This window comes from Stenotrophomonas sp. TEPEL, assembly GCF_004348785.1.
Taxonomy (GTDB): Bacteria; Pseudomonadota; Gammaproteobacteria; order Xanthomonadales; family Xanthomonadaceae; genus Stenotrophomonas; species Stenotrophomonas indicatrix.
Window position 1 is genome coordinate 2,780,670 of sequence record NZ_QQXJ01000001.1, and the last position, 57,331, is coordinate 2,838,000.

48 protein-coding genes, 3 tRNA genes and 1 pseudogene (1 of these 52 running past the window's edge) are annotated in these 57,331 nt (G+C 67.3%); 34 read left to right on the plus strand and 18 right to left on the minus strand.

Translation table 11 applies throughout. The features are described from left to right. The first annotated feature begins 76 nt into the window (after positions 1-76). The 6 genes from TEP_RS12650 (at position 77) to TEP_RS12675 (ending at position 6,814) form a co-directional block, all read left to right on the plus strand. On the plus strand, positions 77-1,363 hold the full coding sequence (locus TEP_RS12650; protein ID WP_033830740.1) for a DUF445 family protein: 1,287 nt from the start codon (positions 77-79) through the stop codon (positions 1,361-1,363). A 198-nt stretch (positions 1,364-1,561) separates the two neighbouring features. Next, the gene (locus tag TEP_RS12655) at positions 1,562-1,945 is read left to right on the plus strand and encodes a DUF4124 domain-containing protein (protein ID WP_165933926.1); all 384 of its coding nucleotides are present in this window, start codon (positions 1,562-1,564) and stop codon (positions 1,943-1,945) included. 263 nt (positions 1,946-2,208) lie between these two features. Next, on the plus strand, positions 2,209-4,434 hold the full coding sequence (locus tag TEP_RS12660) for a TonB-dependent siderophore receptor (protein ID WP_132825499.1): 2,226 nt from the start codon (positions 2,209-2,211) through the stop codon (positions 4,432-4,434). Positions 4,435-4,542: 108 nt separating this feature from the next. Continuing rightward, entirely contained in the window at positions 4,543-4,863 is a 321-nt protein-coding gene (locus TEP_RS12665; RefSeq protein WP_032975664.1) for a DUF3649 domain-containing protein, read from the plus strand. Beyond that, positions 4,860-6,488, plus strand: coding sequence for a PepSY-associated TM helix domain-containing protein (locus tag TEP_RS12670; RefSeq protein WP_025875359.1), 1,629 nt, complete (start codon positions 4,860-4,862; stop codon positions 6,486-6,488). The genes TEP_RS12665 and TEP_RS12670 overlap by 4 nt, the downstream gene beginning before the upstream one ends. Then, positions 6,485-6,814 carry a DUF3325 domain-containing protein gene (locus tag TEP_RS12675; RefSeq protein WP_032975662.1) on the plus strand — a complete coding sequence of 110 codons (330 nt, stop codon included), beginning with the start codon at positions 6,485-6,487 and terminating at the stop codon, positions 6,812-6,814. The genes TEP_RS12670 and TEP_RS12675 overlap by 4 nt, the downstream gene beginning before the upstream one ends. Positions 6,815-6,935: 121 nt before the next feature. On the opposite strand, the gene rlmKL is transcribed toward TEP_RS12675, so the two are convergent. Then, a complete protein-coding gene (gene rlmKL, locus TEP_RS12680; RefSeq protein WP_132825500.1) occupies positions 6,936-9,074 on the minus strand; it encodes a bifunctional 23S rRNA (guanine(2069)-N(7))-methyltransferase RlmK/23S rRNA (guanine(2445)-N(2))-methyltransferase RlmL in 2,139 nt (712 codons plus the stop codon). Positions 9,075-9,218: 144 nt separating this feature from the next. Next, positions 9,219-9,746, minus strand: a complete 528-nt coding sequence (locus TEP_RS12685) for an alpha/beta hydrolase (RefSeq protein WP_025875362.1) — start codon at positions 9,744-9,746, stop codon at positions 9,219-9,221. Between the two features lie 72 nt (positions 9,747-9,818). Here TEP_RS12685 and TEP_RS12690 point away from each other — a divergent pair, with 72 nt between their 5' ends. Further along, a complete protein-coding gene (locus TEP_RS12690; RefSeq protein WP_132825501.1) occupies positions 9,819-10,385 on the plus strand; it encodes an N-acetylmuramoyl-L-alanine amidase in 567 nt (188 codons plus the stop codon). Between the two features lie 216 nt (positions 10,386-10,601). Here the strand turns inward: TEP_RS12690 and TEP_RS12695 are convergent, their stop codons facing one another. The 3 genes from TEP_RS12695 to TEP_RS12705 form a co-directional block, all read right to left on the minus strand. Then, positions 10,602-11,501, minus strand: a complete 900-nt coding sequence (locus TEP_RS12695) for a sulfurtransferase (protein WP_132825502.1) — start codon at positions 11,499-11,501, stop codon at positions 10,602-10,604. Next, positions 11,498-12,301, minus strand: coding sequence for a CoA pyrophosphatase (locus TEP_RS12700; protein WP_132825503.1), 804 nt, complete (start codon positions 12,299-12,301; stop codon positions 11,498-11,500). The genes TEP_RS12695 and TEP_RS12700 overlap by 4 nt, the downstream gene beginning before the upstream one ends. A gap of 129 nt (positions 12,302-12,430) precedes the next feature. Next, positions 12,431-13,132 carry an FKBP-type peptidyl-prolyl cis-trans isomerase N-terminal domain-containing protein gene (locus tag TEP_RS12705; protein ID WP_025875366.1) on the minus strand — a complete coding sequence of 234 codons (702 nt, stop codon included), beginning with the start codon at positions 13,130-13,132 and terminating at the stop codon, positions 12,431-12,433. Between the two features lie 166 nt (positions 13,133-13,298). On the opposite strand from TEP_RS12705, the gene TEP_RS12710 reads away from it, so the two are divergent. The 16 genes from TEP_RS12710 (at position 13,299) to rnt (ending at position 27,237) form a co-directional block, all read left to right on the plus strand. Next, the gene (locus tag TEP_RS12710) at positions 13,299-14,093 is read left to right on the plus strand and encodes an enoyl-CoA hydratase-related protein (RefSeq protein ID WP_132825504.1); all 795 of its coding nucleotides are present in this window, start codon (positions 13,299-13,301) and stop codon (positions 14,091-14,093) included. Between the two features lie 4 nt (positions 14,094-14,097). Further along, positions 14,098-14,451 (plus strand): hypothetical protein, encoded by a 354-nt coding sequence (locus TEP_RS12715; protein ID WP_132825505.1) that lies wholly within the window; start codon positions 14,098-14,100, stop codon positions 14,449-14,451. Next, on the plus strand, positions 14,451-15,140 hold the full coding sequence (gene nth / locus TEP_RS12720) for an endonuclease III (protein WP_025875369.1): 690 nt from the start codon (positions 14,451-14,453) through the stop codon (positions 15,138-15,140). Before TEP_RS12715 ends, nth begins: the two co-directional genes overlap by 1 nt. 229 nt (positions 15,141-15,369) lie before the next feature. Then, positions 15,370-16,581, plus strand: coding sequence for an OprO/OprP family phosphate-selective porin (locus tag TEP_RS12725; RefSeq protein ID WP_132825506.1), 1,212 nt, complete (start codon positions 15,370-15,372; stop codon positions 16,579-16,581). Positions 16,582-16,691: 110 nt separating this feature from the next. Beyond that, positions 16,692-17,471, plus strand: coding sequence for a hypothetical protein (locus tag TEP_RS12730; protein ID WP_132825507.1), 780 nt, complete (start codon positions 16,692-16,694; stop codon positions 17,469-17,471). 136 nt (positions 17,472-17,607) lie between these two features. Beyond that, positions 17,608-18,627 carry a phosphate ABC transporter substrate-binding protein PstS gene (gene pstS / locus TEP_RS12735; protein ID WP_132825508.1) on the plus strand — a complete coding sequence of 340 codons (1,020 nt, stop codon included), beginning with the start codon at positions 17,608-17,610 and terminating at the stop codon, positions 18,625-18,627. 521 nt (positions 18,628-19,148) lie between these two features. After that, a complete protein-coding gene (gene pstS / locus TEP_RS12740; RefSeq protein ID WP_132825509.1) occupies positions 19,149-20,237 on the plus strand; it encodes a phosphate ABC transporter substrate-binding protein PstS in 1,089 nt (362 codons plus the stop codon). Positions 20,238-20,319: 82 nt separating this feature from the next. Then, positions 20,320-21,288 (plus strand): phosphate ABC transporter permease subunit PstC, encoded by a 969-nt coding sequence (pstC, locus tag TEP_RS12745; RefSeq protein WP_025875378.1) that lies wholly within the window; start codon positions 20,320-20,322, stop codon positions 21,286-21,288. Continuing rightward, on the plus strand, positions 21,288-22,151 hold the full coding sequence (gene pstA, locus TEP_RS12750) for a phosphate ABC transporter permease PstA (RefSeq protein ID WP_132825510.1): 864 nt from the start codon (positions 21,288-21,290) through the stop codon (positions 22,149-22,151). Before pstC ends, pstA begins: the two co-directional genes overlap by 1 nt. A 19-nt stretch (positions 22,152-22,170) precedes the next feature. Then, positions 22,171-23,001, plus strand: coding sequence for a phosphate ABC transporter ATP-binding protein PstB (gene pstB / locus TEP_RS12755; protein ID WP_025875381.1), 831 nt, complete (start codon positions 22,171-22,173; stop codon positions 22,999-23,001). A gap of 64 nt (positions 23,002-23,065) precedes the next feature. Then, positions 23,066-23,773, plus strand: coding sequence for a phosphate signaling complex protein PhoU (gene phoU, locus TEP_RS12760; protein WP_049465163.1), 708 nt, complete (start codon positions 23,066-23,068; stop codon positions 23,771-23,773). Between the two features lie 180 nt (positions 23,774-23,953). After that, positions 23,954-24,304: a hypothetical protein gene (locus TEP_RS12765; protein WP_025875386.1), complete on the plus strand. Its 351-nt coding sequence runs from the start codon at positions 23,954-23,956 to the stop codon at positions 24,302-24,304. After that, positions 24,291-25,166 carry a DUF692 domain-containing protein gene (locus TEP_RS12770; protein ID WP_132825511.1) on the plus strand — a complete coding sequence of 292 codons (876 nt, stop codon included), beginning with the start codon at positions 24,291-24,293 and terminating at the stop codon, positions 25,164-25,166. Before TEP_RS12765 ends, TEP_RS12770 begins: the two co-directional genes overlap by 14 nt. Further along, positions 25,159-25,914, plus strand: a complete 756-nt coding sequence (locus tag TEP_RS12775) for a putative DNA-binding domain-containing protein (protein WP_132825512.1) — start codon at positions 25,159-25,161, stop codon at positions 25,912-25,914. The genes TEP_RS12770 and TEP_RS12775 overlap by 8 nt, the downstream gene beginning before the upstream one ends. Positions 25,915-25,937: 23 nt before the next feature. Further along, the gene (locus TEP_RS12780) at positions 25,938-26,459 is read left to right on the plus strand and encodes a DoxX family protein (protein ID WP_132825513.1); all 522 of its coding nucleotides are present in this window, start codon (positions 25,938-25,940) and stop codon (positions 26,457-26,459) included. A gap of 193 nt (positions 26,460-26,652) precedes the next feature. Further along, positions 26,653-27,237 (plus strand): ribonuclease T, encoded by a 585-nt coding sequence (rnt, locus tag TEP_RS12785; protein ID WP_032951815.1) that lies wholly within the window; start codon positions 26,653-26,655, stop codon positions 27,235-27,237. Positions 27,238-27,522: 285 nt separating this feature from the next. Here rnt and TEP_RS12790 read toward each other — a convergent pair whose 3' ends face one another. The 3 genes from TEP_RS12790 to TEP_RS12800 all read right to left on the minus strand — a co-directional run bounded on the left by TEP_RS12790 (position 27,523) and on the right by TEP_RS12800 (position 32,883). Beyond that, a complete protein-coding gene (locus tag TEP_RS12790) occupies positions 27,523-30,543 on the minus strand; it encodes a ligand-binding sensor domain-containing diguanylate cyclase (RefSeq protein WP_132825514.1) in 3,021 nt (1,006 codons plus the stop codon). 213 nt (positions 30,544-30,756) lie between these two features. Then, on the minus strand, positions 30,757-32,148 hold the full coding sequence (locus TEP_RS12795; protein ID WP_132825515.1) for an ATP-binding protein: 1,392 nt from the start codon (positions 32,146-32,148) through the stop codon (positions 30,757-30,759). Between the two features lie 6 nt (positions 32,149-32,154). Further along, complete coding sequence (locus tag TEP_RS12800; RefSeq protein ID WP_025875399.1) at positions 32,155-32,883, minus strand: response regulator; 729 nt, start codon at positions 32,881-32,883, stop codon at positions 32,155-32,157. Between the two features lie 205 nt (positions 32,884-33,088). On the opposite strand from TEP_RS12800, the gene TEP_RS12805 reads away from it, so the two are divergent. The 3 genes from TEP_RS12805 to TEP_RS12815 are packed head-to-tail and all read left to right on the plus strand — an operon-like array spanning position 33,089 to position 37,718. After that, positions 33,089-34,327 (plus strand): efflux RND transporter periplasmic adaptor subunit, encoded by a 1,239-nt coding sequence (locus TEP_RS12805; protein WP_132825516.1) that lies wholly within the window; start codon positions 33,089-33,091, stop codon positions 34,325-34,327. After that, entirely contained in the window at positions 34,324-36,282 is a 1,959-nt protein-coding gene (locus TEP_RS12810; protein ID WP_132825517.1) for a MacB family efflux pump subunit, read from the plus strand. The genes TEP_RS12805 and TEP_RS12810 overlap by 4 nt, the downstream gene beginning before the upstream one ends. Beyond that, complete coding sequence (locus tag TEP_RS12815) at positions 36,279-37,718, plus strand: efflux transporter outer membrane subunit (protein ID WP_132825518.1); 1,440 nt, start codon at positions 36,279-36,281, stop codon at positions 37,716-37,718. Before TEP_RS12810 ends, TEP_RS12815 begins: the two co-directional genes overlap by 4 nt. Before the next feature lie 146 nt (positions 37,719-37,864). Here the strand turns inward: TEP_RS12815 and rlmB are convergent, their stop codons facing one another. The 3 genes from rlmB to rnr form a co-directional block, all read right to left on the minus strand. Further along, entirely contained in the window at positions 37,865-38,608 is a 744-nt protein-coding gene (gene rlmB / locus TEP_RS12820; protein ID WP_025875407.1) for a 23S rRNA (guanosine(2251)-2'-O)-methyltransferase RlmB, read from the minus strand. 128 nt (positions 38,609-38,736) lie between these two features. Next, positions 38,737-39,222, minus strand: coding sequence for a GFA family protein (locus TEP_RS12825; RefSeq protein ID WP_025875409.1), 486 nt, complete (start codon positions 39,220-39,222; stop codon positions 38,737-38,739). A gap of 85 nt (positions 39,223-39,307) precedes the next feature. Further along, positions 39,308-41,767 (minus strand): ribonuclease R, encoded by a 2,460-nt coding sequence (gene rnr / locus TEP_RS12830; RefSeq protein ID WP_132825519.1) that lies wholly within the window; start codon positions 41,765-41,767, stop codon positions 39,308-39,310. Positions 41,768-41,895: 128 nt separating this feature from the next. Between rnr and TEP_RS12835 the strand changes: the two genes are divergently transcribed. Continuing rightward, a tRNA-Leu gene (locus tag TEP_RS12835) sits at positions 41,896-41,980 on the plus strand. Positions 41,981-42,139: 159 nt separating this feature from the next. Continuing rightward, positions 42,140-42,226 (plus strand) — tRNA-Leu (locus tag TEP_RS12840). A 60-nt stretch (positions 42,227-42,286) separates the two neighbouring features. Here the strand turns inward: TEP_RS12840 and TEP_RS12845 are convergent. Beyond that, the gene (locus tag TEP_RS12845) at positions 42,287-43,033 is read right to left on the minus strand and encodes a sulfite exporter TauE/SafE family protein (protein ID WP_132825520.1); all 747 of its coding nucleotides are present in this window, start codon (positions 43,031-43,033) and stop codon (positions 42,287-42,289) included. A 96-nt stretch (positions 43,034-43,129) separates the two neighbouring features. Here TEP_RS12845 and TEP_RS12850 point away from each other — a divergent pair, with 96 nt between their 5' ends. The 3 genes from TEP_RS12850 (at position 43,130) to TEP_RS12860 (ending at position 44,783) form a co-directional block, all read left to right on the plus strand. Next, the gene (locus TEP_RS12850) at positions 43,130-44,041 is read left to right on the plus strand and encodes a LysR family transcriptional regulator (protein WP_132825521.1); all 912 of its coding nucleotides are present in this window, start codon (positions 43,130-43,132) and stop codon (positions 44,039-44,041) included. 50 nt (positions 44,042-44,091) lie between these two features. Then, a tRNA-Leu gene (locus TEP_RS12855) sits at positions 44,092-44,178 on the plus strand. A gap of 326 nt (positions 44,179-44,504) precedes the next feature. After that, positions 44,505-44,783 carry a hypothetical protein gene (locus TEP_RS12860; RefSeq protein ID WP_132825522.1) on the plus strand — a complete coding sequence of 93 codons (279 nt, stop codon included), beginning with the start codon at positions 44,505-44,507 and terminating at the stop codon, positions 44,781-44,783. Between the two features lie 139 nt (positions 44,784-44,922). On the opposite strand, the gene emrB is transcribed toward TEP_RS12860, so the two are convergent. From emrB to emrR, 4 genes are read right to left on the minus strand one after another with little or no spacing between them, the layout of a single operon-like run. Continuing rightward, entirely contained in the window at positions 44,923-46,509 is a 1,587-nt protein-coding gene (emrB, locus tag TEP_RS12865) for a multidrug efflux MFS transporter permease subunit EmrB (RefSeq protein ID WP_132825523.1), read from the minus strand. Between the two features lie 8 nt (positions 46,510-46,517). Next, positions 46,518-47,696 (minus strand): multidrug efflux MFS transporter periplasmic adaptor subunit EmrA, encoded by a 1,179-nt coding sequence (gene emrA, locus TEP_RS12870; RefSeq protein ID WP_132825524.1) that lies wholly within the window; start codon positions 47,694-47,696, stop codon positions 46,518-46,520. A gap of 11 nt (positions 47,697-47,707) precedes the next feature. Continuing rightward, entirely contained in the window at positions 47,708-49,201 is a 1,494-nt protein-coding gene (emrC, locus tag TEP_RS12875) for a multidrug efflux transporter outer membrane subunit EmrC (RefSeq protein ID WP_132825525.1), read from the minus strand. Continuing rightward, entirely contained in the window at positions 49,198-49,641 is a 444-nt protein-coding gene (emrR, locus tag TEP_RS12880) for a multidrug efflux system transcriptional regulator EmrR (protein WP_025877626.1), read from the minus strand. The genes emrC and emrR overlap by 4 nt, the downstream gene beginning before the upstream one ends. Positions 49,642-49,786: 145 nt before the next feature. Here emrR and TEP_RS12885 point away from each other — a divergent pair, with 145 nt between their 5' ends. Both TEP_RS12885 and parC read left to right on the plus strand, forming a co-directional pair. Beyond that, the gene (locus TEP_RS12885) at positions 49,787-50,695 is read left to right on the plus strand and encodes a helix-turn-helix transcriptional regulator (protein WP_032975809.1); all 909 of its coding nucleotides are present in this window, start codon (positions 49,787-49,789) and stop codon (positions 50,693-50,695) included. A 59-nt stretch (positions 50,696-50,754) separates the two neighbouring features. Next, positions 50,755-52,998 (plus strand): DNA topoisomerase IV subunit A, encoded by a 2,244-nt coding sequence (gene parC / locus TEP_RS12890; RefSeq protein ID WP_132825526.1) that lies wholly within the window; start codon positions 50,755-50,757, stop codon positions 52,996-52,998. Between the two features lie 253 nt (positions 52,999-53,251). Here parC and bfr read toward each other — a convergent pair whose 3' ends face one another. Continuing rightward, a complete protein-coding gene (gene bfr, locus TEP_RS12895) occupies positions 53,252-53,740 on the minus strand; it encodes a bacterioferritin (protein WP_025877631.1) in 489 nt (162 codons plus the stop codon). Between the two features lie 126 nt (positions 53,741-53,866). Between bfr and TEP_RS12900 the strand changes: the two are divergent. Next, a pseudogene (locus tag TEP_RS12900) lies at positions 53,867-56,128 on the plus strand (penicillin acylase family protein); the annotation flags it as partial. Positions 56,129-56,155: 27 nt separating this feature from the next. Here TEP_RS12900 and TEP_RS12905 read toward each other — a convergent pair. After that, on the minus strand, positions 56,156-57,331 hold the 3' portion of the coding sequence (locus TEP_RS12905) for a cation:proton antiporter (RefSeq protein WP_132826533.1). It continues 216 nt past the right edge of the window; only the last 1,176 of its 1,392 coding nucleotides appear in the window; the start codon falls outside the window, past its right edge — the gene reads right to left on this strand; the stop codon is at positions 56,156-56,158.

Here is a 57,331-nt window from a genome sequence, read left to right on the forward strand (position 1 = left end):
CGTCTGAAGCGCTGCCGGGCATGGCCCGGCGCTACCCGATGCGTCGGCATCATTCGGTCGCGGGTAGACTTCGGGCATGACGTCTGCCATCGATCCGCGCCGCGCCCAGCTGCGGCGCCTGAAAACCCTCGCCCTTGGCCTGCTGCTGCTGATGCTGGCCGGTTTCGCGGTCAGCCACTGGCAGGGCGAGCGTGGCATCTGGGCCTGGGTCTCGGCTTTCTGCGAGGCCGCCGCGGTTGGCGCGCTTGCCGACTGGTTCGCGGTGGTTGCCCTGTTCCGGCGGCCGATGGGCCTGCCGATTCCGCATACGGCGATCATTCCGCGCAGCAAGGAACGCATCGGCGACAGCCTGGCCCTGTTCGTGCGTGATCAGTTCCTGGAACCGACGGTGCTGCTGGCCAAGCTGCAGGTATTCGATCCAGCCAGCCGCCTCGGCAGCTGGCTGGCCGATCCCGCGCGTTCACGGATGCTGGCCGACATGGCCCGTGGCTGGGCGCTGCAGGCGCTGGACTTCTTCGATGAAGCGGCGGTGCGGCGGCAGCTGCACAGCTTCGTGGTGCAGCAGCTGCGGCAGTGGAACGCCGCAGCCACCGCCGGCGAACTGCTGGGCCTGCTGACCGCCGATGGCCGCCACCAGCGCGTGCTGGACGAAGGCCTGCAACGGCTGGGGCGTTGGCTGGAGCAGCCGGAAGTGAAGGAGCGCGCCTCGCAGCTGATCGTGCGCTACATCCAGCGCGAATGGCCGACGCTGTCGAGCACGGTGAACTGGGTCAAGCCGATCAATGAGATCGGCGACAGCCTTGCCGAACGCCTGGCGCGCGCGGTGCTTGAGGAGCTGCAGCAGGTGCTGGCCGAGCCGCAGCACCCGCTGCGCCAGGACTACGAACAATGGCTGGGCAACTACGTGCAGCGCCTGCGCGAAGACCCGGCACTGGCCGAGCGCATCGAGCAGCTCAAGCAGGAAATGATCGACCACCCTGCCCTGCAGGACTACGTGCAGGGCCTGTGGTCGCGCATCCATGCCAGCCTGCGCGGCGATCTGCAGCGCGAGGATTCGGCACTGGTCGGTCATCTGCAGCGCAGCCTGGCCTCGCTGGGTGACAGCCTGCAATCGGACCCGGCGTTGCGCGAGGCATTGAACCAGCACCTGCTGGAAGGCGCTCAGCGGCTCACCGGGCGCCTGCGCGAGGGCGTCACCACCCATATCGCGCAGACGGTGAAGAGCTGGGACGAGCGTCATCTGGTCGAGCAGCTGGAACTGAGCGTGGGCCGCGACCTGCAGTTCATCCGCTTCAACGGCACCCTGGTGGGTGGGCTGATCGGGCTGCTGCTGCATGCGGCTACGGTGCTGTTCCGGTTCTGAGGGGTTCCCGGCCGGGCTGAGCCCGGCACGCGCAGAGGCGACAGGAACAACCGAAGCAAACGGCAACAGCGGGATTCCGTGAGATGGCGGGCGGGGGAGACGCCATGGATATTGCGTGACCAGGGGCACACTCCTTATGATCCCGCGCCATGCGGGCCAGGGTGGCCCGCGGGGGGATCCATGCGGAGGATGTGGGTGGTGCTGCCACTGCTGGTGGCGGCCGGGGATGCGTGCGCGCAGCGTGTCTACAAGTGCAATGACGGCGGTCGTACTGTCTACCAGACGCTGCCCTGCCCCAGTGGCCAGGACACGGGCGTGACACGGCCGATCGTGCGCGATCCCAAGCTGAGCTGGGAGGACGCCGCGCGGCTGGACCGAGAGCGGCGCGAAGCCCGCCGACAGCTGCAGGCCAGCGCGGGCCGGGGCGGACCCCAGGGGGCGGGTACGGTCATCGAAGCCGCGACGAATGCCGAAGCCTGCGACAAGGCGCGCTCCCGGCGCGAAATGGCCGAGTGGCTCGGCAGCCGCACGCCGCAACAGCAACTCAACGACGACGTCACCCGGGCCTGCGCTTCGCGCTGACGGCCACGATCATACGCAGTGGGCAAATGCTTGATTAACGAAATGAGAATGCCTATCATTTACTGATCGGTTGTACGCTTAGCCAAGCGGGGCATGGACGCAGCACCGCCCCTTCGCCCGTGTACGCCCTTCCGACCCTGGGTTGCCCGCTGCGGGTAACGACGCGTCGATGGGAAGCAGTGCTGGGCGAACCTGTGCGGAGCGCGGGTCGATCCTGGGCGCGTTTTCCATCGCCCGTTTTCGTCCTGCATGGAATCGCATTGATGGCTACACCGTTCCCAGCCCCCCGACCCGCCCTGCTGGCCCTGGCCCTGACCGCTGTGATGATCGCCCCGCTGGCCCACGCCGATGCACCGCTCGCTGCCGATGCGCGCACGCTGGACACGGTGAAGGTGACCGCTGACGGCGAGATCGCAAACGGCTACACGGTGAAGAACACCCGCAGCGCGACCAAGCTGGATCTGTCGCTGCGCGAGACGCCGCAGTCGGTCACCGTCATCACCCGGCAACGGCTGGATGACATGGGGCTGTTCTCGTTGTCCGACGTGATGGGCCAGGTCACCGGCGTCAGCGTGTCGGTCACCGACAGCGAGCGCATCAGCTATGTTTCGCGTGGGTACACGATCGAGAACTTCCAGATCGACGGGATGCTCAACACCTTCGGTGGGTCGATCAAGACCAACACCGACAACGTCATCTACGAACGCATCGAAGTGATCCGCGGCGCCACCGGCCTGACCACGGGCGCCGGTGATCCGTCCGGCACCATCAGCATGGTGCGCAAGCGCCCCACCGACACCTTCCAGATGAGCAGCAACCTGACCGTGGGGCGCTGGGGCAACCAGCGCCTGGAAGCCGACCTGGGCGGTCCCGTGGCGTGGGACGGGCGCATCCGCGCACGCGTGGTCGCGGCCAAGCAGCAGAGCGATTCGTTCCGCGATTTCTACAAGCTCGACAAGGACGTGTTCTACGGCATCGTCCAGGCCGACCTGACCGACAGCACCCTGTTCGAACTGGGCCATGAATACCAGTCACCGCACACCACGGGCGTGACCTGGGGCGTGGTGCCTTACTGGGGTGCTGACGGCAACCCGGCCAACCTGCCGCGCTCGACCAATCTGTCGGCGTCGTGGAGCGAATGGCCGATCATTGAAAAGACCACCTTCGCCCGCCTCGAACAGCAGCTGGGCAGCGGCTGGTCGCTGAAGGGCAACGTCAGCCATGCCGTGCGTGATACCGATGGCAGCGTCTGGTACGGCGCAGCCGGCTACCCGCGCGCGGACGGCACCGGCGTCACCGCCTACGTCTCGCACTTCAACGAACACAGCACGATGGACGTGTTCGACGTCAACGTCGGCGGTCCGTTCCAGCTGTTCGGCCGCGAGCATGAACTGGTGTTCGGGCTGGGCCAGTCCGTGCGCAAGGGCGAATCCGAAGCGACCAGCTTCGACACCAGCGCACCGGGCTACATGCAGGTTCCCGACTGGCGCAACTGGACCGGCAAGGTGCCGGTCCTGCCGGTGACACGCTACGGCCGTCTTTCCTCGGAAAACGAGCTGCGCCAGCGCGCCGCCTACATCGCCGCGCGCCTGCGCCTGGCCGACCCGCTGCTGGCCGTGGTCGGCGCCCGCTATGGCAGCTGGGAAACCCGCCAGTGGGGCTACGGCTACGACGCCAACGGCAACCGCAACCGCACCACCCGCACCGGCTACACGCCCGACGACACGCTGACCCCGTACGCCGGCCTGGTCTACGACTTCAATTCGGTGTTCAGCGGTTATGTCAGCTACACCGACATCTTCAAGCCGCAGAACTACCGCGACCGCAACGGCAACTACCTTGAGCCGGTGGTCGGCGACATGTACGAGGCGGGCGTCAAGGCTGAGTTCTTCGGTGGCCTGCTGAACGCCTCGGCCGCCGTGTTTGAAGGCAAGCAGGACAACGTGGCCGAGATCGATGATTCGGTGCCGCTGAACTCGCTGCCCGATGGCGGCCAGGCCTATCGCTCGACCGGCAAGGGCAACAAGGTGAAGGGTTGGGAACTGGAAACCCAGGGCAGCATCGGCGAGCAGTGGAACATCTCGGCCGGTTTCGCCCGTACCCGGATCCGCAACGCCGCGGGTGTGCTGCAACGGACCACCACCCCGCAGGAAACCTTCCGCCTCAACACCAGCTGGCGGCCGGGCGGCATCGAAGGCCGCTTCTGGCTGGGCGGTGGCGTGACCTGGCAGAGCCGCATCTGGAACAACAGCACCAAGCCGACGGCCGACTACCTGACCACCGGCCGCACCGAAAGTGCGCGCATCACCCAGGACGCGTTCTACCTGCTGAACCTGGCCGGTGGCTACCGTTTCAACGAGAACTTCAGCGCACAGCTCAACATCAGCAACCTGCTGGACAGGAAGTACTACAACAACGTCGGCTTCTACCAGGGCGTGTACTGGGGCGAACCCCGCAACGTCAGCGTGACGCTGCGCTGGAAACTCTGATGACCTGATGGATGGTGCCGGTTCTGCGACCGGCATCCGGCCACGGATGGCCAACCCCGGCGCGCTTCGGTGCGCCGGCCTTCTCTTCATTCAACCTGCAGGACCGCCGTGGACCGCTCGCCCGCAACCGCCAGCCCCCGCCTCAGCACCTTCTTCGCCAACCCGCGATGGGGCGTGCTGTCCCGATCCCTTGCCGCCATCTTCGGCGGCTACGCGCTTGCCTCGATGACCACGGTGTTCTGTGCGCTGGCGCTGCCGGGCGCGCGCGGCCAGGCCGTGCTGACCGGCATGCTGCTGGCGATCCTGGTCGCCGCCTGCGCCGCGCTGTGGGCGTTCGCCACGCGCAGTGCGCTGCGTGCCTGGGTCGGCATTCTCGCCCCCACCCTGCTGTTGGCCGGCATTTCGCGCCTGCTGGGAGCGTGGGCATGAAGAATGGATTCCGCCAATCCATGGCCTGGCTGCATACCTGGACCGGCCTGCTGGTCGGCTGGCTGCTGCTGCTGATCTTCATGGCCGGCACCGCCAGCTACTACCGCGAGGAAATCAGCCGCTGGATGCGCCCGGAGCTGCCGCGCAGCACGGTCAGCACCGACGAAGCGGCGCAGCGCGCGGCCGACTACCTGCTGGCCAACGCACCACAGGCCGAGAGCTGGTTCGTCACCCTGCCGCAGCCACGCAATCCGGCCATGCAGATGTTCTGGCGGTTGCCGGCCGAGCTGGCCGACCCCAGCAAGGGCCGACGCGGCGCCTTCGGTGATGCCACCCTGGACCCGAACACCGGCACCGAGCTGAAGGCCCGCGAGACACGTGGCGGCGACTTCTTCTACCGCCTGCATTTCGACCTGCACTACATTCCCGTGCTATGGGCGCGCTATCTGGTGGGCTTCTGCGCGATGTTCATGCTGGTGGCCATCATCACCGGCGTGATCACCCACAAGAAGATCTTCAAGGACTTCTTCACCTTCCGGAAGGACAAGGGCCTGCGTTCCTGGCTGGACTTCCACAACGTCAGCGCGGTGATGGCCCTGCCTTACCACGCGATGATCACCTACACCGGCATCGTCACGTTGATGATCATGTACCTGCCGTGGGGAGTGAACGTGGCCTACGGCACCGACCAGGATGCGTTCTACGCGGAGGCCTTTGGTGGCCTGCCCGAGGTCACCGCGCCCGCCGAAGGCAAGGCAGCCCCCCTGCCGCTGCGGCAGCTGCTGGACAGTGCCCGCACGCATTGGCACGGCACCGAGGTCGCCGGTTTCAGCGTTGCCAATCCCGGTGCCGCCAATGCGGTGATCGACATCCGCCAGCGCGATGGCAAACGCCTGTCCATCGATACCCCGGCGCTGCGCTATGACATGGTCACTGGCGCGCTGCTGCAGGAAACGCCGCCTTCCGGTGGCGCCACCGCCACCCGTGGCGTGCTGTATGGCCTGCACCTGGCCCGCTTTGCCGATTGGGGCCTGCGCGCGTTGTTCTTCCTGTCCGGCCTGACCGGCTGCCTGATGGTGGCCAGCGGCGTGGTGCTGTGGGCGGTGAAGGAGCGGCCGAAGCATGCCAAGAGCGGTCGCACCGGCTTCGGCCTGCGCCTGGTCGATGCACTGAACATCGGCGCCGTGGCCGGTCTGCCGATCGCCTTCGCCGCCTATTTCTGGGGCAACCGCCTGCTGCCGCTGGGCCTGGCCGAGCGCTCCAATGCCGAAGCGAACGTGTTCTTCTACGCGTGGGGCGCCTCGCTGCTGGCAGCCTTCATCTGGCCCAAGCGGATGATGTGGGCGTGGCAGCTGTACATCGGCGCGGCCGCGTTCGCGCTGATTCCGGTGGTCAACGCATTGACCACCCACGCGCACCTGGGCGTGACGCTGTTCAACGGTGACTGGGCATTGGCCGGTTTCGACCTGTCGATGATCGCCTTCGGCGCCATGCTGGCCCTATGCGGCTGGCGCATGCAACGCTGGACGCCGCCGCTGACTGCCGCCGAGAAGAAGAAACGCGCGGCGGCCGCTGCAGCGACGAAGGCACCGGCCGATGCAGTGGAAGCGGAGGCCAGCGCATGATGCTGCTGGTACTGGGGTTGTCGTTCACGGCGTTCACCGCGCTGTCGCTGGCGATGGAAAAGCACCAGCAGGAACTGCACGGCAAATCCGCAGCATCACCGGCACGGCGCACGCAATGGCGGGTGCTGGGCTGGGTGCTGCTGACGGTGGCTTTCGCACTGTGCGTGGTCGACCACGGCTGGGCGATGGGCCCGGTGCTGTGGCTCGGCGCACTCACCCTGGGTGGAATCGTGCTGGCGTTCGCGCTGTACCCGTACCGGCCGAAATGGATCGCGCCGCTGGCGATCGCGTTGCCGGTGATCGGGCTGGTGGTGGCGCTGTTGTAACCCGTGCGGTGGGCCGCATCCACGCATGGCGTGGATCCACCGGACCCACGCTCGCCGGGCATGGCCCGGCGCTACCGTTCTGCGCGCACGTGGGTAGCGCCGGGCCATGCCCGGCGACGCGTCACGCCAGGCGCTTCAGCTCCCACGCACGATGGATGCGCGCATTGCGCTCGAAATCCGGGCCGATGGTGCTGGCGCTGATCTCGCGGCACCGGGCGAATTCGGCGATGGCGTTCTCTTCCAGCTTGAAGCGGCGGAAGTTGTTGGAGAAGTACAGCACGCCACCCGGCGCCAGTCGCGCGACGGCCGCACGCAGCATCTTCACCTGCTCGCGCTGTACGTCGAAGTCCTCGGCGCGGGCCGAGTTGGAGAACGTCGGCGGGTCGCAGAAGATCACGTCGTACTGGCCGCGATCGCCTTCCAGCCAGGCCATCGCATCGGCCTGCACCAGCAGGTGCTGATTGCCGCCCTGCCCGTTCAAGGCCAGGTTGTCGTAGCACCACTGCAGGTAGGTGGCCGACAGGTCGACGCTGGTGGTGCTTGCCGCACCGGCCACCGCCGCCTGCACGCTGGCCACGCCGGTGTAGCAGAACAGGTTGAGGAAGCGTTTGCCACGCGCCTGCTCGGCCATCAGCCGGCGCAGCGGGCGATGGTCGAGGAACAGGCCGGTATCCAGGTAATCGAACAGGTTCACCTGCAGCAGCGCGTTGTTCTCGCGCACCACGAGGAACTCATCGCGCTGCTCGAAACGGCCGTACTTGCTGCCGCCCTTGCCACGTTCACGCGATTTCATCGATACCTGTTCCGGCGGCACGCCGAACACCTCGCGCGCAGCGGCCAGCAGTTCATTGCGGCGGCGGCGCACGTCATTCTCGGGAATCGCAGCGGGTGCAGCGTATTCCTGCACATGCAGGAACGTGCGGCGCTGGCCGCCATCTTCCTCGTACACGTCGATGGCCGCTGCGTATTCCGGCAGATCGGCATCGTAGGCACGGAAACAGGTGATGCCTTCGCGCGCGCGCCAGCTCTTGAACTTCTTCAGGTTCTTGCGCAGGCGGTTGGCCACCATCTGCGCGCCTTCGCTCAGCTCGCGCACCTGTGCCGGGTCGCGGCCCGGCACCGCGATCGGATCGCAGACGATCAGTGCGCATTCCAGCGCACCATTGAACATCTGGTACTTCTTGCCTGCACGCAGGCCGGTGGCGAAGGCCAGTTCGTCGTTGCCGCACAGCAGGCTGGCGCGCCACTGCGGCACGGCCTTCTGCAGGGCATTGCCCAGCTTGCGGTACAGCGCCGGATCGGCGGCCAGGCGCTCGTCATACGGCGGATTGCAGACCACCGCGCCGATCTCCTGCTCCGGGGTGGGCAGCTCGGCCACATCGGCGCGGGTGAAGCGGATGGCATGGGCGACGCCGGCAACTTCGGCGTTCTCGCGCGCGGCCTGGATCGCCACCGGGTCGATGTCGCTGCCGTGGATGACCGGCTTCAGCGCGGCAAGGCCGGCCGCTTCGCGATCACGCGCTTCGCTCTGGATGGCTTTCCAGGCGGCCTTGTCGAAGCCCAGCCAGCGGCTCGGCGGCAGGCTGCCATGGCGCATCAGGCCGGGGGCGACATCGGCCGCCATCAGCGCGCCTTCGATCAGCAGGGTGCCGCTGCCGCACATCGGGTCCAGCAGGCCGCCACCGGCAGCGTGCAGGCGCGGCCACTGCGCGCGCATCAGCAGCGCGGCAGCCAGGTTTTCCTTCAACGGCGCGTCATGCGCCGCACCGCGCCAGCCGCGGCGATGCAGCGGGCCGCCGCCGAGGTCGATCGACAGCGAGGCGCGTCCCTTGCGCAGCGACAGGTTGACGCGCACGTCCGGCAGGTCGGTGTTGACCGAGGGGCGCTCCAGCCCTTCGTCACGCATGCGGTCGACGATGGCGTCCTTGATCCGCTGCGCGGCGAAACGGGCATGGGTGATCTTGTCGCCGGACACATGCGCGTCCACCGCCAGGGTCATCTCCGGCTTGATGTGTTCGTGCCACGGCAGCGCACGCACGCCGTCGTACAGCGCCTGCTCGTCCGGGCATTCGAATTCGTCGATCGGCCACAGCACGCGGCTGGCCAGCCGCGACCACATCACGATCCGCAGCGCCTGCTCCAGTTCGCCATCGGCGTTGACGCCGGCGATGGTGGCGGTGGCCTTTTCCAGGCCCAGGGCCGACAGCTCATCGGCAAGCAGGTATTCCAGGCCCTTGGCGCAGGAGACAAAAAATTTCACGGGATCGGTTCGCAGGTGGTCAGGCACGGCAGGGGGCCGGGCCATTCGGAAGGGAGGGCCGTGGACACGGCCGGCAGGCCCGCGCCGGGGGCGGCGGGGCTGCCATTGTAGTCAATGCGGGCGGGCGCGCCGTGCGCCCGGGCTTCACAGCTGCCGCAGCAGGCGCTCGAAGGCCTGCGCAGAGGCTTCCACGTGGTGCTCCAGGCGATGGCCATCGTCCACCAGCAGCAGCTGCGCCGAGCGCGCCTGCGCCCAGGCGATGACTCCGGCGGCCGGCACCACCTCGTCATGCCAGGCCTGCACCACCGTGGTCGGCACCGGCGCGGCATCCAGCGCCGGCATCGGGCCCATGGTGGTGGGCGGCACCATCAGGAACAGGCCGGCCACCGGCACCTGCAGCGAGGCGATGGCGGAGATGTAGGCGCCCAGGCTGGAGCCGGCCAGCACCACCGGCCCCTGCGCAGCGGCAGCGGCCGTGCGCTCGATCAGGCGTTGCAGGCGGGTGCGCACATCGCCAACGCGGCTGACCTGGCTCATCGCGTCCAGGTCGGTGTAATCGGGGCGCTCATGGGTCCAGCCCAGTCGCTCGGCGACTTCGGCCAGCGCGGTGACCTTGGTCGCCTCCGGGCCGCTCTCGAAGCCGTGGGACAGGATGCAGTGACCGCGGCTCATGCGTGCGCTCCCACGGAGCGGATCGACAGCAGAAGGGAAGGCAGTTTCATCCGGCAATGCTAGCATCGCCGCATGCCCAAACCGCTCCTCCCCGGCCTGCAGCTGCAGCCGTTGCCCTACCACGACCGCCTGCCACTGCGCGATCCATCCAGCCTGGCGATGGTGGTGATCCACTGCACCGAACTGCCCGACCTGGCGACCGCCCGGGAGTACGGCGAGCGCGTGCTGTACGACAGCGGCGCAGGCAACAGCGGGCATTTCTACATCGACCGCGACGGCAGCGTGGTGCAGTACGTGGCGCCGGAGCGCATCGCCCACCACGTGCGCGGCATGAATGCCGATACCGTGGGCATCGAACTGGTCAATTCGGGGCGCTACCCGAACTGGCTCGACAGCCGCCACCAGGCGATGGACGAGCCGTACACCGAAGCGCAGCTGCTGGCGCTGGAACAGCTGCTGCAGGCACTGGTGGCTCGTTACCCGTCGCTGCGGCGGATTGCCGGACATGACCAGTTGGACCTGGAGCAGGTGCCGGCCAGTGACGACCCGGCGGTGACCGTGGCGCGCAAGCGTGATCCGGGCCCGTTGTTCCCGTGGGCGCGGGTGCTGGCGAAGGTGCCGTTGCAGGGGTTGGAGTAAGCGCCGGCAGGGCTGCGCCCTGGGTACACGCCATCGCATACGCGCTGTCGCTCCCACGCTTCGCTGCGCGAACCGCGGGCCCCACTTACCAGCTCCCACACCCCCGCCGCTTCGCGGCCGCCCCCTGACTCAGGGGGCTCTGCCCCAGAGATGAACCGGTGGCCAGCAGATCCACGCCATGCGTGGATGAACGGCAAATCGACCAACCCGCTTTGCTCAGGCGCCGGTGGCGACCGGGCGGCTGCTGTCGCTGACCCAGCCACTCCATGAGTCCGCGTAGATGCGTGCGCCGGACAGGCCCGCGCTTTCCATCGCCAGCAGCAGGTGGCAGGCGGTCACGCCCGAGCCGCACATCAGCACCACGCGTTGCGGGTCCTGGTTGCCGATCACGCCCTGCAGCTCGGCACGCAGTTCCTGTGCATCGCGCAGGCGGCCGTCCAGCACGTTCAACGCAAACGGGCGATTGACCGCGCCCGGCACATGGCCGGCGACCGGGTCCAGCGGCTCCACCTCACCGCGGAACCGCTCGCCCGCGCGGGCATCGACCAGCCAGCCCGGCGCATGCTTGAGGCGTGATTCGATCTCGTCCGCGCTGGCAACCTGGCTGCCATCGAAGCGCCCCGGATACGCGGGCAACGCGGTGACCTCGCTGCTGCCGGTCGCCAGCGGCTGGCCGGCGGCCTGCCAGGCGGCGATGCCGCCATCGAGTACGGCCACGTTCGCATGCCCGATCAGGCGCAGCAGCCACCACAGGCGCGCGGCGGCCATGCTGCCATCGCTGCCGTCATACACCACCACCTGCGTGTCGGTGCCGATGCCCCATTGCCCCAGTCGTGCGGCGAACGCATCACTGTCGGGCAACGGGTGGCGGCCATGGCCCACCCGCGTCAGATCGGACAGGTCGCGGTTGAGATCGGCATGCACTGCGCCGGGAATGTGTCCCTGCGCGTAGAGGCCGTTGCCCGCCTGCGGGTCGGCAAGCGATGCACGCGCGTCGACCACGCGCACGGTACTGGCGGTCGCGCGGGCATCGACCACGCGTACCCCATCGCCCAAGGCCGCAGCCAGGCTCGCAACATCGACAAGGGTGGTCCACGGTGGGTCGATCGGCTTCATTGCACTTGCTCCAGGCGGCGACGCAGGTTGTACAGGATGGCCGCGGTGGCGCCCCATATGCGCTGGCCGGGCCAGCCATATTCAAGGACATGGCGGACGCGGCCGCGATGGGTGATTTCGACCTGGCGCAGGTTGTCGGCAGCCATCAGATAGTCCAGCGGCACTTCGAACACCTCGGCCACTTCGCTGGGCTGCGGGACCGCCACGAAATCCGGATCGATCACTGCCACCACCGGGGTCACCCGGTAGCCGGTGATGGTCACGAACGGATCGAGATATCCCAGTGCCTGCACCTGGGTCGGCGCCAACGCGATTTCTTCCTGGCTTTCGCGCAGTGCGGCAGCCAGCGCATCGCGATCATCGGGCTCGGTACGGCCACCCGGGAAGCCAACCTGGCCACCATGTTGCCGCAGGGTTTCGGTACGCCGGGTCAGGATCACCTGCGCACCGTTGGCGCGCGGCACGATGCCAGCCAGCACCGCCGCCTCGACCGGTGGGCCCGGGGGCAGCAGGTCATCCAGTTCACTGCGGTTCCAGCCATCACCTGCCGGCGGCTCGGCCAGGGGATGCAGCGCGCGCAGCAGCCGCTCGTGATCGGCCAGCGAACCTTGCAGCGACTGCTGCAGCTGTTGGCGCAGGGGCAGCACACGCTGCAGGATGTGGCTGCGTTCGCTGTCGCTCATCGACGACCACCGTGCGATTTCGTCGATATGCCGCCCGCACCCGGCGCAGAGCCGGTTGCGATCCAGCTTGCAGACGTTGATGCAGGGACTTGCGACAGCACGCGCCGTTTCTTCCATTATTTGCACCGGTCAACAGTAGCGCGAATGGGCTGAATTTGGGATGGGCCGCGCACGGCTGCAGCGTGGCGCAGAAACAAAAACGCGCCGGTGGGATCACCGGCGCGTTGATGTTGACGCTGTTTCTTCTTACTTGACGCTGATCAGCTTGATCTCGAACTGCACAGCCACGTTCGGCGGGAACGGGGTGCGCGGGTCGGCGCCGTAGGCCTGATCCGGCGGCAGCGAGACTTCCCACTTCGAGCCTGCCGGCATCTGCAGCAGGGTCTCACGCATGGCCTTCATTTCGACTTCGCTGACCTTGATCGACGGAATCTGCTGGGCCGGGCGGGCTTCGGTCGGGCGCTGGCCGTACGGGAACGGACCGGCCACTTCCAGCTGCACGGTGCTGGCCTGGGTCGGCTTGGCACCCTTGCCTGCTTCGATCACACGGTACTGAACGCCGCTCGGCAGGGTCTGCACGCCCGCCTTTGCCTTGTTCTGCGCCATGAACTGATCGCTCTTGGTCTTGTTTTCGGCAGCAGCCTTTTCGTACTCGGCCTTGGCGGCCTGGGCACGGCCCTGCTCGCGCTTCTGGAACGCTTCAACGGCCGGCTTCAGCTGCTCGGCGGTAATGGCCGGCTGCTTCTTGGCGTAGGCGTCCTGCAGGCCCTTCACCACCGAGTTGATGTCCAGCTGCTCACCGCGACCGGTCAGCTCCGCCAGGTTGTTGCCGTAGTCGTAACCGAAGTAGTAGCTCAGCTTGCCCTTCTCGGACGCGATGTCCTGGGCGAAGGCATTGCCCGTCAGGGCCAGGGCCGCGACGGCGACCGCGATAGAACGCAACTTCATCAAACAGTTCTCCAGGGGTGGTAACTCAGGGACGTTCTGCGCCGCCCTGAGGCGACGGGTTAGGATAACGGCCACAACGTGTAACCGCTACTCACCACGCAGGCTATGACCTGTCTGCGTTTACAGAGTTCAATCTCACTTTTTTTTAACGTTCCAGGAGTTTCCCGTGGTCGAGGCCCCCGCTCCCCACCCGGTCGACGTCAGCGATGATGGCGCCGTCCGCACCATTACCGTGCAACGCCCGGACAAGCTCAACGCCCTCAACGCCGCCACCCTGCAGGCCCTGGCCGAGGCGTTTGGCGACGCCGCCGCCGACCCGGCGGTACGGGTGGTGGTGCTGACCGGGGCTGGCCCCAAGGCGTTCGTGGCCGGGGCCGACATCGCCGAAATGAACACCTTGAGCGCGGTTCAGGGACGTGATTTCTCCCTGCTCGGCCAGGCCCTGATGCGCCGCATCGAACGCATGCCCAAGCCGGTGATCGCCCGGGTGAACGGATTTGCGCTGGGCGGCGGGCTGGAACTGGCCATGGCCTGCCATCTGCGCATCGCCGCTGATTCGGCCAAAGTCGGCCAGCCGGAGATCAATCTCGGCCTGATTCCCGGCTTCGGCGGTAGCCAGCGCCTGCTGCGCCTGTGTGGCCGTGCGGCCACGCTGGAACTGTGCCTGCTGGGCACCCCGATCGGCGCCGCACGCGCACTGGCCCTGGGCATCGTCAACGAAGTGGTACCCGCCGCCGAGCTCGACGCCCGCGTGCAGGCCCTGGCCCGGCAGCTGGCACAGTCGGCGCCGCTGGCGCTGCGTGGCCTGCTGGACGCGGTGCACGTGGGCGGCGAATGCAGCCTGGAAGCCGGCCTGGAATACGAAAGTGCGCAGTTCGGCCTGCTGTTCGCCACCGAGGACATGCGCGAAGGCACCAGCGCCTTCCTGCAGCGCCGCCCCCCCGCCTTCCAGAACCGCTGACGCCATGGCATCCCGACCCAACCCCGTGCTGCTGTTCGCCCGGGTCCAGGCAGACGATCCCGATGGTGCGCTGCAGGCTGGACTGATGGACTACGTCGTGAGGGCTGGCGATGAGCGGCTGCTGCCCGATCATCCGGACCTGCCCGACCGCCTGTGCCAGATGCAGTTGCAACTGCAGCGTGCATGGGCGGCGCGCGAACGTTTCCGCGCACGCACGGTGCGCCTGGCCCGCCGCGAGGCCGAGCGTGATGCGCGCCGGACGCCCGCGCCGGCACCGGACGTCAAACCCGCCCTGCCTGCCGCCGCGGCCGCCATCCTCGCCCGGGCCAAGGCCCGCGCCGCCGGCAAGGAGCAGTAATGGCGACCGCGAAGAAGACCGCGCGCGCGCCTGCGCGCCGCGGCGGTACGATGCCGCGTGCCGACGTGGTGGAAATGTTCACCCGCCTGCGCGAGCTCAACCCGCATCCGAAGACCGAGCTGGAATACAGCTCGCCGTTCGAACTGCTGGTGGCGGTCGCGCTGTCTGCACAGGCCACCGACGTCGGCGTCAACAAGGCCACCCGACGCCTGTTCCCGGTTGCCAACACGCCGGCGAAGATCCTCGCCCTGGGCGAAGAGGGACTGAAGAAATACATCGCCACCATCGGTCTGTTCAACGCCAAGGCGAAGAACGTGATCGCCACCTGCGCGCTGCTTCTGGAGAAGCACGGTGGCGAAGTGCCACGCGATCGCGACGCACTGGAGGCACTGCCCGGTGTCGGCCGCAAGACCGCCAACGTGGTGCTCAACACCGCCTTCGGCGAACCGGTGATGGCGGTGGACACGCACATCTTCCGTGTCGCCAACCGCACTGGACTTGCGCCCGGAAAGAACGTGCGCGAGGTCGAAGATCGACTGGTCAAAGCGATTCCCGCCGAGTTCCTGCTTGACGCGCACCACTGGCTGATCCTGCACGGCCGGTACGTGTGCAAAGCGCGCAAACCGGATTGCCCGGGCTGCGTGATTGCCGACCTGTGCCGGTTCAAGGACAAGACCCCCGCAGAATGACGGTGCCATCCACGCATGGCGTGGATCTACTGGAAAAACCCGCCACGCATGGCGTGGTTCTACTGCAACCGGGGCGCAATCCGCGCGTCATACGTAACCGGTTTCAATGGCAGGCCCAGCCGTGACGGGGTCTGCGGCGGATCGCGGCCGTGCGCGAACTGTCACATTTACGCAATCTTCACGTTCTAGCCTGCGCGCATCTTCCCACCTGCCTGCAAGGCTCCTCTCCATGAAACTGCATCACCAGCTCCTGACGATCGCCGTGGCTGCTGCGCTGTACGTGCCGGCCGCCCACGCCGAAGTCGCCATCGATGTGATCGGCGGTTCGGAAATCACCTTTGAAGGCCTGGTCCAGGCCGACGGCAACTGGTACGACAACGACGTCGTGGACCTCAACGGCGGTGACGCCGGCAACGGCAAGGACAGCGAATTCGAACTGCGTCGCGCCGAGCTGGTACTGAAGGGCAAGGGCCCGGGCAACGTGGAATGGGTGGTCGGCTATGACGCCAAGGCCGACAAGTTCCTCGACACCAACGTGAAGTACAAGCTGCTGGGCAACGCCAGCCACTTCATCCAGGTCGGCCAGTTCAAGCAGCCCAACAGCCTGGAAGAGCTGTCCAGCACCAAGAACAACGACTTCATCTCCAAGGCGGCGGTCACCAACACCTACGCCGTCGCCCGTCGCCTCGGCGGTGCCTACAGCTACGGCCAGGACAACTGGTCGGTCACCGCCAGCGCCTTCGGCCGCGAACTGACCCGCAACCTGGCCCACGGCAGCGGCTACGGCGCGCGCGGCACCTGGGCCCCGATCAACGAGAAGGGCCAGGTCCTGCACTTCGGCCTGAGCTACGTCGACTACGACACCGACGCAGACACCCTGCGCGTGCGTGCCCGCCCGAACGCCGACCTTGCCACCGCGCGCCTGGTCGACAGCGGCAACATGGTCGACACCGACCGCGTCAGCACCATCGGCGCCGAAGCGATGTACTTCCAGGGCCCGTTCAAGGCCCAGGCCGAGTACTACACCAGCAAGGCCAAGCGTTACGCCCATGACAACTACACCAGCGATGGCTACTACGTCAGCGGCGTGTGGAACGTCACCGGCGAGAGCTGGAGCTACAAGGGCGGCACCCCCGGCACCGGCCTGCCGAACAACCCGGCCAGCGGCCAGTGGCAGCTTGGCGTGCGCTATGACCACATGGATCTGAACGACGGCAACCTCGCCGCCAACCCGGTGGCCGGCCGTCCGCCGATCGTCGACGGCGTGCTCGGCGGCAAGATGGACATCTGGACCGTCGGCGCGAACTGGTACTGGCGCTCGAACTTCAAGCTGATGCTCAACTACGTGATGGTCGACAGCAAGAAGTACAGCTCGACCGCCCGTGGCTTCGTCAACGACGATCCGAACATCCTGGAAGCCCGCGCGCAGTTCTTCTGGTAAGTCCGGAAGCACGCGTTCGAACGAAGGCACGGCCCAGGCCGTGCCTTCGTCGTTGTGGGCAGGCGGTGGCCGCGCGATGATGCCCTGCCCTGTCGACAAGGACCTTCGGGATGCCTTCTTCGCTCCGCCTGCGCCGCCTGCTTTGCGCTGTCCTGCTCGCTGCGCTGCCTGCCACTGCGTTCGCCTGTAACGATGCGGAGGCCGTGCGCGAGGCCGCGTATCGGCAGTTGCCGGCCGGCGCCCTGCCGGTCACGGCACGTTTCACCGATGCGGACAGCACGGCCTGCCGTGCGTGGCCCGCACAACCCGGCACGACCCTGCTGGCCGTCGCGCAATGGGCCGCCCCCGCCTCGGAAGAGGTGCGCGGCGGTGACCTGGACCTGTTGCTGATCGATACCGCCAGTGGCACACCACTGGCCTGGACCCGCGTGGCCGATGCGGTCAGCAGCGATGCGCTGCGTTTTACCGGCCTGCGCCTGGACACGGCACGCTGGCAGCTGGATCCGGCCACCCGCGCGTTCGGCGTGCGCATGGACTACAGCGGCAGCTCAGGTCCCAACCCGTTCGCGCAGACCGAACTGCAGTTGTTCGTACGCGAGGGCCGGCAGCTGCGCCGGGTGCTTGCCCCGCTGGCCGTCAGTGGCAGTCGCGGCGAATGGGATACGCGGTGCGCCGGCGAGTTCAGCCGCTTCGAGCGCACGCTGGAGATGGGCAGTGCCCATGCCGCGGGCCTGGCGCCGATCGTGGTGCGCGGAAAGCGCACCGATACGATCAGCGTCGCCGCAGGTGACGACTGCCATGCCACCAACACCGCGGCACCCGTACAGCGCTGGACACTGCAGCCCCGCGACGGTCGCTATGCCGTTCCGGAGGCGCTGCGCGGGCTCTGAAGGGCGGGCCTGGGCACCGCCATGACGGCTGTCACGTCCGCGTCATATGACAGACGCGGGCGTGTCATGGAACCGTTATGGAATGTGCACCGAAACGTCGGGCAGCCGCCCCTCGACCACCCCAGGAGTCTCTCCCGTGATCCACGCCTTCAAGTCGCGCGCCGCCGTCGCCATTCTGGCCGCGTCGTCCGTGTTCGCCGCCAACGCCGCCGATGTCACCGGCGCGGGCGCCTCGTTCATCTACCCGGTGATGTCCAAGTGGTCGGCCGACTACAGCACCGCCACCGGCAAGAAGGTCAACTACCAGTCGATCGGTTCCGGCGGTGGTATCGCCCAGATCAAGGCAGCGACCGTGGACTTCGGTTCGTCCGACGCACCGCTGAAGCCGGAAGAGCTGGCTGCCGCCGGCCTGGCCCAGTTCCCGTCGGTGATCGGTGGCGTGGTGCCGGTGATCAACGTTGCTGGCGTCGCCCCCGGCGCGCTGAAGCTGGACGGCCCGACCCTGGCCAACATCTTCCTGGGCAAGATCACCACCTGGAACGACCCAGCCATCGCCGCCCTCAACAGTGGCCTGACCCTGCCCAGCGGCAAGATCACGATCGTTCATCGTTCGGACGGCTCGGGCACCACCTTCAACTTCGTCAACTACCTGTCCAAGGTCAGCCCGGAGTGGAAGAGCAAGGTCGGTGAAGGCACTTCGGTACAGTGGCCGGCCGGCATCGGCGGCAAGGGCAACGAAGGCGTTGCTGCCTACGTGAAGCAGATCAAGGGCGGCATCGGCTACGTCGAACTGTCCTACGCGCTGCAGAACAAGATGTCCTATGCGGCGATGAAGAACGCGGCCGGCAAGATCGTGCAGCCGTCGGACGCCTCGTTCTCGGCCGCTGCGGCCAGCGCCGACTGGGCCAACGCCCGTGACTTCTACCTGGTGATGACCAACGCCCCGGGCGCAGATGCATGGCCGATCACCGCCACCAACTTCATCCTGGTGCGCAAGCAGCCGAAAAACGTGGCGGGCGCCAAGGCCACGCAGGAGTTCTTCCGCTGGGTCTACAGGAATGGCGATGAGCAGGCCAAGCAGCTGGACTACGTGCCGCTGCCGGACACGCTGGTGCGCCAGATCGAGACCTACTGGACGCAGAACCTGAAGTACTGAGTTCGTTGCAAGGCGTTCCCCCGCAGGAACGGGGCCGGCGGGTCCTCTCTCCCCCGCCGGCCCCACCGGGCGCTGGATCCTTCGGGTCCGGCGCTCTTCTTTTTTGTAGGGTGGGTCGTGAAAGGCGCTGCGCTTCCGTTGATGAGTCGTTGCGGCGATGGGCCGGGCTGCGCAGGACACGCCGCAAGTACGTCCTTGCAGGCTCGTCCACGCCTTCCATGCTGTGGACGGTCCTGCACAGCCCGGCCCACCGCCGCCTGAGGGTTCATCGGCGGCGCGGTGGGGTCATGGAAGGCAGGAGCGGGGGCAACGGTTGCCCGGGCCTCCGCCACGCCGGGGACCGCGCACAAGCGCAGTTGGCCCCTTCAGCCGACCTGGCGGCCAACCGTGAATCCCGCGAAACCCTTGCCAGAACGTGATCCAGGACACCTCTGTCATGGACGTCATACGGCTGTAACAAAAACATCATTTCATAGCCGCATCCGCCGACACCGTCGGCTCTACCCCGCTATGGAGTGACCATGAAACTGCACTCGGCCAGCCTTGCCGCCCTTTCCCTGGCCATCGCCCTGGGCCTGTCTGCCTGCGGTGGCGACAAGCAGACCGCACAGCAGCCGGCCGCTGACGGCGCCGCTGCTCCGGCCGCTGCCGGCGACAAGGTGACCGCTGAGGTCTCCGGTGCCGGCGCCTCCTTCATCTTCCCGCTGGTATCCAAGTGGTCGGCCGACTACAACACCGCCACCGGCGCGAAGATCAACTACCAGTCGATCGGTTCCGGTGGTGGCATCGCCCAGATCAAGGCCGGCACGGTCGATTTCGGTTCCTCCGACAAGCCGCTGAGCAGCGATGAGCTGGCCCAGGCCGGCCTGGCCCAGTTCCCGTCGGCCATCGGCGGCGTGGTGCCGGTGGTCAACATCGACGGCCTGGAAGCCGGCAAGCTGCGCCTCAGTGGCGCCCTGCTCGCCGATATCTTCCTGGGCAAGGTCAAGACCTGGAACGACCCGGCCATCGTCGCCGCCAACCCGGGCGTGACCCTGCCCGACGGCAAGATCACCCTCGTCCACCGTTCGGATGGTTCGGGCACCACCTTCAACTTCTCCAACTACCTGTCCAAGGTCAGCCCGGAGTGGAAGAGCAAGGTCGGCGAAGGCACCTCGGTGCAGTGGCCGGACGGCGTGGGTGGCAAGGGCAATGAAGGCGTTGCTTCCTACGTGAAGCAGATCAAGGGCTCGATCGGCTACGTCGAACTGGCCTATGCCCTGCAGAACGCGATGCCGTACACCTCGCTGCAGAACGCGGCCGGCACCTGGGTGCAGCCGAACGCTGAAACCTTCGCCGCCGCTGCCGCCAGCGCCGACTGGGCCAGCGCCAAGGACTTCAACCTGGTCATCACCAACGCCCCGGGCGAGCAGGCGTGGCCGATCACCGCCACCAACTTCATGCTGATGCAGAAGAAGCCGAAGGATGCCAAGCGCAACCAGGATGCCCTGGCCTTCTTCAAGTGGGCCTTCGAAAGCGGCCAGGCCCAGGCCAACGAACTGCACTACGTGCCGCTGCCGGCCGAGCTGGTCAAGCAGATCGAAGCCTACTGGGCCACCGAACTGAAGTGATGGACCCGACGGTGCCCGCCACGTGCGGGCACCGTCTCCTGCACATCGTGCTGCCCCGCCCCTTCCTGGCCCTGCCGTCCCCATGAATGCCATCGCCCAGCCTGTAGCCGCCCCGTCCACGCGTGACACGCGTGATGCCCGCAACGACAAACTGTTCCGATGGGTGCTGGTCGGCACCGTCATCTTCGTCCTGATCGCGCTGGCCTGCGCCGCACTGTCGATGCTGTGGGGTGGTCGCCACGCTCTGCAGATGCAGGGCCTGAGCTTCTTCTTCTCCTCCGACTGGAATCCGGTCGAAAACAAGTTCGGCGCACTCGCTCCGATCTACGGCACCCTGGTCACCGCGCTGATCGCGATGGTCATCGCCGTACCGGTCAGCTTCGGCATCGCCTTCTTCCTCACCGAAGTGGCACCGCGCTGGCTGCGTGGTCCGGTCGGCACCGCCATCGAACTGCTGGCGGGCATTCCCTCGATCATCTACGGCATGTGGGGCCTGTTCGTGCTGGTGCCGGTGATGACCGAGTACGTCACCCCGTTCCTCAACGAAACCCTGGGCGAATGGCCGATCATCGGCCCGGTGTTCCAGGGCCCGCCGCTGGGCATCGGCATGCTCACCGCCGGCTTCGTGCTGGCGATCATGGTCATTCCGTTCATCTCCTCGGTGATGCGCGAAGTGTTCCTGACCGTGCCGACCCGCCTGAAGGAATCGGCCTACGCGCTGGGTTCCACCAAATGGGAAGTGAGCTGGGACATCGTGCTGCCCTACACCCGCTCGGCGGTGATCGGTGGCGTGTTCCTCGGCCTCGGCCGCGCACTGGGCGAGACGATGGCAGTGGCCTTCGTGATCGGCAACAGCGTGCGCCTGTCGCCGTCGCTGCTGGAACCGGGCACCACCATCGCCGCACTGATCGCCAACGACTTCGGCGAAGCCACTGAAACCTACCGCTCGGCGTTGCTGCTGCTCGGCTTCGTCCTCTTCATCGTCACCTTCGTGGTGCTCGCCATCGCCCGCCTGATGCTGATGCGCCTGTCCCGCAAGGAGGGCAACTGATGTCCAGCACCGCTGACTCCCTGTACCTGCGCCGCCGCATCGGCAATGTCATTGCCATCGCGCTGTCCTGCGCCACCGCGCTGTTCGGCCTGTTCTTCCTCGGCTGGATCCTGTTCACCCTGGCTTCCAAGGGCCTGGCCGGCATCAACCTGGATCTGTTCACCAGGATGACACCCCCGCCGATGCAGGAAGGCGGCCTGGCCAACGCCTTCTTCGGCAGTGCGGTGATGTGTGCGCTGGCGATCGGCATCGGCACCCCGCTGGGTGTGTTGGCCGGCACCTGGCTGGCCGAGTATGGCAACGCCCGCAAGGCCGGCACCGTGGTCCGCTTCGTCAACGACATCCTGCTGTCGGCCCCGTCCATCGTGCTGGGCCTGTTCGTCTACACCCTGTACGTGATGCAGACCGGCGGCAGCTTCTCCGCCTTCGCCGGTGCACTGTCGCTGGCCTTCATCGTGCTGCCGGTGGTGGTGCGTACCACCGACGAGATGCTGCGCCTGGTGCCTTCGCAGATGCGCGAAGCAGCGCTTTCGCTGGGCATTCCGCAGTGGAAGGTAATCGTGCAGGTGCTGTACCGCAGTGCCTCGGCCGGCATCATCACCGGCATCCTGCTGGCGCTGGCCCGCATCTCCGGCGAGACCGCACCGCTGCTGTTCACCGCCTTCGGCAACCAGTACTGGAACAGCAACGTGTTCCAGCCGATGGCCTCGGTGCCGGTGGTGATGAACCAGTTCGCCGGCAGCCCGTACGAATCCTGGCAGGTGCTGGCCTGGGCCGGCGCGCTGGTGCTGACCGTGTTCGTGCTGCTGGTCAGCCTCTCTGCGCGCGGCATCCTGCTGCGCAACCGTATCTCCCATGACTGACCTTTCCGTGGATACCGCCATGAACGACCTTTCCAACGCCGTGCCGATGCAGCGCATCGTCGTGCCGGCCTCGCACGAGAACCTGCACGCTCCGGCCCCGGTCAAGCTCGCCGCGCGTGGACTGGACTTCTACTACGACAAGTTCCACGCCCTGAAGGGCATCAACCTGGAGATCCCGGAAAAGCGCGTGACCGCGCTGATCGGTCCCTCCGGTTGCGGCAAGTCGACCCTGCTGCGCATCTTCAACCGCATCTACGCGCTGTACCCGAAGCTGGAAGCGCGCGGTGAGGTGATCCTCGACGGCGAGAACATCCTGTCGCCGAAGTATCCGATGAACCGCCTGCGCAGCAAGGTCGGCATGGTGTTCCAGAAGCCGGTGCCGTTCCCGATGACCATCTTCGAGAACGTGGCCTACGGCATCCGCCACCACGAGAAGCTGTCCAAGGCGGACATGGCCGACCGTGTCGAGCACGCGCTGCGGCAGGGCGCGCTGTGGGACGAAGTGAAGGACAAGCTCAACCAGAGCGCGCTGGGCCTGTCCGGTGGCCAGCAGCAGCGTCTGTGCATCGCCCGTGCCGTGGCCCTGCGTCCGTCGGTGCTGCTGCTGGACGAGCCGACCTCGGCGCTGGACCCGATCTCCACCAGCCGCATCGAGCAGCTGGTGGAAGAGCTCAAGCACGAGTACACCATCGTGATCGTCACCCACAACATGCAGCAGGCCGCGCGCGTGTCCGATTACACCGCCTTCATGTATCTGGGCGACCTGATCGAGCACGACCGCACCGAAGTGATCTTCTCGCAGCCGTCCAAGCAGCAGACCGAGGATTACATCACCGGTCGGTTCGGCTGATCGGCGCTGACACTTCGCCACCTGTCCCAGCCAGGCGCGCCTGGCTCTACCTGGATTGCAGAACATGAACCTTCCCAACGACCACATCGTCAAAAGCTACGACGAAGAGCAGCAGCGCCTGGTGGCCGAGATCGTGCGCATGGGCGAGATGGCCGTCGCCCAGCTGGAGGCGTCGATGGACGTCATCGAGAAGCGCGATGAGAACGCCGCCCATCGCATCATCGCCAACGACGAAGCGATCGATGCGCTGGAACAGCAGATCAGCCACGACGTGATGCGCCTGGCGCTGCGTGGCCCGATGGCCCGCGACCTGCGCGAGATCCTCGCCGGCCTGCGCATTCCGGCCGATATCGAACGCATCGGCGACTACGCGGCCAACGTCGCCAAGCGCTCGATCGCGCTGGGCAAGGTGCCGCCGCTGCCGCAGATCCAGGGCCTGCGCGCCCTCGGCCGCCTGGCCGCACAGCAGGTCCGCCGCGCCATCGCCGCTTACCGCGACAACGACGCCGATGCCGCGCTGGAACTGCGCGAGGACGACGCCCGCCTGGATGCGCAGTACACCGCGCTGTTCCGCGAGCTGCTGACCTACATGATGGAAGACCCGCGCAACATCACCCCGTGCACCCACCTGCTGTTCATGGCCAAGAACCTGGAGCGCGTGGGCGACCATGCCACCAACATCGCCGAGAACGTGTGGTTCCTGGTGCACGGCGAACAGCCACTGCCGCCGCGCCAGAAGCGCGACGAGACCTCCAGCGCGGGCGATATCTGATACTGCACTGCAACACAGGATTCGACTCCAGGGTGGCCGCTGTCCTCGTGACAGCGGCCTTTTTGCTGGTGCTGTAATACTTCTCACGAAAATTTGAATTCCCGGCGAGGATTCGTTGAGTAGGATCGCTGCACCATCGCTTCACCACGGGCACCCGCCCACCACCCAGGAGCACGACCGATGAGCACCTCCAACAAGACGCTGTCCCTGCTGACCGCCACCGCCCTGGCCGCAGGCCTCGGCATGACCGCCTCCGCCTCGGCCCTGAGCATGACCGACCTTGCCCAGGGCTACCTGGTGGCCGGCCAGGCGGCCAAGGCCACCGATGCGAAGGCGACCGATGCAAAATCCGCCGACGCGGCCAAGCATGCCGAAGGCAAGTGCGGCGCCGACGGCAAGAGTGCTGAAGGCAAGTGCGGCGGCGACAAGGGCAAGGCAGCGGCCGGTGCGGACACCAAGGCCAAGACCGGCGGTGACAAGAAGTCGGCCGAAGGCAAGTGCGGCGAAGGCAAGTGCGGTGGCAAGCACTGACGTCCGCGCCGGCGTCGTCCACCCGCGGTCGCCGCTTCCTGCGGCGGCCGTGGGCCTGGGCCTGCGCCGTGCCCTGCTGCAGGACCTGCGCGATGCACCGGCCGGCGATTTCGATTTCCTCGAATGCGCGCCGGAGAACTGGATCGGTGTCGGTGGTCCCGCAGGTGACGCGTTGGCCGAACTGGCGGCGCGCCATCCGCTGAGCTGCCACGGCCTGTCATTGTCGCTGGGCGGCAGTGCCCCCCTGGATACCCAGCTGCTGGCGCAGGTGGCTGCGTTTCTGCACCAGCATCAAGTGCCGCTGTACAGCGAACACTTGAGCTACTGCAGCGACGAGGGCCACCTGTACGACCTGCTGCCGATTCCATTCACCGATGAAGCGGTACGCCACACCGCTGCACGCATCGCCCGGGTGCAGGACATTCTCGGCCGTCGCATCGCCGTGGAAAACGTGTCGTACTACCTGGCGCCGGACCCGACGATGGACGAACTGGCCTTCACCACTGCCGTACTGGCCGAGGCCGACTGTGATCTGCTGCTGGACGTCAACAACGTCTACGTCAATGCCTGCAACCATGGCTACGACGCCGATGCCTTCATCGCCGGCCTGCCCGCACAACGCATCGTCTGCCTGCACGTGGCCGGGCACCTGGACGAGGCGCCGGACCTGAAGATCGACACCCACGGCAGCCCGGTCATCGACCCGGTGTGGGACCTGCTGGCACGCACCTACGCCCGCATCGGCCCACGCCCTACCCTGCTCGAACGCGACTTCAATTTCCCGCCCTACGCCGAGCTGCGGGGCGAACTGCAGACCATCCACCGCCTGCAGGCCGCGCATGCCGGAGCCGCCCATGGCTGACGCCCCCGAACGCCTGCGTGCGCAGCAGCACGCGTTCACCGCGCACCTGCGCAACCCGGCGCAGGTGCCGGCGCCGCCCGGCATGGACCCGCGTCGGGTGGCCGTGTACGAACGCCTGCTGTTCAACAATCTACTGGGATTGTTGAGCAATGGCTTCCCGGTCTGCGTGCGCCTGCTGGGCGAACCGGACTGGAGTGCCTTGGTGCGCCACTATTTCGCCAGCCACCAGTGCCACACCCCGTTGTTCCCCGAACTGGCTGCCGAGTTCGTGCAGTGGCTGCAGGTGCAGCCGGAGCTGCCGCATCCGGCGCTTGCCGAACTGGCCCACTACGAGTGGGTGGAGACCGCGCTGTACCAGCTGCAGGCCGATCCGCTGCCGGAACCGGGCGACATCGATCCGCTGCAGGTGCCGCTGCGCCGCTCACCGCTGGCCTGGCCACTGCTGTACCTCTGGCCGGTGCATCAGCTGGGTGGCGAAGATGCACCGTCGCAACCACCGCCAGAGCCCACCGGCCTGCTGGTGCGGCGCGATGCTGACGGCGCGGTGCGATTTGCCACCCTGACCAGCTTGGCGGTGCATCTGCTGACCCTGATCGGCGAGTCCCCCGGGGCCACCGGCCAACAACAGCTGCAGCAAGTGGCCGCCCTGCACCACCTTGATCCTGGGACATTGGCCGCCCCTGGCGCGCACCTGCTGCAGCAGTTCCTGCGTGCTGGCGTGATCGGTCCACTCCCCGCTTCACCCTGACGCCCCTTCCAGGAGATACACCGATGAAGACCCCGACCCTGGCCGCCGCACGCGGCCAGCTGGACCGTTTCGCCCCGTGGTTGGCCCCGCTTGGCCTGCGCCTGCTGCTTGCCTGGGAATTCTTCGAATCCGGGCGCGAGAAGCTGCACGGGCAGAACTGGTTCGCCGATCTGCAGGATGCTTTCCCGTTTCCGTTCGACCAGCTGCCCGCTGCGCTGAACTGGCAATTGGCCACCTGGTTCGAACTGGTGGGCGCAGCGTGCCTGCTGTTGGGCTTCGGCACCCGCGTTGCGGCCGCCAGCCTGCTGGTGCTGACGGCTGTGGCAACCTACGCGGTGCACTGGCCGGCAGAATGGAGCTCGCTGGGCGATCTGGCGATGGGCTATGCGATCAGCGACCAGGGCTTTGGCAACTTCAAACTGCCGCTGCTGTTCATGGCGATGCTGCTGCCGCTGCTGTTCACCGGCGCCGGGCGCCTGAGCGTGGATGCGGTGCTGGCGCGGTGGTATCCGTCGGGCCCCACGGCGCAGCCCGCGCTCCGGTAGATGCCGTCCCTGGTCGGCGCGCAGTATGCCAACCAAGGTTGGCACCTACCCCAGATCCCGGGTGCCCTGGTCGGCGCACGTCGCGCAGGATCCCGGGCGCTCAGGGTCGCTCTGCTAGAATCCATGCATGACCGACCCCACTTCCGCACCTGCCGCCCTCCCTGTTTCCGACGTACCCCAGGCGCAGCGCGCGATGTCACAACGCTTCCGCGGCTTCCTGCCGGTGGTGGTGGATGTTGAAACCGGCGGCTTCGACAGCCAGCGCAACGCGCTGCTGGAAATCGCCGCCGTGCCGATCGAGATGGACGAGAACGGCCTGCTCTACCCCGGCCAGACCGCCAGCGCCCATGTGGTGCCAGCCGAGGGACTGGAGATCGACCCGAAGTCGCTGGAAGTGACTGGCATCATCCTCGACCATCCGTTCCGGCTGGCCAAGGAAGAGAAGGCGGCGTTGGACCACGTCTTCACTCCGGTGCGTGCAGCGATGAAGAAGTACGGCTGCCAGCGCGCGATCCTGGTCGGCCACAACGCCCATTTCGACCTGGGCTTCGTCAACGCCGCGGTGGCCCGTACCGGGCACAAGCGCAACCCGTTCCACCCCTTCAGCGTGTTCGACACGGTCACCCTGGCGGGCATTGCCTATGGCCAGACGGTGCTGGCACGCGCGGCCACGGCGGCCGGGCTGGGCTGGGATGCCAACGAGGCGCACAGCGCGGTGTATGACACCGAGCAGACGGCGCGGTTGTTCTGCACGATCGCCAACGCCTGGCCGCGGTGAAGCGGCCAACGGCGGAGCCCCTCGTGGCGAGTCGGCATTGCGGGTGAGGCCGGGCAGGATGGATTCGCGGGGGACGCCGTAAACCCGTCCTTGGGGNCTTAGCCGCGCCATCCATGGCGCGGATACCCCCGCGAACCCACCCTGCCCGGCCTTCGACAGTTTCCCGGGCGCCACGGGAAGATCAGAAAAGCGGGAGCAACAGCGGGTCGCTGCGCTCGATGGGTGCCGGCTGTTGGTACGGCAATGCCAGTAGATCCACGCCATGCGTGGATGCTCTGCAGTGGATCAACCGATGCTCGTGCGATCCCGGCCGTCACTCTTGGCGCGGTACAACGCGCGGTCGGCGCGCTGGTACAGCAGTGCCGGGGTGCGGTCGTCGCCGTCCAGTTCCACCAGGCCGGCGCTGAAGGTCACCCGCAGTCCCGGGATGCCGGCCCAGTCCGGATGGTCATGGAACAAGCCACGCAGGCGCGCGCACAGCTGCGCCGCCTCCTCCAGCCGGGTGTCATTGAGCAGCAGCGCGAATTCTTCGCCGCCGGTGCGTGCCGGCAGGTCCGAATCACGGCTGGCGGCGGCGATCACCTGGGCCACTTCCACCAGTACCGCATCACCGATGCTGTGGCTGTGCTGGTCGTTGACGTCCTTGAAGTGGTCGATGTCCAGCACCACCAGGCACAGCGGATGGCCGCTGCGCTGGGCGCGGGCGAAGTCGCGGGCCAACGCCTCGTCGAAGCCGCGACGGTTGGCCAGCCGGGTCAGCGCGTCTTCGCGGGCCTGTCGTTCGAACGCTTCGGCCTGCCGCGCCAGGCGCTCGGCCAGCTCGGTCTTTTCCTGGTTCAGGGCCTGCAGGTGCACGGTCTGGGCCTGCAGGTCGAAGGTGGCCTCGTCCACGCGCTGTGCCAAGCGCAGGTTGCTGGCCTTGTACTGCTGCAGCAGGAAGCGGTACAGCGCCACCAGCGCGGACAGCAGCACCAGCCCGATCAGCGCCTGTACGCTGTGCCGCTGCCACCAGAACGGCTCGACGGTGAAGCTCCACACCGCTTCCTGATGACCCCAACTGCCACCCGGGTGCGCGGCGGCCACGTGCAGCGTGTAATCACCCGGCGGCAGGCCGACGAATTCCACGCTGCGCTGCGGGCCACGTTCCACCCAGCCGTTGTCCAGCCCCTCCAGCCGCGTGCGGTAGCGGATGCGCTCGGACATCAGGTAGCTCAGGCCCACGTAGCTCACCGCAAGCCGTCGCCCACCGGGAATCAGGTTGCGCTCGGGGCCTTCCCAGTGCACCGGCGCACCATCGACCTGTACGTTCTCGATTGCCGCAGGCGGTGCCGGGCGTTCACGAAAACGCTGCAGCCGCTGCGGGTCAACCATGCTCAGGCCGCCGGCGGTCACTACCCAGAACGTGCCGTCCTGGCGCAGGATCGCCGACGGGCCGGAGCTGCCGTTGGCCTGCGCATTGGCCATGCCATCGATTTCGTTGTAACGCTCCACCGTGACCCGCGGCGCGCGTCCGTCGGCCACGGCGTTGAGCGTGGCCATGTCGGTGCGCAGTACGCCGCGGTTGCTGCTGATCCACACGTTGCCCAGTCGGTCGGGCACCAGCTGGAACACCGCATCCACCGGCATGCCCTGCTCCAGGCCCACCCGTGCCAGCGTCCCCGCCTGCCAGCGGTACAGCCCACGGTCACTGCTGATCCACATCGCATCGCCGATCTGGTGGAAGCCGAACACGCTGCGCCCCCCACCCAGCGGCGCCAGGTCGATCGACTGCACCCGGTCGCCGCGCAGCACGCGGACGCCTTCAATGGTGCCGATCCACAGATTTCCCTGGTGATCGTGTTCCAGCGCGGTGGTCAGACCTCCCGGCATGCCGGCAACCGTGGGCACGGTTACCTGGTCACCCTCGATGCGGACCACACCCTTCTGCGTCCCCGCCCAGACCACGCCGTCAGGCGCGATGCTGATCGCACGGATGTTGCCGCCAGGCAGGCCATCGGCCGCCGCGTAGTTGTGGCGCAGCCGTCCATCGGCGTGCAAGCGGTAGATGCCGTCGCCGAAGGTGCCCACCCACAGATCGCCGCTGGCATCCTGGGCCAGGCTCAGCACCGAAGGCGCCTTGCCACCGCGGTTGTGCAGAGGTATCGCACGGAATCGACCGTCGGCGGTCTGCAGGTCCAGGCCGCTGGCGCTGCCCACCCACAGATGGCGGTCACGGTCTTCGAGCACCGTGCGCACGTAGTCGCCGCTGAGGCCGTCACGTTCGGTGTAACTGCTGAACAGGGTTTCGCGGAGGCGATACAGGCCGCCGTTGGCGCCTACCCAGATGCTGCCCTCGGCGTCTTCGCGCAGGCTGACCACGCGCCCGCCGGGCAGGTTCAGACCTGCCGGCAGGCGCTCCAGGCCATGCGCCGAGATGCGCAGCAGCCCTTGGTTCTCGGTGCCCAGCCACAGGTCGCCATGGCGGTCCTGCAACATGGCGGTCAAGTGCAGCTGGCCGGGCAGCCGGTGCATCAGCACCAGGCGATCATCCTCCACCCGGTACAGGCGCTCGCCCGCGACGATCCACAGCGCCCCATCGGGTGCGCGATAGGGCCACGACAGGCCCTTGTCCACACCCCACGCCGCTGGCGCGCGCTGCAGTACGCCGTCGGTGTCGCGCAGCACCAGCCCGTCGAGGGTGCCGATCCAGACCCGGTCCTGCGCATCGACGGCCATCTTGGTGAAACTCATCGCCAGCGGCAGGTCCGGCGGCGGGCGCTGGTAGACGATGCCCTTGTCCGGGGTCAGATAGCCAATGCCCTTGCCCTCGTACAGCAGCCACAGGCGTCCTTGGCTGTCCATCTGCATGGACTGGATCAGCACCTGCGGCGTATCCGGTTGATGTTCCCAGACCCGCCACTGGCCGTCGCTGCCGCGGTGGCTGACATTGCCGCGCGAATCGCTGATCCACAGACCGCCCTGCGGGTCGACCAGCAGCGCGCCGATGCCGTTGTCGCGCAGCCCCGGCCGGGTGCTGCGGTCGAACACGGTGAAATCCAGGCCGTTGTAGCGCACCAGGCCTTCCCAGGTGGCGAACCACAGGTGGCCTTCCGGGGTCTGCGCGATGTCGCGCAGCGAGTTGTGCGGCAGACCATTGCGCGAGGTCCACACGTCGATGGCATAGTCGCGCAACGGCGGCGCGCCACTCTGCGCGGCCAGTGGCGTGGCAATCGCCAGCAACAGCCACAGCACACCCACCCGCAGCAGGCGACCGATGTTCTCCGCGTGGCGCCCCGCCCGGCGCCTGCCCGCCCCCTGCCCGCCCATCAGCGCAGCGGCGGCGGCCAGCTGCGGATGCCGGTGGCGGCAGCAGACGCGAACAGGGACAGCCGCACCGCGCAGGGCGGCATGCCGGCAGGAACAGGCAGGCTCATCGGACGAAGAATGGGGAAGTACGCAGATGATAGGGCAAACCCTGTCACCGGCGTCACCGCGCCCGGGCAGACCGGCGCAACCGGGCCGGCTCGGGGATCGATGCCGCTAGCGCGCCTCGGCGCTGGTCGACCACTGCACCACCGCTTCCAGCCCACCTTCGGGGCGGTTGCGCAACCACAGTCGGCCCCCGTCCTTCTCGGCCAGCGCGCGGGCGATGGTCAGGCCCAGGCCGGCACCGCCGGTCTCGCGCGAACGGGAGGTCTCCACCCGCACGAACGGGTCGAACACGGCTTCCAGCTGGTCATCGGCCAGCCCGGGGCCATCATCGGCGATGACCACCGTGATCGTGCCCTCGCCGCGCTCGACACGTACCCGGGCGCGTTGCGCATACATCACCGCGTTGTCCACCAGGTTGGAGAACAAGCGGTGCATCGCCAGCGGGCGCAGCATCAGCACCGCGCCGCTGCGGCCTTCAAAGACAACGTCGGCGCCGTCCTCGGCGGTGTCCTCGACGATGCTCTCCAGCAGTGAATCCAGATCCAGCGCGGCGCGCTGTTCGGCACTCTGCGCACTCCGGGCCAGTTCCAGCCCCTCGCGTACCAGTGCCTGCATCGCAGCCAGGTCGCCGATCAGGCGCTCGCGCAGCGTCTCGTCGGTCACGTTTTCCAGGCGCAGGCGCAGCCGGGTCAGCGGCGTCTGCAGGTCGTGGGTGATCGCCGCCAGCATCTGCGTACGTTCGGCCAGGTGGCGCTGCAGCCGATGCTGCATGGCATTGAAGGCTTCGGCGGCGCGCTGCACTTCACGCGGCCCGCGCAGCGGCAGGGGTGCCCGCTGCAGGTCATCGCCCAGGTCCTCGGCGGCAGCCGCCAGCTCCTGCAGGGGCGCACTGGCCATGCGCGCAACCACGTAGGCCAGCACGGCAATGGCCAGTACCAGCAGGGTCAGGAACAGCGGGTCCACGGCGAGGATGCCGTTGTGCGCGATCGCCGGCGAATCCAGGGCGAGCTTCAGCAACGTGCCGTCGTTGAGCACTACGTCCACCGCCCGGCACTTGGGCGGGATGAAGGTGGGATCGCGTTCGTGTGGCGGCTTGCGGTGGCCCGGCGGCGGTGGCGGCAGCAGGTCCTGCAGCTTGGGAATGCACGAACGGAACGAGGCGAAGTGCACATGCGCCCGCGACACCGGGCCCGGGCGGTCTTCCAGTACTTCCATCAGCGCCTTGTCGGCCCGCCCGATGCGCGCGCCGGGCTGCAGTGCCCGCACGCTGGGGCCACCGATCTCCAGCAGCCGCTCGCGCAGCTCCGGGTTGCCGTCGAGCAGGTTGATGTAGCCCTGTAGTCGGTCGGCGATGCGGTTCAGGTTCTGCCGCTCGAATTCCTGCTGCCGCTTGGAACTGGCCAGCATGGTCGCGCCGATCGCGGCCACGCTCATGCCCAGCAGCAGGATCACGAACAGCCGTCCGACCATCGAGGACAGGAAGTGGCGCAGGCGCTTCATCGCGGCTTATTCCAGGTTGACGGCCGAGGCCAGCACGTAGCCTTCGTTGCGCACGGTCTTGATCAGGCCATCGGGGCCACCGTCATCGGCCAGCTTGTTGCGCAGCCGGCTGACCTGCAGGTCGATCGCCCGGTCCTGCGCTTCATAGTTGCGGCCGCTGCTGAGGGCCACCAGCTGCTCGCGCGAGAGCACCTTGTTGGCATGGGCGATGAACACCCGCAGCAGGCGGAATTCGGCGCCGGACAGCACCACCACGCGCCCGTCCGGATCGACCAGGTGGCGATGCTCCAGGTCGAAGATCCAGCGTGAGAAACGCGCACGGCGCACCGCCAGCGGTTCCAGGTTGGCCGGCAGCGCTTCGGTACGGCGCAGCACGTTGCGGATGCGCGCCAGCAGTTCACGCGGCTCGAACGGCTTGGCCAGGTAGTCGTCGGCGCCCATTTCCAGGCCGAGTACGCGGTCGATCGGCTCGGCGCGCGCGGTGAGCATGATCACCGGCGTGTTCGAGCGCGCGCGAAGGTCGCGGCACAAGGTCAGGCCATCCTCGCGCGGCAGGTTGAGGTCGAGCACGATCAGGTCCACGTGTTCGCGTTCCAGCAGCTGGCGCATGCTGGTGCCATCGGCGGCGGTGCTGACCTGGTAGCCAGCACGGCCGAGCTGCTCGGCCAGCAGGGTGCGGATATCGTTGTCGTCATCGACAATCAGCAAACGGTGCATCGGGTTTTCAGTCTCCATGTCGCGAATCATCCCGTGTCGGCAGCTGAACCGCATCCAGGCCAATGCGTACCACTGTATCCACCGCAGTGCGGGATACCTGCCGATACGCCGTCTCGCAGACAGTGTTACACAGAGACACACCCCGAGGATTGAGCGCAGCATCGCTCGATCTTCACAATGCCCACCAACGCCGCCGCTGCGGCCCCCAGAGTGAAGCCGCCACGTGATCTCCCGCCTGTTGCCCGCGACCCGCAAGGGTCGCCTGATGTTGATCGCCCTGATTGCCCTGATCGCCGCTGTATCCGCCTGGTGGCTGCTGCGCAAGCCTGCCGCACCGGCGCTGGCGACCACCCCGGTCAGCCGCGGCGACATCGAGCAGACAGTGGAAGCTACCGGCGTGATCGACGCCTACAAGCTGGTCAGCGTCGGTGCGCAGGCCTCCGGCCAGATCAAGTCGCTTAAGGTGCAGCTGGGCGATACGGTGAAGGAAGGCGACCTGATCGCCGAGATCGACGCCACCACCCAGCAGAACCAGGTGCTCAACGCGCAGGCCTCGCTTGACCAGGTGACCGCGCAGCGCGCAGTGCAGCAGGCCACCCTGCGCCAGGCCGAACTGGAGTTCGCACGCCAGCAGCAGATGCTGGCTGCCGAAGCCACTTCGCGCCAGGAATACGACGCCGCCGAGGCCCAGCTGAAGACCGCGCGTGCGCAGCTGCAGTCCTACGAGGCGCAGATCAAGGGCCGCGAAACCGAACTGGGCACTGCCCGCGCCAACCTGGCCTATACCCGCATCGTCGCGCCGATGGACGGCACCGTGGTGGCGGTGGTGGCCGAGGAAGGCCGCACGGTGAACGCCAACCAGACCGCGCCGACCATCGTGATGCTGGCACGGCTGGACGTGGTGACCGTCAATGCCGAGGTGTCCGAGGCCGACGTGGTCAAGATCAAGGCCGGCATGCCGGTGTACTTCACCACGCTGGGTGACCCGGACCGCAAGTACCACGCTACGCTGCGGCAGATCAATCCGGCACCGGCGTCGATCGCCAACGAAAGCTCGTCCAGTTCCAGCAGCTCGTCCAGTTCCAGCTCCAGCAACGCGGTGTACTACAACGCGTTGTTCGACGTCGAAAACCCCGATGGCACCCTGCGCATCGACATGACCGCACAGGTATCGGTGCTGCTCAAGCAGGCCAAGGGCGTGCTGATGGTGCCGGCCGTGGCACTGGGACCGAAGTCGCGCGATGGCGAGCGCATCGTGCGGGTGGTCGATGACAAGGGCCAGCCGCAGCCGCGCAGGATCAAGGTCGGCATCAACAACGGCGCCAACGTCGAGGTCCTGTCCGGCCTGAAGGAAGGCGAGCGCGTGGTGGTCGGTGAAGGCGGCACTGCGGCAGCCGCGGGCGGCGGCAACCGTGGCGGCATGCAGATGCGGGTCGGTGGCCCGGGCATGGGGCGCCGATGAGCATGACGGCGCCACTGCTGCGCCTGCGCGACCTGCGACGCGAATTCCCGGCCGGCGACGATGTGATCGCCGTGCTGCGCGACGTCAACCTGGACATCCATGCCGGCGAGATGGTGGCGATCGTCGGCCAGTCCGGGTCGGGCAAGTCCACGTTGATGAACATCCTCGGCTGCCTGGACCGCCCGACCCGTGGCAGCTACCAGGTGGCGGGCCGCGAGACCGGGAAAATGGCGCCCGACGAGCTGGCCGAGCTGCGCCGCGAGCACTTCGGTTTCATCTTCCAGCGCTACCACCTGCTGGGTGATCTCGACGCACGCGGCAATGTGGCCGTGCCGGCGGTGTATGCCGGCAGCCCCGGCCCGGTGCGCACCGCGCGTGCCGAGCAGCTGCTGCAGCGGCTGGGCCTGGCCGACCGCATGCACCACAAACCCGGGCAGCTGTCCGGTGGCCAGCAGCAGCGCGTGTCGATCGCGCGCGCGTTGATGAACGGTGGTGAGGTGATTCTGGCCGACGAACCGACCGGCGCCCTGGACACCAAATCCGGCGAAGAGGTGATGGCCATCCTCGGCGAACTGCATGCCGAAGGCCACACCATCATCATCGTCACCCACGACATGAGCGTGGCCGAGCACGCACAGCGCATCATCGAGATCCGCGACGGCGAGATCATCGCCGACCGTGCCAATCCGGCCGCGCCCAGCTACCGTGCGCAACGCGAGCCGAGCGCTGGCGTGGCCCATGGCAGCAGCTGGCAGGCCGCCCGCGATCGCTTCACCGAAGCGTTCCGGATGGCCCTGCTGGCGATGAACGCCCATCGCCTGCGTACCTTCCTGACCATGCTCGGCATCATCATCGGCATCGCTTCGGTGGTCTCGGTGGTGGCACTGGGCAACGGTTCGCAGCAGCAGATCCTGCAGAACATCAGCGCGCTGGGTACCAACACCATCGACGTCTACCCCGGTCGCGGCTTCGGCGACATGCGTTCGGCGCGGGTGCAGACCCTCAAGGCCAGCGATGCCGATGCCCTGTCACGGCAGAGCTACGTCGACAGCGCCACCCCCAGCGTGTCCAGTTCGGTCACCGCGCGCTACCGCAACCAGTCGGCCACCGCGCAGATCAGCGGCGTCGGCGAGCAGTACTTCCGGGTGAAGGGCGTGAGCCTGCTCAGCGGCAGCTTCTTCGACACCGACGCGGTGAAGGGGCTGGGCCAGGTGGCGGTGATCGATGAGAACACCCGGACCCAGTTCTTCCCCGACAGCGATCCGATCGGCCAGGTGATCCTGCTTGGCAACGTGCCGGTGCGCGTGGTCGGCGTGGCCAAGAAGCAGAGCTTCGGTTTCGGCGGCAGCACCAGCCTGAGCGTGTTCGTGCCCTACACCACGGTGATGTCGCGCATGCTCGGGCAGAGCCACGTTTCCAGCATCACCGTGCGGGTGAACGATGAAACGCCGATGGATGCGGCGCAGGAAGCGATCACCCGCCTGCTGACCATGCGCCACGGCACCGAGGACTTCTTCCTCAGCAACAGCGCCGAGATCCGCGACACCATCGAACAGACCACGCGCACGATGACCCTGCTGATCGGCGCCATTGCCGCCATCGCCCTGCTGGTCGGTGGCATCGGCGTGATGAACATCATGCTGGTCTCGGTGACCGAGCGCACCCGCGAGATCGGCGTGCGCATGGCGGTGGGGGCGCGGCAGAGCGACATCCGCCAGCAGTTCCTGATCGAAGCGGTGCTGGTGTGCCTGCTCGGCGGTTTGCTCGGCATCGGCCTGGCACTGCTGATGGGCGTGTTGATCGGCCGTTTCGCCAGCGATTTCCAGGTGCTGTTCTCCACCGCTTCCATCATTGCCGCCTTCGCCTGCTCGACCCTGATCGGCGTGGCGTTCGGCTTCCTGCCGGCACGCAGTGCCGCCCAGCTCGACCCGGTGGAGGCCCTGGCCCGCGAATGAAGATGATGACCCGACTGCCCTTCCCTGCTCCCTCGCGTCTGCTGCTGTCCGGCGCCGTGCTGCTTGCACTCTCCGCCTGCGCTTCCGTGGGCCGCTATCCGGTCGAAGACCCCAGCGTTGCCGCCACCTATGGTCGTGGCGATGCGACCCTCAACGCACCGGCCGACGACCCGCGCAGCGGCCTGGACACCCCGGCCCGTGACGTCCGCCAGGACACCTGGTGGACCGGCTTCGGCGACGAGCGCCTCGACCGCCTCGTCGCACAGGCGCTTGCCGCAAACAGCGACCTTGGTGCCGCCGGGCTGGCGGTGCAACGTGCACGCCTGCAGGCCGGGCTGGCCAGCAACGCGCTGTGGCCGCAGCCTTCGTCGTCCGGCGTGAGCGGCAGCGGCAGCCGCGCCACCGACCAGGCCGACGACTGGCGCCGCAGCTATTCCACCGGCGTGTCGCTGGGGTGGGAGGTCGATCTGTGGGGCCGCCTGCGCGCCCAGCGCGACATCGCCCGCTGGGAGGCCAACGCCAGCGAAGAAGACCGGCAGAACACCGCCCTGCTGGTGATCGGCGATGTCATCAACCAGTACTGGGCGCTGGCCTACCTCAACCAGTCCATCGCCACCGGCCAGGCCAACCTTGAGCGGCTGCAGCGCACGCACGAACTGGTACAGGCGCGCTTCGATGCCGGTGCGGTTTCGCGCCTGGAAGTACGCCAGGCACTGCAGAACCTGCAGTCACAGCGTGCGGCGCAGAGCGCGCTGGAACAACAGCGGGTGGAGGTGCGCAACGCGCTGACCGTGCTGCTGGATGGCACGCCGTGGCCGCAGCAGGACGAGCCGCAGAACCTGCTGGAGGCGCAGAGCCCGAGCATTGCCGAAGGCCTGCCCGCCGACCTGCTCGGCCGCCGGCCCGACCTGCGTGCGGCCGAACTGCGGCTGCGCAACAGCCTGAAGACGATCCGCGTGACCGCCACCCAGTACTACCCGGCACTGAGCCTTACCGGCAGCCTGGGTTCCAGCGCCGCCTCGCTGGGCGATGTGCTGCGTAATCCGGTGGCGACGCTGGGGGCTGGGCTGTCGCTGCCCTTCCTCAACCTGCAGCGCGCGCAGCTGGATACGGACGTGGCCGGCACCAACTACCAGATCGCCGCCACCAACTTCCGCAAGACGCTGTACACCGCGCTGTCGGAGGTGGACAACGCCTTGTCCGCACGCGAGCAGCTGCTGCGCCAGGTAACCGCGTCGCAGGCGTCCTACGATGAAGCGGTTGAAGTGGAGCGTGCGCAGGAAGTGCGCTATCGCGTCGGCGCCACCGATCTGCGCACCTGGCTGGAAGCGCAGCAGACCCGGCGCGACGCGGAACTGTCACTGGCACGGGTGCGGCAGAGCCAGTTGAACAACGACGTGACGCTGTTCAAGGCGTTGGGAGGCAGCGCGGGGTAAGGCATCCGGAGCGCCAACCAAGGTTGGCGACTACCGCCTGCCCGGTAGGTGTCGACCTTGGTCGACACGGCAGATCAGAAAAAAGGGTCAGATCCCTTTCCCGTGGGAAAGGGATCTGACCCCGATCGGGTCTCCGCAGCTGTCGATCAACCGCGCTGGCGCACGGCCTCGAACAGGCTCACACCGGCAGCAACCGAGACGTTCAGGCTCTCGATCTCGCCCGGCATCGGAATCTTGACCAGGCCATCGCAGTTTTCGCGGGTCAGGCGGCGCAGGCCGTCGGCTTCGCCACCCAGCACCAGGGCGATGTTGCCCTTCAGGTCCAGCTGGTACAGCGACGCAGTCGCCTCACCGGCCAGGCCGTAGATCCACACGCCCTGCTTCTGCAGGTCCTTCAGGCAGCGCGACAGGTTGGTCACCGCCACCACCGGAATAAGGTCGGCAGCGCCAGCCGAGGTCTTGCGCACGGTGGCATTGACCGTAGCCGACTTGTCCTTGGGAATGATCACGGCGGTAGCGCCGGCAGCGGCGGCCGAGCGCAGGCAGGCGCCGAGATTGTGCGGGTCCTGCACCTCGTCCAGCACCAGCAGCAGGGCCTTGCCTTCCGCAGCCGTGACCAGCCCTTCCAGCTCGTTCTCGTTGTAGGTACGGGCGGCGGCATAGCGTGCAGCCACGCCCTGGTGGCGCACCGAACCGCCCACGCCGTCCAGTGCCTGGCTGTTGACCTTGCGCACGTCGATGCCCTTGCGGCGGGCGTTTTCCTCGATTTCGACCAGGCGCGGGTTCTTCGCACCGGCCTCGACCAGCACTTCGCGGACGTTCTCGGCGTCGTTCTCGATGGAGGAGGCGACGGCGTTGACGCCGACGATCCACTGGCTGTTCTTGCTCATGCGGGCAGGACCGGAAAGGGGGTGGCTATGGTAGAGCATCGGCGGACGCGGCGCTGCGGCGGCTGGCCGGTAGCGCCGGGCCATGCCCGGCGACCGTTGTCCGTCGCCCCGCCGGGCAAGGCCCGTCGCTACCCGCGCGTGCGCGGCGGCCAGTGCGGGGTGTCGTGGTCGGGATGCTGGTGGGAAACGACCGTGGCCAGGAATTCCAGCGCGGCCATGTCCTGTTCCGTGCGGCGTGCCGGCAGCCGGCCCAGCCCATCGACGAAGGGCAGCTTGCGCTCGACGCCGTACTGAAGGGTTGGCGGCAGTCGTTCAGGCTGGTCGAACGCACCGGCGGCCACCGCCACGCCATCGGGGGCCTCATAGGTCAACGGCGTGCCGCAATCGGCGCAGAAGCCGCGCCGCACTACGTTGGACGACTGGAAATAGCGCGGTTGGCCACGGGTCCAGCTGAACTGCACACCGCGCACCGACACCAGTGGCGCGTAGTAGGCGCCGAAGGCCTTCTGGCACATCCGGCAGTGGCAGATCGAGCTGTCGGTCAGCTCGCCCCGCGCCTGGAAGCGGATCGCGCCGCACTGGCAGCCGCCGCTGTATTCGGGTTGGCCCTGCATTGCTGCTTTCCTCCGAAACGTCGTGCCAACCAACGGTTGGCACCTACCGGGTGAGGTAGGTGCCGACCGTTGGTCGGCACACCTTTCAATACTGCTTCTTGGTGCGCTTGGCCGGCTTGCCGCGCTCGGGCAGCGGGGCCGGGCCTGCTTCCTCTTCCTCGCCCTTGTGCTCGACCAGGCGGAAGTCGATCTTGCGTTCTTCCATGCTGGCCTTCAGCACCAGGATGCGCACCTGGTCACCCAGCCGGTAACTGCTGCCGCGGCGCTCGCCGGTCAGCGTCTTGCGGGTCGCGTCGAACTTGTAATAGTCCTGCGGCAACTGGGTCACGTGCACCAGGCCCTGCACCTTCGAGTCGGCCAACTCCACGAACAGGCCGAAGCTGGTCACGCCGCTGATCACACCGTCGAACTGGCCACCGACGTGTTTTTCCATCCACGCCGCGCGGTAACGCTCATCCACTTCACGCTCGGCCTCATCGGCGCGACGCTCTCGCTCGGAACATTGCAGTGCCAGTGCTGCCATCTCGCGGGCGGTGTAGGTGAACTTGTCCAGCGGCTTGCCCGACAGCGCATGCTTGATCGCCCGGTGCACCAGCAGATCCGGGTAACGACGGATCGGCGAGGTGAAGTGCGCATACGCTTCCAGCGCCAGGCCGAAGTGGCCGTTGTTGTCGGGGCTGTACACGGCCAGGCTCTGGCTGCGCAGCAGCACTGATTCCAGCAGCGTGGCATCCGGACGGTCGCGGATCTTCTTCAGCAGCTTGGTGTAATCGCCAGGGCGCACCTTCGACCACGGCGGCAGGCTCAGCTTGAACTCCTTGAGGAATTCCAGCAGATCGGCGTACTTGGTCTCCGGCGGCTTCTCGTGCACGCGGTAAGGCGCCGGCACATGGCGCGACAACAGGTACTTGGCCGCCTCCACGTTGGCCGCGATCATGCATTCTTCGATCAGCTTGTGCGCATCGTTGCGCACCAGCATGCCGGCCTGGGTGACTTCACCGCGGTTGTCGAGTACGAAGCGGACTTCACTGCTTTCAAACTCGATCGCGCCACGCTTGCTGCGCGCCTTGGACAGCACCTTGTACAGCTGGTGCAGGCGCTGCACCTGCGGCAACAGGTCACCGATAAAGGCCTTGGCACCGGCATCGTCCTCGCCCACCGCCTGCCACACCTGGGTGTAGGTCAGGCGCGCGTGCGAATTCATCACCGCCTCGTAGAAGCGCGAGTGGGTGACGACGCCTTCGCGGTCGATCTGCATGTCGCAGACAAAGCACATGCGGTCGACCTTCGGCATCAGCGAGCAGATGCCGTTGGACAGCGTTTCCGGCAGCATCGGCACCACGAAGCCCGGGAAGTACACCGAGGTGGCGCGCTTCTGTGCTTCATCGTCCAGCGGCGTGCCGGGACGGACATAGTTGGAGACATCGGCAATGGCCACCACCAGGCGGAAGCCATCGGCGTTCGGCTCGCAGTACACCGCGTCGTCGAAGTCCTTGGCGTCCTCGCCATCGATGGTCACCAGCGGCGTGCTGCGCAGGTCGACGCGGCCGCCGATCATCGCCGGCTCGACCACCAGCGGCACCGACGCGGCTTCGTCCAGCACCTCCTGCGGGAACTCGAACGGCAGCTCGTGGCCGTGGATCGCGGTTTCCACCACCAGCGAGGCAGTCAGCTTGTCGCCGAGCACGGCGATGATGCGACCGATCGGCGGACGGCGGCTGTCCGGCGCCTGGGTCAGTTCGCAGACGACCAGCTGGCCATCGTTCGCGCCGCCGGTCTGGTCCGGCGGTACCTGCACGTTGCGCTGGATGCGCTTGTCATCGGGCACTACGTAATTGATGCCCATCTCGACGCTGAAGCGGCCGATCAGGCGCGTCATGCCGCGCTCGAGCACGCGGGCGATGCTGCCTTCGCGACGGCCGCGGTGGTCAATGCCGGTGACACGTGCCAGCACCTTGTCGCCGTGCATCACCTTGCGCATTTCATAGGGCGGCAGGAACAGATCGTCACCGCCCTCGACCGGGCGCAGGAAGCCGAACCCTTCCGGATTGGCGATCACCACGCCGGTGACCAGGTTCAACGTCTGGATGGGCGCGAAGCCGCCTCGACGGTTCTGCACCAGCTGGCCGTCGCGGACCATGGCGCCGAGCCGGCGCGACAGTGCTTCGGCACGGTCCGGTGCGGTCAGGCCCAGGCGTGCGCCGAGTTCCTCAGCCGTCTGCGGCCCTTCGCAGCGTTCCAGCAGGGCCAGTATGGCCTCGCGGCTGGCAATGGGTTGTTCGTACTTTTCCGCTTCGCGGGAAGCATAGGGATCATCGATCACCTTGCCCGCCGGTGGCAGCTTGCGACCCGGTGCCGGGCCCGGCGGCTCGGGGTTGCGGCGGCCACGCCCCGGAGGCGGTGCGCCGCCTTCGGCCAGTGCGGGGAGCCAACCCGGCAACGGCTTGCCCGGCTTGTTGTTGCGGGCAGTGCCCTGCTTGGTGCCCTTGTTGGGGGCTTCACTGCGGGACTTGCTCCCGCCCTTGCTTGGTTTTTTGGTAGTCATCGCCCTCCATGGTAGCCGCTGTGGGCGTGCAGAACGGGTCAGCAAACCCGTTGCAGTACCCCCATTAAGAATTTTCATGAAATCGTTGACAGGCCCCGGGTTCATCTTCACAATTGCGCCTCTGGAACGCCCAGATGGCGGAATTGGTAGACGCACTAGTTTCAGGTACTAGCGGGTAAAACCGTGGAGGTTCGAGTCCTCTTCTGGGCACCAACGAAAAAACTCCTCGCTTCGGCGGGGATTTTTTTTGCCTGAAATCCGGCTGCCGCACCCATCCACGCATGGCGTGGATCTACTGAGCGCGTTGGACGCAGGAATTTCAGAAGGGTGTTGACACCTCCGTCACGGCACCCCATAATTCTTCTCCTCGACGCCCAGGTGGCGGAATTGGTAGACGCACTAGCTTCAGGTGCTAGCGGGGGCAACTTCGTGGAGGTTCGAGTCCTCTCCTGGGCACCATGTCGAGAATGAAAAACACCCGCGAAAGCGGGTTTTTTCTTGTCTGGCGTCCGGTCGGCATCACCACCACGAACGCAGCAGCAGCTCAAGGCCCAGCAACAGCAGGAAGCCGAGGAAGCAGGCACGGAACAGGCGCGCACTGATGCGCTGGCGGATCACCTGCCCCAGCCACATGCCCAGCAACGCCGGCAGCACCGCCAGCGCGCTCAACCCCAGCTGCTGCACGCCAAACGCACCGTTGAGCACCAGCCCGGTGGTCAGCGAGATCGTCGATACGGTGAACGCCAGGCCCAGCGCCTGCACCAGCTCCTCGCGCTGCAAGCCCAGCGACTGCAGGTACGGCACCGCCGGCATGACGAACACGCCGGTGGCGCCGGTGACCACGCCGGACACCGCCCCGACCAGCGGCCCCAGCCAGCGCTCGCGCCGCTGCGGTACGCGGAACACCGGAGCCACCAGCGCGTACAGCGCATACACCACCAGCGCCACGCCCAACGCGGCGCGCGAGGCATCACGATCCATCCGTACCAGCAGCGCGGCCGAGCCCAGCGTCACCACCACCACGGCCAGCATCATCGGCCACAGCCGCCGCAGGGTGCGACCCAGTGATGGCCCGGACAGCAACTGCCAGGCATTGGTGACGAAGGTGGGGATGAACAGCATCGAGGCCGCTGCCACCGGCGACAACGCGCCGCCCAGCAGTCCCATCGCCACCGTCGGCAGGCCCATGCCGGTCACGCCCTTGACCACCCCGGCCAGCACGAACACCACCACCAGCAACCCATAGAAGTACGTCGTCTCGTTCATGCCGCCATTGGAGCCGGCGCCGCAGGCGCGCACAATGCGGTCTTCCCGCCTGGGCCTTCGGACCAGCCGAAGGCAGGGCCGAGCGGAGCAAACGACATGCGCTTGGACATTGCCGATCTGCGCCTGTTCCTGGCGGTGGCCGAAGCCGGCAGCATCACTGCCGGCGCGGTGGAGGCGAATCTGGCACTGGGGTCGGCCAGCGAACGCCTGCGCGCCATCGAAACCGACGCTGGCACCGCGTTGCTGACCCGTCACCCGCGCGGCATCAGCCTCACCGAAGCGGGTGCCGCACTGGCCCATCACGCGCGCTTGATCCTGCAGCAGCAGGCGCAGCTGCGCGGCGAACTGCAGGCGTTCGCCCACGGCGCGCGCGGCACGCTGCACCTGTACGCCAACACCGCGGCATTGACCAATTACCTGCCCGCGCGGCTGGCCCCATGGCTGGCAGAGCGCCCTCGCCTGCGCGTCGAACTGCACGAACGCACCAGCAATGAAGTCGTGCGCGCGATCCGTGCCGGCCAGGCAGAGGCCGGCATCATCAGTGATGCCGTTCCCGCCGATGGACTGCGTCGTCATGTCGTTGCCGAAGACCCGCTGATGATGCTGCTGCCGGCCGGCCACCGCTTCGCCGCGCGGCGTTCGCTCGACTTCAGCGATGTGCTGGGCGAGACCTTCGTCGCCCTGGCCGACGGCAATGCGCTGCAGACCTATATCGAAGAGCTGGCGGCAGAGGCCGGACGCACGCTCGACGTGCGCATCCGCATGAAGACCTTTGAAGGCCTGTGCACGATGGTGGGCCATGGCATCGGCGTGGGCATCGCGCCGCGCACGATCGCGCGGCAATATCGGCGGGCCACCGGCATCGTCGCCGTTGCACTCGGCAACGCATGGGCACAACGAAGGCTGTGCGCCGCGTTCGCCGACTGGAAATCGCTCTCGCCACCGATGCGCAGCCTGCTGCTGCATCTGGATGTGGACGCGGAAGCCGGTGCAGAAAAAAATGTGTGAAATGGTGTTGACACATATCCAGCCTTCCTGCAAAATTCTCCTCCTGAGTCGCCCAGGTGGCGGAATTGGTAGACGCACTAGCTTCAGGTGCTAGCGGGGGCAACTTCGTGGAGGTTCGAGTCCTCTCCTGGGCACCATGACTCAGACAATGATCAAACCCGCGCAAGCGGGTTTTTTCATGCCCGGCGTTCGGGACGCGGTGTTGCATGCGATTGCTGCTCGACGTGTCGTATCCGGCCCCATCTGGCGGCCGCTTGATCTTGCGATCCCCCTTCGGCACTTCGCCGCCACGCTCTGAACATCATGCGTACCCGAATTCATTTCACGCTACGCTCGGATTCGTACTTTTCCTAGCCGGAATCCACCCAATTTCCTCTTCCCCGCAGGCAGATTTACTGCTGCCGCGGGCAGACGCGACATCATGCTCTGCCGCAGCGCCCATTCCTCCTACAAAGGACGCTCCATGCAGCGCAGCATTATCTGCCCCCACTGCCACACCAACTCCAACTACGGCGTAACCGTCTGCGTGGGATGCCAGGCGGAGGTCCATTACGGCGCTCCGAAGGAAGCTCACCTGCTTGTCATCGTCGCCGCCATCATCTGCGGCGCATTTGTCGGCAGCCACGTGCAGGCCGCTGCCGGCTGGGTCACGGGGGGCGTCGTACTTGTGGCAGGAATGTGGGCTATCAGCCAGATGCTCCGCGACCGCGTGGTGTTCAAGCGCGTGTATCGCACACGCTAGGCCCGAGTCAGTCCGCTTGACCTGGATTTGCCACGGCACTCCATTTGATATTGGAAAGGCATGCCCCCGTACTACCAGCAACGCCCAAACAAAAACCCCGCCTTCCGGCGGGGTTTTGTTTTTCAGCAACAGCGATCGATCAGTGCCCGCCACCGGCGGCAGCACCCGCGCCCGCACCGAAGGGCGGCTTGGCCAGCCACAGGAACGAGATGATCGCCAGGAAGATCCAGCCCAGCAGGAAGAAGATGTCGTTGAAGCCCATCTGCGATGCCTGGTGGTTGATCATGTTGTTCAGCACCGCCGCACCATGCTGCAGGTCGCCCTGCCCCATCGCCGCCACCTGGTCCTGCATGCCCGGCTGATAGGCCGAGATGTGCTCGGTCAGGTCCGCGTGATGCACCTGCGTGCGACGTGCCCACAACCAGGTGGTCAGCGAGGCGGCGAAGCTGCCGCCCAGCGTGCGCAGGAACGTAGCCAGGCCCGAACCGGCCGCGATCTCACGACCATCCAGGTCCGACAGCAGGATCTGCAGCACCGGCATGAAGAACAGCGCTACGCCGATGCCCATGATCAGCTGCACGCCGGCGACGTGCTGGAAGTCCACCTGCAGGTTGAAACCCGAACGCAGGAAGCTGGTCATCGACAGCACCACGAACGCGATGGTGGCCAGCATGCGCATGTCGAAACGCGAAGCGTACTTGCCCACGAACGGGGTCATGATCACCGGCAGGACACCGATCGGTGCCGTCGCCAGGCCTGCCCAGATCGCGGTGTAACCCATGTCGCGCTGCAGCCACTGCGGAATCAGCAGGGCCACGCTGAAGAACGCCGCGTAGGCCACCACCATCGCCAGCGTACCGGCACGGAAGTTGCGGTGCCGGAACAGCTTCAGGTCGACGATCGGGTCCTTGTCGGTCAGCTCCCAGATCAGGAACACGGTCAGCGCCACCACGGCCACACAGGCCAGCACCACGATCTTCATCGACGAGAACCAGTCTTCGTCGTTGCCCAGGTCGAGCACCAGCTGCAATGCGCCCACGCCGATCACCAGGGTGACCAGGCCGACGTAGTCCATCTTCGGCTTTTCGACATGCTCGGGGCGACCCTTCAACTGGTTGCCCACCACCAGCGCAGCGAAGATGCCCAGCGGCACGTTGATCAGGAAGATCCATTCCCAGCTGTAGTTGTCGGTGATCCAGCCACCGAGGATCGGCCCGCAGATCGGCGCCACCACGGTGATCATCGCCAGCAGCGCCAGCGCCTGCCCGCGTTTCTCCCGTGGATAGATCGAGACCAGCAGCGACTGGGTGATCGGATACATCGGGCCGGCAACGAAGCCCTGCAGCGCACGCGACAGCACCAGCATGCCCATGCTCTGGGCCAGGCCGCACAGCAGCGAGGTGATCACGAAGGCCAGCGTGGCCCACACGAACAGCTTGCGCTCGCCGAAGCGACGGCTGAGCCAGCCGGTCAGCGGCAGCGCGATCGCGGTGCTGACCGCGAACGAGGTGATGACCCACGTCGCCTGCTGCGAACTGGCGCCAAGATTACCGGCGATGGTCGGCAGCGAGACGTTGGCGATGGTGGTGTCGAGCACCTGCATGAACGAGGCCATCGCCAGGCCCACGGTGCACAGGGCCACACTGGGTGGCAGGAATCCAGCGGCCGCACCCGGCGCCGCCGGTGCGCCCGCAGAGCCGGGCGCAGCTGGAGCTTGTGCGGACATGGCCGACCTCAGCTCGCCTTGGACTGCTGCGGCAGGTTGCCCTGGATGATCGTGTGGATCACCTCATCGGCATCGTGCAGCTGCTTGGCGTACACGTCGGTGTCGAACACCGTGCCCTTGGCTGGCGCGCTCGGCAGCACTTCGCCCTTCTGGTCGCGCAGGCTCACCTCGGCCTTCATCGACAGGCCGATGCGCAGCGGGTGTTCGGCCAGCTGCTTGGCATCGATGGCGATGCGCACAGGCACGCGCTGCACGATCTTGATCCAGTTGCCGCTGGCGTTCTGCGCCGGCAGCAGCGAGAACGCCGAGCCGGTGCCCAGGCCCAGGCTGTCGATGCGGCCCTTGTACTTGACGTCGCCGGCATACAGGTCCGACTTCAGCTCCACTTCCTGGCCCAGGCGCATGTGGCGCAGCTGGGTTTCCTTGAAGTTGGCTTCGACCCACATCTGCTCGGTCGGCACCACGGCCATCAGGGCATTGCCCGGCTGCACGCGCTGGCCGACCTGCACCGAACGACGGGCAACATAGCCGGTGACCGGCGCGACGATGCCGGCGCGGGCATTGTTGAGGAAGGCCTGGCGCAGCTGCGCGGCGGCGGCCTGCACATCCGGCTGGGTGGCGATGACGGTGTCGTCGACCAGCGCGCGGTTGCGCTCGACGGTCTCGCGCGAACCGGCCACGGCCGCTTCGGCGGCGGCCAGCTCGTCACGGGCGTGGGCCAGTTCTTCGTTGGAAATGGCGCCGGTGGCAGCCAGGTCCTTGCGGCGGGCGAAGTCGTCACGCACGCGCTTCAGGGTCACCTGGCGTGCGTTCAAGTCCGCCTGCGCACCTTCGACGCTGCGGTACAGGCCGCGGGTCTGGCGCACGGTCTTGGCCAGGTTGGCCTCGGCCTGCTGCAGGGCCACCGAGGTATCGGCCGGGTCCAGCTGCACCAGCAGCTGGCCGCGCTCCACGCGCATGCCGTCATCGGCGTTGATGGCGACCACGGTACCGGCCACCAGCGGGGTGATCTGCACCTGGTTGCCCTGCACGTAGGCGTCGTCGGTCTCTTCGAACCAACGGCCGAACATGAAGTACCACAGCGCCAGTGCCGCCAGCAGCAGCACGACGATCACGAACAGGCCGCGCAACAGCTTGCCGCGGCGGTTGGGGGCGGCGGGGGCCGCAGTGTCTTGGGTCTGGCTCATGGCAGGCATCTTCAGGAATGCGAGGAATCGGAATGGGAAGCAAGCGGAGCAGCATCAGCGTCACTGGGCCGGAAACCACCGCCGAGCGCCTTGCTCAGGCGCACCGAGGTCTGCAGCTGCTGCGACTGCAGGCCGGCCAGCTGCTGCTGCGACTGCAGCAGGGTGGACTGCGCGGTCAGCACGTCCAGGTAGCTGCCGATGCCAGCGCGATAGCGCTGCTGGGCCAGGTCGAACGCCGCGCGTGCGGTATCCACCGCCTGCTGCTGCGACTGCGCCTGCTGCGCCAGCGAGCGCACCGCGTTGACCTGGTCGGCCACGTCGCGCAGTGCATCGAGCACCGCCTGGTTGTAGTTCGCTACGGCCAGGTCGTACTGCGCATCGGTGTTGGCCAGGTTGGCGCGCAGCTTGCCGCCTTCGAAGATCGGCAGGCTCAGCGCCGGGCCGATGTAGGCGAAGCTGGAACTGCTCTGCAGCAGGTCGCCGACATTCGGTGCGACCACGCCGGCCAGCGCGGTCAGGTTGAGGCTCGGGTAGAACCGGGTCTTGGCGACCTTGATCTGCTTGTCGGCCGCTTCCACCCGCCAGCGCGCGGCGACGATGTCGGGGCGGCGGCCGAGCAGTTCACTGGGCACCACGCCCGGCAACTGCAGGGCCAGCGGGTTCAGCGCCCGCGGGCGTTCGATCGACAGGCCGCGGTCCGGGCCCTTGCCGACCAGCGCGGCCAGCGCCGTGCGCCCGGCATCGATGCGCTGCTGCGCCGCCAGCAACTGCTGCTGTGCGGCCGGCACGCGGGCTTCGGCCTGGCGCACCTGCAGGTCGCTGTCGATGCCGGCACTACGACGCTGCCGGGTCAGCTGCAGCGACTTCTGCGAGCGCGCCAGTTCTTCTTCGGCCACGTCGTTGAGCTGCCAGGCGTAGGCCAGGTCGGTATAGGCCTGTGCGATGCCGGTGGACAGGTTCAGGCGCGCGGCCTGGGCCTCGACGGTAGCGGCGTGGGCGCCATCCACGGCAGCCTCCCAGGCGGCGCGCTTGCCGCCCCAGAGGTCGATGCCGTAGCTGAAGTCGAACGCGATCTGGCTGCTGCCAGCGTAGTGGCCGCCGATTTCATCGCCAGCCATCGATTCGGGCAGGCGCAGGCCGGTGTAGCCACCGGACACGGAGAGGCTGGGCAGGCGATCGGCGCGCGCGGTGCCGACCTGCGACTGTGCCTGGCGCAGGCGCGCGTCGGCGGCGTCCAGGCTCGGATGGCCGGCCAGGCCTTCGGCGATCAGCGCATCCAGCTGCGCATCGCCCAGTGCCTTCCACCAGTCCTGGGCAGGAAAACCGGCGGCGCTCAGGTCGCTGTCGGCCAGGGTACGTTCGCTGTGCAGGCTGTCCACGTCGAGCACGTGGCCCTGCGGGTCAAGGCCACGGCTGCTTGCGCAGGCGGCCAAGGCCAGGGCCAGCGCTGAAACCAGCAGCGCGCGCCCGGAGCGGCGGAGAGTGGGATGCGGGATCGGGTTCATGGGGTTGTCAGGGAATCGCGGATTCGGGTCAGGAGGGACAGCAGCTGCGTGCGTTCGTCGGCGGACAGATCGCGCAGGGCGTAATCCATCACCGCGTCGCCGCGCAGCTTCAACCGCGCCCACAGCGCGCGGCCTTCATCGGTCAATACGATCTGCAGCGCACGCCGGTCCTGCGCATGCGGCTCGCGGCGCACGCAACCGAGCGCTTCCAGCTTGTCCAGCAAGCGGGTGACCGCGCTGGGCACCTGGTCGATGGCCTGGGCCAGCTCGTTGGCCGTGCACGGCGCCATGTTCGAGAGCACCTTCAGCCCGATGTAGTGGGTGAAGCCGATGCCGAGGTCTTCTTCGGCCATGGACGCGTCGAGCTGGCGGACCAGGCCGTCGCGCACCTGGCGCAGCAGCAGGCCGAAGCTGGGGGGAGTGGTTGCAGGACAGATCATGGGGGAGCATTCTCTTCCAAAAAAAATATTTCTCAATGGAAATATTCGATCTGGCATCGAATGCTGTGTTGCAGCAGTGGGCTGGATCAGGTGAAGGCGCCACCTTAATGGCGCTCCCAACTGGCCCGGTAGTACAATCCAGCCAATGAATGTCACATTCAAGCCACCCCCGGCCCACGTGAAGGCGGGCGAACCCGGCCCTGCCACCCTGCTGCGTGAAGAAGCACTGGACTGGTTCGAGCGCAATGACGGCCCGCCGGTCATCGCCTTCCGCTTCGACAGCCCGCAGGGGCTGGCCCGCGAAGTGGACTGGCATCACCACGTTCGCGCGCAGCTGATCTGTGTCGAACGCGGCCTGCTGACCACCCGTACCTCCCATGGCACCTGGTCGCTGGCGCCGGGTTCGGCGGGCTGGATGCCGCCGGCCGAGCCGCATACGGTCCACATCGATGGCCCCCTGCGCGGCTGGGGCATGGTGCTGGCCGCACCGCTGTGCGCCGAACTGCCCGCCGACCCATGCGTACTGGGCATCTCGCGGTTGGCGCAGGCAGTGGCCGAACGCATCTGTGACTGGCCGCAGGACTACGAAAGCACCAGCGAACGGCAGCACATCATCAACGTGCTGCTGGACGAGATACGCGCCGCGCCGCGCCAGCGCATGCACCTGCCGATGCCACGTGACCGGCGCCTGCTGAAGATCGCCTCGCAGCTGCTGGCCGACCCGGCCGACGAGCGCGGCCTGGCGCAGTGGGCGCATTGGGCCGGCCTGTCGCCGCGCAGCCTGACCCGCCATTTCCGCGACGAGACCACCCTCAGCTTCGCGCAATGGCGCCAGCAGGCGCGGTTGGCCGAGGCGCTGCGGCAGCTCAGCGAGGGCCGCAGCGTGGCCGATATCGCCCACGCACTAGGCTTCAGCAGCGCCAGCGCCTTCGTCACCGTGTTCCGGCGACACTTCGGGCTACCGCCCGGACGCTACTTGGCACGGGCCGGCCACGGCCTGGAACCGGGCCTTGACCCTGCACGCGGCTTGGCATCCCCCGCCGCATCCGGATAATCACTGGATTGAGAGCGGCGACCGCCGTCACCGCCTCCCGACATAGGTAACAACGCCGCATGACCGATCTTGCCCGTCCCGTGTTCCACGGTTTCGAACAACTGCCGCTGCGCGAGTACGCCGAACGCGCCTACCTCGACTACTCGATGTACGTGGTCCTGGATCGCGCCCTGCCGTTCATTGGCGACGGCCTGAAGCCCGTGCAGCGCCGCATCATCTATTCGATGAGCGAGCTGGGCCTGAATGCCGCGTCCAAGCCGAAGAAGTCCGCGCGCACCGTCGGTGACGTCATCGGTAAGTACCACCCGCATGGCGACAGCGCGTGCTACGAAGCGCTGGTGCTGATGGCGCAGTCCTTCTCGTACCGGTATCCGCTGATCGAAGGACAGGGCAACTTCGGTTCCAGCGACGACCCGAAGTCGTTCGCGGCGATGCGTTACACCGAATCCAAGCTGACCCCGATCGCCGAAGTACTGCTGGGCGAACTGGGCCAGGGCACCACCGACTGGGCACCGAACTTCGACGGCACCCTGCAGGAACCGACCTGGATGCCGGCACGCCTGCCGCATCTGCTGCTGAACGGCACCACCGGCATCGCCGTGGGCATGGCCACCGATGTGCCGCCGCACAACCTCAACGAGATCGTCAGCGCGCTGCTGCACCTGCTGGACGACCCGGATGCCAGCGTGCGCGACCTGTGCGAGCACGTGAAGGGTCCGGATTATCCGTCCAACGCCGAGATCATCACCCCGGCCAACGACCTGCGGAACATGTACGAGACCGGCAACGGCAGCGTGCGTGCGCGTGCCACCTACATCAAGGAAGCGCACAACGTGGTGGTCACCGCGTTGCCGTTCCAGGTGTCGCCGTCGAAGGTGATCGAGCAGATCGCCGCGCAGATGCGCGCCAAGAAGCTGCCGTGGCTGGAAGACATCCGCGATGAGTCCGACCACGCCAACCCGGTGCGCGTGGTGCTGGTGCCGCGCTCGAACCGCGTCGACGCCGAGCAGCTGATGGGCCACCTGTTCGCCACCACCGACATGGAGCGCAGCTACCGCGTCAACCTCAACGTGATCGGGCTGGACGGCCGTCCGCAGGTGAAGAACCTGAAGACGCTGCTCAGCGAATGGCTGGCGTTCCGCAGCAGCACCGTCACCCGTCGCCTGCAGCACCGCCTGCAGAAGGTCGAGCGTCGCCTGCACCTGTTGGAAGGCCTGCTGGTGGCCTTCCTCAACCTGGACGAGGTGATCCACATCATCCGTACCGAGGACGAACCGAAGGCGGCGCTGATCGCCCGCTTCGGCCTGTCCGAAGACCAGGCCGAGTACATCCTGGAAACCAAGCTGAAGCAGCTGGCCCGCCTGGAAGAAATGAAGATCCGTGGCGAGCAGGACGAGCTGGCCAAGGAGCGCGACAAGATCCTCAGCATCCTCGACAGCAAGGCCAAACTGAAGAAGCTGATCCGCGACGAGCTGCAGGCCGACGCCAAGAAGTTCGGCGACGAACGCCGCTCGCCGCTGGTGCAGCGCCAGGCCGCACAGGCCATCGACGAGACCGAGCTGGTACCGAGCGAGCCGATGACCGTAGTGCTGTCGGAGAAGGGCTGGATCCGTGCCGCCAAGGGCCACGACGTCGATGCGTCCGCCCTGTCCTACCGCGACGGCGACGCCCTGCAGGGCGCGGTGCGTGCACGCAGTACCCAGCAGGTCGCGTTCCTGGACAGCGAAGGCCGCGCCTACTCCACGCCGGTGCATACCCTGCCTTCGGCACGCGGCAACGGTGAACCGCTGACCGGCCGCTTCTCGCCGGCCGCAGGCACCAGCTTCGTGACCCTGGCCAGCGCCGAACCGGATACCCGCTTCGTGCTGGCCTCGACCCACGGCTATGGTTTCGTCACCCGTTTCGAGAACCTGATCGGTCGCAACAAGGCCGGCAAGGCGATGCTGAACCTGTCGGCGGGCTCGTCGGTACTGACCCCATCGGTGGTGGCCAACGTCGCTACCGACCGCATCGTCGCGGTGACCAGTTCGGGCAACCTGCTGGCGATCGCCGCCAACGACCTGCCGGAACTGGACAAGGGCAAGGGCAACAAGATCATCGAGATCCCCAAGGCCAAGCTCGCCACCGAACGCGTGGTCGCCATCGTGGCAATCAGCCCCGGCCAGACCCTGCAGGTCCGCAGCGGCCAGCGCACCATGGGCCTGAAGTTCAACGAGCTCGACGCCTATCTGGGCGCCCGCGCCACCCGTGGCCATCTGCTGCCGCGTGGCTGGCAGAAGGTGGAAGGGTTGTCGGTCGAATGACGGTTGGTGTCAACCTGGGTTGACACACTTTGCCCGGCGACCGGGAACCCGCCGGGCATGGCCCGGCGCTACCGGGATCGGAGCATCAGACACAAAAAAGCCGGGGCATTCCCCGGCTTCTTTGTTTGTCGGCTGGCGAGCGGTGGAGCAGCTGGCGTGCGAAGGCTGGCTGGCGGTGCTCCGGTGCTGGCGGGCGACGTTGCTTTGCGCTCCTGGTAGAGCCGGGCATGACCCGGCGCTACGACAATCGGGGTCAGTGCGCCGGGGCGCCGCTGCCGTCGATCTTGCTCAGCTGGTACAGCTCCAGGCCGATGCGCTTGATCAGGCCCAGCTGCTGCTCCAGCCACCAGGCGTGGTCTTCCTCGGTGTCCTTCAACTGCGCCAGCAGCATGTCGCGGCTCACGTAGTCGCCCTTCTCCTCGCACAGCTTCATGCCAGCGGCGAGGTTGTTGCGCACCGCGTATTCGGTGTCCAGGTCCTTGCGCAGCATCTCCTCCACGGTCTTGCCGGGCTCGGTGGCATGCGGGCGCATGTCCGGGTCGCCGCCCAGGAACAGGATCCGGCGCAGCAGCGCGTCGGCATGCTGGGTCTCTTCCTCCATCTCGTGGTTCAGGCGTTCGTACAGCGCGAACAGGCCCTGGTCCTCGTAGCGGCGGGAGTGGATGAAGTACTGGTCGCGGGCGGCGAGTTCGCCGCGCAGCAGTTCCTTCAGGCAGGCGATGACGTCCGGGTTGCCTTTCATGGGGGGGAGCTCCTGTGAATCGATGGCGTCCATGGTGCCCCATCTGCAGATACGGTGATCTAATCGGAATCAGTCGCAGTTGCGCCTGCGGCTACAATCGGCCGACCTGCTCGGAAAGGACCTGCAATGCGTCGTACGTGGCGGTGGATTCTGGGTGTGCTGGTGGCAATCGTGCTGCTCGCGGTGCTGGTCCTGTGGTTGCTGCTGCGCGGCAGCCTGGCCGAACTGGAAGGCGAGCGCCCGTTGCCCGGGCTGACCACCAAGGTCACCGTGGAGCGCGATGCGCTGGGGGTGGTCACCATCACCGCCGGCAACAAGGCTGATGCCCTGCGGGCGCTCGGCCGTGTTCACGCGCAGGAACGTTATTTCGAAATGGACCTGATGCGGCGCAGTGCCGCAGGTGAACTGTCCGCCCTGTTCGGGGCGAAGGCGATCGAAGCCGACAAGCGCATGCGCGTACACCGCCTGCGCGCGCGCACCGAGGCCCATCTGCAGGACGCACTGGGCAGCGACCCTGCCGCCGTGCGCGCCTACGTGGACGGGGTCAACCAGGGCTTGGGCAGCCTGGCGGTGCGGCCATGGGCCTATCTGCTGCTGCGGCAGGCGCCCCAACCCTGGCGGGCCAGCGACAGCGTGCTGGCAGGCCTGGCCATGTACGCCGACCTGCAGGACCCCAGCAACCAGTCTGAACTCGCCCTGGATCGCATCCGCGCGGTGGTGCCACCGGCACTGTATGCGCTGCTGGCGCACGACGGCAGCGAGTGGGATGCGCCGCTGGCCGGCGCTGCCCGTGGCAACGCCCCCCTGCCTGATGCCAGCCAGCTGGACCTGCGCGCGCTGAAGGCCGCGACCGGCGCGGCTGCCGAGGATGCCGACGCGGTCGGCAGCAACAATTTCGCCGTTGCCGGCGCGCTGACCGCCGATGGCCGTGCGATCGTCGCCGACGACATGCATCTGGGCCTGCGCGCGCCCAGCCTGTGGTTCCGTGTGCGCCTGCGCTACCCCGATCCACAGGCTGCGGGTGGCCGGGTCGACGTCAGCGGATTCTCGCTGCCGGGCGTTCCGGCGGTGATTGTCGGCAGCAATGGCCACGTGGCCTGGGGCTTCACCAACAGCTACATCGACACTGCCGACTTCCGCACCGAGCCAGCGGACGCTGCAGTGACCGTGCATGAGGAACGGATCGTCGTGGCCGGCGGCACCGACGTACGTTTTCCGGTACGCGAAACCGCGTGGGGGCCGATCCTGCACACCCACGCCGATGGCAGCGGCGACGCCCTGCGCTGGGTCGCGCAGTTGCCGGGCGCAGTGCGCATGGACTTCGCCGACATGGCACGCGCCGCCGATCTGGACCAGGCCTTGCAGATTACCGACCACGCCGGCATTCCCGCGCAGAACCTGGTGATCGGCGACCGCAGCGGGCGTATCGCGTGGCGCCTGATCGGCGCGCGGCCTGACCGTGGCCCGGGCTGCGCGCCACTGGGTTTCAATGAAACTCATGGCAACCAGGACTGCGCGCCCTGGCCGATCCGCAGCGACGCCGCACCGAGCCTGATCGATCCGCCCAGCCATCGGCTGTGGACCGCCAACAGCCGCGTGGTGGACGAAGCGACCCTGGTCACCGTCGGCAACGGCGGCTACGACCTCGGCGCACGCGGCCGACAGATCCGCGATCTGCTGGCCACGCAGGAACGCTTCGACGAGCACGACCTGCTGGCGATCCAGCTCGACGACCGCGCGGTGTTCCTGCAGCGCTGGTGGGTGCTGCTGCAGGAGGTGATCGTGCACAGCGACGATCCGGCACTGAAGCGGTTGAGACCGGTCAGTGACCATTGGGACGGGCGCGCCGCGATCAATTCGACCAGCTATCGGGTGGTGCGCGAGTTCCGCACACAGGTACTGGATACGTTGACCGATGCGCTGCTGGCACCGGCCCGGGCGCCGCTGGGCGAGGATTTCCTGGCACCGCGCCTGGCGCAGCTGGAAGGCGTGGCCTGGCCGATGCTGCAGCAGCGCCCGGCCAACCTGCTGCCGCCCGCCTACACGAGCTGGGATGCACTGCTGGCCGATGCGGCGCGCCGTACCGAAGCGGAGTTGTCCGCGCAGGGGCCGCTGGCGCACCGCAGCTGGGGCGAGCGCAATACCGCAGCGATCTGCCATCCAGTCGCGCGCGCCCTGCCCGCCTTTGCCAGTCGCTGGTTGTGCATGCCGGCCGATCCCCTGCCCGGCGACCGTGACATGCCGCGTGTACAGACGCCGTCCTTCGGTGCCTCGCAGCGGATGGTGGTCTCGCCCGGCCACGAGGCCGACGGCATCGTGCACATGCCGGGTGGGCAGAGCGGCCATCCGCTGTCGCCGTACTGGGGCGCCGGACATGAGGACTGGCTTTTCCTGTGGAAAAGGGATCTGACCCCATTAATGGAGGCGGCGGCGCTCGATCAGGTTCAACAGCGGCCCGGTCATCGCGGTCGTCACCAGTGCCATGATCACCAGCACCGCAAACAGGCGGTCGCCCAGCAGGCCCAGCTCGTAGCCGAGGTTGAGCACGATCAGCTCCATCAACCCGCGGGTATTCATCAGCGCGCCCAACCGCCACGCTTCGCGCGAGTCCATGCCGGTACTGCGCGCCGCACTCCAGGTGCCCAGCAGCTTGCCCACCGTGGCCACGGCGATCACCACCCCGCACAACGCGATGTCACTGGTCTGCAACGCGTCGGCGCGCATGCGCAGGCCGGTCATGGCGAAGAACAGCGGCAGCAGCAGCGTCACCGCGAACGGTTCGACCCTGGCCACCAGCAGGTGGCGCAGCTGCGCGTTGGACGACACCGCCACGCCTGCGGCGAAGGCGCCGAACAGCGCATGGATACCGAGCACTTCGGTGACCAGCGCACTGGCCAGCGACAGCAGCAGGATGCCCAGCAGCCAACGCCCTTCGCGACCGGGCGCGATGGTCTGGCGGGCGAACCACGGCTTCACCAGGCCCAGCATCAACGCGATGAACGCCACCACGCACAGCAGGTTGAGGCTGGCCGGCAACCAGCCGGTGGCCTGCGCTGCCGCCACGATCAACGCCAGCAGGCACCACGCGGTCGCATCGCCCAGCGCCGCGCAGGCGATGGCGGTCTGCCCCAGCGGGGTGTGGGTGATGCCGCGATCAGCGAGGATGCGCAGCAGCACTGGGAAAGCGGTGATGCTCATCGAAATGCCGACGAACAGCGCGAACGCGGTAAAGCTCACGCCCTGCGGGCCATGCTGCGGGTACAGCCAGATGGCCAGTGCCACACCAAGCACGAACGGCACCGCGATGCCGGCGTGGCTGACGGTGAAGGCGAAGCGACGACGCCCACGCAGCGCGCCCAGATCAAGTTCGGCGCCGGCCACCAGCAGGAACATCAGCACGCCCAGCTGGCTGAGCATGCCCAGCGGCCCGAGCGAAGCGGCCGGGAACAGCGCACCGTGCACCTGCGGCAGCAGGCTGCCCAGCAACAGCGGCCCCATCATCAGGCCGGCGGCCATTTCGCCGATCACGGCCGGCTGGCCGAAACGCTTCAACAGCGCGCCGGCGCCCTTGGCCACCAGCAGCAGCACCAG

Bases quoted from the DNA above. Each gene is read 5' to 3' on its own strand.
- TEP_RS12650 (WP_033830740.1), top strand. From the start codon at position 77: ATGACGTCTGCCATCGATCCGCGCCGCGCCCAGCTGCGGCGCCTGAAA.
- TEP_RS12660 (WP_132825499.1), top strand. From the start codon at position 2,209: ATGGCTACACCGTTCCCAGCCCCCCGACCCGCCCTGCTGGCCCTGGCC.
- TEP_RS12670 (WP_025875359.1), top strand. From the start codon at position 4,860: ATGAAGAATGGATTCCGCCAATCCATGGCCTGGCTGCATACCTGGACC.
- TEP_RS12675 (WP_032975662.1), top strand. From the start codon at position 6,485: ATGATGCTGCTGGTACTGGGGTTGTCGTTCACGGCGTTCACCGCGCTG.
- TEP_RS12685 (WP_025875362.1), bottom strand. From the start codon at position 9,746: ATGAGCCGCGGTCACTGCATCCTGTCCCACGGCTTCGAGAGCGGCCCG.
- TEP_RS12690 (WP_132825501.1), top strand. From the start codon at position 9,819: ATGCCCAAACCGCTCCTCCCCGGCCTGCAGCTGCAGCCGTTGCCCTAC.
- TEP_RS12695 (WP_132825502.1), bottom strand. From the start codon at position 11,501: ATGAAGCCGATCGACCCACCGTGGACCACCCTTGTCGATGTTGCGAGC.
- TEP_RS12700 (WP_132825503.1), bottom strand. From the start codon at position 12,301: ATGGAAGAAACGGCGCGTGCTGTCGCAAGTCCCTGCATCAACGTCTGC.
- TEP_RS12705 (WP_025875366.1), bottom strand. From the start codon at position 13,132: ATGAAGTTGCGTTCTATCGCGGTCGCCGTCGCGGCCCTGGCCCTGACG.
- TEP_RS12715 (WP_132825505.1), top strand. From the start codon at position 14,098: ATGGCATCCCGACCCAACCCCGTGCTGCTGTTCGCCCGGGTCCAGGCA.
- nth (WP_025875369.1), top strand. From the start codon at position 14,451: ATGGCGACCGCGAAGAAGACCGCGCGCGCGCCTGCGCGCCGCGGCGGT.
- TEP_RS12725 (WP_132825506.1), top strand. From the start codon at position 15,370: ATGAAACTGCATCACCAGCTCCTGACGATCGCCGTGGCTGCTGCGCTG.
- TEP_RS12730 (WP_132825507.1), top strand. From the start codon at position 16,692: ATGCCTTCTTCGCTCCGCCTGCGCCGCCTGCTTTGCGCTGTCCTGCTC.
- pstS (WP_132825509.1), top strand. From the start codon at position 19,149: ATGAAACTGCACTCGGCCAGCCTTGCCGCCCTTTCCCTGGCCATCGCC.
- pstC (WP_025875378.1), top strand. From the start codon at position 20,320: ATGAATGCCATCGCCCAGCCTGTAGCCGCCCCGTCCACGCGTGACACG.
- pstA (WP_132825510.1), top strand. From the start codon at position 21,288: ATGTCCAGCACCGCTGACTCCCTGTACCTGCGCCGCCGCATCGGCAAT.
- pstB (WP_025875381.1), top strand. From the start codon at position 22,171: ATGAACGACCTTTCCAACGCCGTGCCGATGCAGCGCATCGTCGTGCCG.
- phoU (WP_049465163.1), top strand. From the start codon at position 23,066: ATGAACCTTCCCAACGACCACATCGTCAAAAGCTACGACGAAGAGCAG.
- TEP_RS12765 (WP_025875386.1), top strand. From the start codon at position 23,954: ATGAGCACCTCCAACAAGACGCTGTCCCTGCTGACCGCCACCGCCCTG.
- TEP_RS12775 (WP_132825512.1), top strand. From the start codon at position 25,159: ATGGCTGACGCCCCCGAACGCCTGCGTGCGCAGCAGCACGCGTTCACC.
- TEP_RS12780 (WP_132825513.1), top strand. From the start codon at position 25,938: ATGAAGACCCCGACCCTGGCCGCCGCACGCGGCCAGCTGGACCGTTTC.
- rnt (WP_032951815.1), top strand. From the start codon at position 26,653: ATGTCACAACGCTTCCGCGGCTTCCTGCCGGTGGTGGTGGATGTTGAA.
- TEP_RS12790 (WP_132825514.1), bottom strand. From the start codon at position 30,543: ATGGGCGGGCAGGGGGCGGGCAGGCGCCGGGCGGGGCGCCACGCGGAG.
- TEP_RS12795 (WP_132825515.1), bottom strand. From the start codon at position 32,148: ATGAAGCGCCTGCGCCACTTCCTGTCCTCGATGGTCGGACGGCTGTTC.
- TEP_RS12800 (WP_025875399.1), bottom strand. From the start codon at position 32,883: ATGGAGACTGAAAACCCGATGCACCGTTTGCTGATTGTCGATGACGAC.
- TEP_RS12810 (WP_132825517.1), top strand. From the start codon at position 34,324: ATGAGCATGACGGCGCCACTGCTGCGCCTGCGCGACCTGCGACGCGAA.
- TEP_RS12815 (WP_132825518.1), top strand. From the start codon at position 36,279: ATGAAGATGATGACCCGACTGCCCTTCCCTGCTCCCTCGCGTCTGCTG.
- rlmB (WP_025875407.1), bottom strand. From the start codon at position 38,608: ATGAGCAAGAACAGCCAGTGGATCGTCGGCGTCAACGCCGTCGCCTCC.
- TEP_RS12825 (WP_025875409.1), bottom strand. From the start codon at position 39,222: ATGCAGGGCCAACCCGAATACAGCGGCGGCTGCCAGTGCGGCGCGATC.
- rnr (WP_132825519.1), bottom strand. From the start codon at position 41,767: ATGACTACCAAAAAACCAAGCAAGGGCGGGAGCAAGTCCCGCAGTGAA.
- TEP_RS12845 (WP_132825520.1), bottom strand. From the start codon at position 43,033: ATGAACGAGACGACGTACTTCTATGGGTTGCTGGTGGTGGTGTTCGTG.
- TEP_RS12850 (WP_132825521.1), top strand. From the start codon at position 43,130: ATGCGCTTGGACATTGCCGATCTGCGCCTGTTCCTGGCGGTGGCCGAA.
- TEP_RS12860 (WP_132825522.1), top strand. From the start codon at position 44,505: ATGCAGCGCAGCATTATCTGCCCCCACTGCCACACCAACTCCAACTAC.
- emrB (WP_132825523.1), bottom strand. From the start codon at position 46,509: ATGTCCGCACAAGCTCCAGCTGCGCCCGGCTCTGCGGGCGCACCGGCG.
- emrA (WP_132825524.1), bottom strand. From the start codon at position 47,696: ATGAGCCAGACCCAAGACACTGCGGCCCCCGCCGCCCCCAACCGCCGC.
- emrC (WP_132825525.1), bottom strand. From the start codon at position 49,201: ATGAACCCGATCCCGCATCCCACTCTCCGCCGCTCCGGGCGCGCGCTG.
- emrR (WP_025877626.1), bottom strand. From the start codon at position 49,641: ATGATCTGTCCTGCAACCACTCCCCCCAGCTTCGGCCTGCTGCTGCGC.
- TEP_RS12885 (WP_032975809.1), top strand. From the start codon at position 49,787: ATGAATGTCACATTCAAGCCACCCCCGGCCCACGTGAAGGCGGGCGAA.
- parC (WP_132825526.1), top strand. From the start codon at position 50,755: ATGACCGATCTTGCCCGTCCCGTGTTCCACGGTTTCGAACAACTGCCG.
- bfr (WP_025877631.1), bottom strand. From the start codon at position 53,740: ATGAAAGGCAACCCGGACGTCATCGCCTGCCTGAAGGAACTGCTGCGC.